52 protein-coding genes are annotated in these 57,671 nt (G+C 64.2%); 28 read left to right on the top strand and 24 right to left on the bottom strand.

Translation table 11 applies throughout. The features are described 5' to 3' along the window. Window positions 1-362: 362 nt before the first annotated feature. The 4 genes from AWC27_RS04610 to AWC27_RS04590 all read right to left on the bottom strand — a co-directional run bounded on the left by AWC27_RS04610 (window position 363) and on the right by AWC27_RS04590 (window position 4,528). Window positions 363-1,088, bottom strand: a complete 726-nt coding sequence (locus AWC27_RS04610) for a hypothetical protein (protein WP_085669415.1) — start codon at window positions 1,086-1,088, stop codon at window positions 363-365. Between the two features lie 58 nt (window positions 1,089-1,146). Beyond that, complete coding sequence (locus AWC27_RS04605; RefSeq protein ID WP_085669414.1) at window positions 1,147-3,102, bottom strand: DNA cytosine methyltransferase; 1,956 nt, start codon at window positions 3,100-3,102, stop codon at window positions 1,147-1,149. Between the two features lie 464 nt (window positions 3,103-3,566). Next, window positions 3,567-3,944 (bottom strand): hypothetical protein, encoded by a 378-nt coding sequence (locus AWC27_RS04595; RefSeq protein ID WP_036395532.1) that lies wholly within the window; start codon window positions 3,942-3,944, stop codon window positions 3,567-3,569. A gap of 50 nt (window positions 3,945-3,994) precedes the next feature. Next, window positions 3,995-4,528, bottom strand: coding sequence for a hypothetical protein (locus AWC27_RS04590; protein WP_036449218.1), 534 nt, complete (start codon window positions 4,526-4,528; stop codon window positions 3,995-3,997). A gap of 735 nt (window positions 4,529-5,263) precedes the next feature. Between AWC27_RS04590 and AWC27_RS31840 the strand changes: the two genes are divergently transcribed. The 3 genes from AWC27_RS31840 to AWC27_RS04580 are packed head-to-tail and all read left to right on the top strand — an operon-like array spanning window position 5,264 to window position 5,908. Beyond that, window positions 5,264-5,428 (top strand): hypothetical protein, encoded by a 165-nt coding sequence (locus tag AWC27_RS31840; protein WP_245846850.1) that lies wholly within the window; start codon window positions 5,264-5,266, stop codon window positions 5,426-5,428. Further along, the gene (locus AWC27_RS31835) at window positions 5,425-5,583 is read left to right on the top strand and encodes a hypothetical protein (RefSeq protein ID WP_245846849.1); all 159 of its coding nucleotides are present in this window, start codon (window positions 5,425-5,427) and stop codon (window positions 5,581-5,583) included. Before AWC27_RS31840 ends, AWC27_RS31835 begins: the two co-directional genes overlap by 4 nt. 58 nt (window positions 5,584-5,641) lie before the next feature. Beyond that, window positions 5,642-5,908 carry a helix-turn-helix domain-containing protein gene (locus tag AWC27_RS04580; RefSeq protein WP_225723104.1) on the top strand — a complete coding sequence of 89 codons (267 nt, stop codon included), beginning with the start codon at window positions 5,642-5,644 and terminating at the stop codon, window positions 5,906-5,908. Between the two features lie 170 nt (window positions 5,909-6,078). Here the strand turns inward: AWC27_RS04580 and AWC27_RS04575 are convergent, their stop codons facing one another. Both AWC27_RS04575 and AWC27_RS04570 read right to left on the bottom strand, forming a co-directional pair. Then, window positions 6,079-6,567 carry a DNA-binding protein gene (locus tag AWC27_RS04575; protein ID WP_245846847.1) on the bottom strand — a complete coding sequence of 163 codons (489 nt, stop codon included), beginning with the start codon at window positions 6,565-6,567 and terminating at the stop codon, window positions 6,079-6,081. Continuing rightward, window positions 6,560-7,795 carry a helix-turn-helix domain-containing protein gene (locus AWC27_RS04570; RefSeq protein WP_085669413.1) on the bottom strand — a complete coding sequence of 412 codons (1,236 nt, stop codon included), beginning with the start codon at window positions 7,793-7,795 and terminating at the stop codon, window positions 6,560-6,562. Before AWC27_RS04570 ends, AWC27_RS04575 begins: the two co-directional genes overlap by 8 nt. 136 nt (window positions 7,796-7,931) lie before the next feature. Here AWC27_RS04570 and AWC27_RS04565 point away from each other — a divergent pair, with 136 nt between their 5' ends. The 4 genes from AWC27_RS04565 to AWC27_RS04550 all read left to right on the top strand — a co-directional run bounded on the left by AWC27_RS04565 (window position 7,932) and on the right by AWC27_RS04550 (window position 11,685). Next, window positions 7,932-8,201, top strand: a complete 270-nt coding sequence (locus tag AWC27_RS04565; RefSeq protein ID WP_036449215.1) for a type II toxin-antitoxin system Phd/YefM family antitoxin — start codon at window positions 7,932-7,934, stop codon at window positions 8,199-8,201. Further along, on the top strand, window positions 8,198-8,485 hold the full coding sequence (locus tag AWC27_RS04560) for a type II toxin-antitoxin system RelE family toxin (RefSeq protein WP_085669412.1): 288 nt from the start codon (window positions 8,198-8,200) through the stop codon (window positions 8,483-8,485). The genes AWC27_RS04565 and AWC27_RS04560 overlap by 4 nt, the downstream gene beginning before the upstream one ends. Window positions 8,486-8,860: 375 nt before the next feature. Beyond that, window positions 8,861-10,075, top strand: a complete 1,215-nt coding sequence (locus AWC27_RS04555) for a hypothetical protein (RefSeq protein WP_139836768.1) — start codon at window positions 8,861-8,863, stop codon at window positions 10,073-10,075. A gap of 98 nt (window positions 10,076-10,173) precedes the next feature. Beyond that, entirely contained in the window at window positions 10,174-11,685 is a 1,512-nt protein-coding gene (locus AWC27_RS04550; RefSeq protein ID WP_245846846.1) for a serine/threonine-protein kinase, read from the top strand. Between the two features lie 16 nt (window positions 11,686-11,701). Here the strand turns inward: AWC27_RS04550 and AWC27_RS04545 are convergent, their stop codons facing one another. From AWC27_RS04545 to AWC27_RS04510, 8 genes are all read right to left on the bottom strand, one after another. Further along, window positions 11,702-12,331 (bottom strand): hypothetical protein, encoded by a 630-nt coding sequence (locus AWC27_RS04545; RefSeq protein ID WP_139836767.1) that lies wholly within the window; start codon window positions 12,329-12,331, stop codon window positions 11,702-11,704. A 513-nt stretch (window positions 12,332-12,844) separates the two neighbouring features. Then, window positions 12,845-18,340: a helicase-related protein gene (locus tag AWC27_RS04540; RefSeq protein ID WP_139836766.1), complete on the bottom strand. Its 5,496-nt coding sequence runs from the start codon at window positions 18,338-18,340 to the stop codon at window positions 12,845-12,847. Window positions 18,341-18,486: 146 nt separating this feature from the next. After that, window positions 18,487-19,089 carry a hypothetical protein gene (locus AWC27_RS04535; protein WP_225723101.1) on the bottom strand — a complete coding sequence of 201 codons (603 nt, stop codon included), beginning with the start codon at window positions 19,087-19,089 and terminating at the stop codon, window positions 18,487-18,489. A gap of 207 nt (window positions 19,090-19,296) precedes the next feature. Beyond that, the gene (locus tag AWC27_RS04530) at window positions 19,297-20,073 is read right to left on the bottom strand and encodes a hypothetical protein (protein ID WP_139836765.1); all 777 of its coding nucleotides are present in this window, start codon (window positions 20,071-20,073) and stop codon (window positions 19,297-19,299) included. A gap of 440 nt (window positions 20,074-20,513) precedes the next feature. Beyond that, a complete protein-coding gene (locus tag AWC27_RS04525) occupies window positions 20,514-21,191 on the bottom strand; it encodes a hypothetical protein (protein ID WP_136624773.1) in 678 nt (225 codons plus the stop codon). Window positions 21,192-21,244: 53 nt separating this feature from the next. Then, a complete protein-coding gene (locus AWC27_RS04520; RefSeq protein ID WP_245846845.1) occupies window positions 21,245-22,030 on the bottom strand; it encodes a YfbU family protein in 786 nt (261 codons plus the stop codon). 118 nt (window positions 22,031-22,148) lie between these two features. Further along, window positions 22,149-22,670 (bottom strand): hypothetical protein, encoded by a 522-nt coding sequence (locus AWC27_RS29890; RefSeq protein WP_139836764.1) that lies wholly within the window; start codon window positions 22,668-22,670, stop codon window positions 22,149-22,151. Further along, a complete protein-coding gene (locus tag AWC27_RS04510) occupies window positions 22,667-23,383 on the bottom strand; it encodes a ParA family protein (protein ID WP_085669405.1) in 717 nt (238 codons plus the stop codon). Before AWC27_RS04510 ends, AWC27_RS29890 begins: the two co-directional genes overlap by 4 nt. 838 nt (window positions 23,384-24,221) lie before the next feature. Between AWC27_RS04510 and AWC27_RS04505 the strand changes: the two genes are divergently transcribed. After that, entirely contained in the window at window positions 24,222-25,085 is an 864-nt protein-coding gene (locus AWC27_RS04505; protein ID WP_245846844.1) for an MPT63 family protein, read from the top strand. A 362-nt stretch (window positions 25,086-25,447) separates the two neighbouring features. Here AWC27_RS04505 and AWC27_RS04495 read toward each other — a convergent pair whose 3' ends face one another. The 3 genes from AWC27_RS04495 to AWC27_RS04485 all read right to left on the bottom strand — a co-directional run bounded on the left by AWC27_RS04495 (window position 25,448) and on the right by AWC27_RS04485 (window position 28,502). Beyond that, complete coding sequence (locus tag AWC27_RS04495; RefSeq protein WP_085669404.1) at window positions 25,448-25,675, bottom strand: hypothetical protein; 228 nt, start codon at window positions 25,673-25,675, stop codon at window positions 25,448-25,450. Window positions 25,676-25,781: 106 nt separating this feature from the next. Further along, window positions 25,782-27,713, bottom strand: coding sequence for a hypothetical protein (locus AWC27_RS04490; protein ID WP_085669403.1), 1,932 nt, complete (start codon window positions 27,711-27,713; stop codon window positions 25,782-25,784). 411 nt (window positions 27,714-28,124) lie between these two features. After that, the gene (locus AWC27_RS04485) at window positions 28,125-28,502 is read right to left on the bottom strand and encodes a hypothetical protein (RefSeq protein WP_085669402.1); all 378 of its coding nucleotides are present in this window, start codon (window positions 28,500-28,502) and stop codon (window positions 28,125-28,127) included. A 322-nt stretch (window positions 28,503-28,824) separates the two neighbouring features. Here AWC27_RS04485 and AWC27_RS04480 point away from each other — a divergent pair, with 322 nt between their 5' ends. The 5 genes from AWC27_RS04480 (at window position 28,825) to AWC27_RS04460 (ending at window position 31,497) form a co-directional block, all read left to right on the top strand. Next, a complete protein-coding gene (locus AWC27_RS04480; protein WP_085669401.1) occupies window positions 28,825-29,139 on the top strand; it encodes a hypothetical protein in 315 nt (104 codons plus the stop codon). A 10-nt stretch (window positions 29,140-29,149) separates the two neighbouring features. Next, complete coding sequence (locus tag AWC27_RS04475; RefSeq protein ID WP_169726713.1) at window positions 29,150-30,172, top strand: PPE domain-containing protein; 1,023 nt, start codon at window positions 29,150-29,152, stop codon at window positions 30,170-30,172. Next, window positions 30,118-30,714: a hypothetical protein gene (locus AWC27_RS04470; RefSeq protein ID WP_085669399.1), complete on the top strand. Its 597-nt coding sequence runs from the start codon at window positions 30,118-30,120 to the stop codon at window positions 30,712-30,714. Before AWC27_RS04475 ends, AWC27_RS04470 begins: the two co-directional genes overlap by 55 nt. Before the next feature lie 60 nt (window positions 30,715-30,774). Beyond that, the gene (locus tag AWC27_RS04465) at window positions 30,775-31,140 is read left to right on the top strand and encodes a hypothetical protein (protein ID WP_139836763.1); all 366 of its coding nucleotides are present in this window, start codon (window positions 30,775-30,777) and stop codon (window positions 31,138-31,140) included. Window positions 31,141-31,209: 69 nt separating this feature from the next. Further along, window positions 31,210-31,497, top strand: a complete 288-nt coding sequence (locus AWC27_RS04460) for a hypothetical protein (RefSeq protein WP_136624780.1) — start codon at window positions 31,210-31,212, stop codon at window positions 31,495-31,497. Window positions 31,498-31,596: 99 nt separating this feature from the next. Here the strand turns inward: AWC27_RS04460 and AWC27_RS29885 are convergent, their stop codons facing one another. Further along, window positions 31,597-31,797: a hypothetical protein gene (locus tag AWC27_RS29885; protein ID WP_139836762.1), complete on the bottom strand. Its 201-nt coding sequence runs from the start codon at window positions 31,795-31,797 to the stop codon at window positions 31,597-31,599. 301 nt (window positions 31,798-32,098) lie between these two features. On the opposite strand from AWC27_RS29885, the gene AWC27_RS04450 reads away from it, so the two are divergent. From AWC27_RS04450 to eccCb, 8 genes are all read left to right on the top strand, one after another. Continuing rightward, window positions 32,099-34,648 (top strand): hypothetical protein, encoded by a 2,550-nt coding sequence (locus tag AWC27_RS04450; protein ID WP_139836761.1) that lies wholly within the window; start codon window positions 32,099-32,101, stop codon window positions 34,646-34,648. Between the two features lie 430 nt (window positions 34,649-35,078). Continuing rightward, the gene (locus AWC27_RS04445; protein ID WP_085669394.1) at window positions 35,079-35,372 is read left to right on the top strand and encodes a hypothetical protein; all 294 of its coding nucleotides are present in this window, start codon (window positions 35,079-35,081) and stop codon (window positions 35,370-35,372) included. A 16-nt stretch (window positions 35,373-35,388) separates the two neighbouring features. Continuing rightward, window positions 35,389-36,849: a DUF4226 domain-containing protein gene (locus tag AWC27_RS04440; RefSeq protein WP_085669393.1), complete on the top strand. Its 1,461-nt coding sequence runs from the start codon at window positions 35,389-35,391 to the stop codon at window positions 36,847-36,849. Between the two features lie 121 nt (window positions 36,850-36,970). Next, entirely contained in the window at window positions 36,971-38,125 is a 1,155-nt protein-coding gene (locus tag AWC27_RS31830; RefSeq protein WP_085669392.1) for a transglycosylase SLT domain-containing protein, read from the top strand. Beyond that, entirely contained in the window at window positions 38,115-39,191 is a 1,077-nt protein-coding gene (locus tag AWC27_RS04430) for a C40 family peptidase (RefSeq protein WP_169726712.1), read from the top strand. Before AWC27_RS31830 ends, AWC27_RS04430 begins: the two co-directional genes overlap by 11 nt. Before the next feature lie 24 nt (window positions 39,192-39,215). Beyond that, a complete protein-coding gene (eccB, locus tag AWC27_RS04425) occupies window positions 39,216-40,733 on the top strand; it encodes a type VII secretion protein EccB (RefSeq protein WP_085669390.1) in 1,518 nt (505 codons plus the stop codon). Beyond that, entirely contained in the window at window positions 40,730-41,896 is a 1,167-nt protein-coding gene (locus AWC27_RS04420; protein WP_085669389.1) for a cell division protein FtsK, read from the top strand. Before eccB ends, AWC27_RS04420 begins: the two co-directional genes overlap by 4 nt. Next, a complete protein-coding gene (gene eccCb / locus AWC27_RS04415; RefSeq protein ID WP_085669388.1) occupies window positions 41,896-44,847 on the top strand; it encodes a type VII secretion protein EccCb in 2,952 nt (983 codons plus the stop codon). The genes AWC27_RS04420 and eccCb overlap by 1 nt, the downstream gene beginning before the upstream one ends. A gap of 623 nt (window positions 44,848-45,470) precedes the next feature. On the opposite strand, the gene AWC27_RS04405 is transcribed toward eccCb, so the two are convergent. Both AWC27_RS04405 and AWC27_RS33105 read right to left on the bottom strand, forming a co-directional pair. Next, the gene (locus AWC27_RS04405; RefSeq protein ID WP_169726711.1) at window positions 45,471-49,163 is read right to left on the bottom strand and encodes an N-6 DNA methylase; all 3,693 of its coding nucleotides are present in this window, start codon (window positions 49,161-49,163) and stop codon (window positions 45,471-45,473) included. An 84-nt stretch (window positions 49,164-49,247) separates the two neighbouring features. After that, a complete protein-coding gene (locus AWC27_RS33105) occupies window positions 49,248-49,991 on the bottom strand; it encodes a translation initiation factor IF-2 N-terminal domain-containing protein (RefSeq protein ID WP_085669387.1) in 744 nt (247 codons plus the stop codon). A gap of 148 nt (window positions 49,992-50,139) precedes the next feature. On the opposite strand from AWC27_RS33105, the gene AWC27_RS04395 reads away from it, so the two are divergent. Beyond that, window positions 50,140-50,733 carry a hypothetical protein gene (locus tag AWC27_RS04395; protein WP_085669386.1) on the top strand — a complete coding sequence of 198 codons (594 nt, stop codon included), beginning with the start codon at window positions 50,140-50,142 and terminating at the stop codon, window positions 50,731-50,733. Here the strand turns inward: AWC27_RS04395 and AWC27_RS04390 are convergent, their stop codons facing one another. The 3 genes from AWC27_RS04390 to AWC27_RS04380 all read right to left on the bottom strand — a co-directional run bounded on the left by AWC27_RS04390 (window position 50,734) and on the right by AWC27_RS04380 (window position 52,613). Next, on the bottom strand, window positions 50,734-51,555 hold the full coding sequence (locus AWC27_RS04390; protein WP_085669385.1) for a TIGR02391 family protein: 822 nt from the start codon (window positions 51,553-51,555) through the stop codon (window positions 50,734-50,736). Beyond that, window positions 51,548-52,132 (bottom strand): recombinase family protein, encoded by a 585-nt coding sequence (locus AWC27_RS04385; RefSeq protein WP_085669384.1) that lies wholly within the window; start codon window positions 52,130-52,132, stop codon window positions 51,548-51,550. The genes AWC27_RS04390 and AWC27_RS04385 overlap by 8 nt, the downstream gene beginning before the upstream one ends. 247 nt (window positions 52,133-52,379) lie before the next feature. After that, on the bottom strand, window positions 52,380-52,613 hold the full coding sequence (locus AWC27_RS04380; protein WP_085669383.1) for a DUF2188 domain-containing protein: 234 nt from the start codon (window positions 52,611-52,613) through the stop codon (window positions 52,380-52,382). Window positions 52,614-52,945: 332 nt separating this feature from the next. Here AWC27_RS04380 and AWC27_RS04375 point away from each other — a divergent pair, with 332 nt between their 5' ends. Continuing rightward, window positions 52,946-53,548: a recombinase family protein gene (locus AWC27_RS04375; RefSeq protein WP_342744498.1), complete on the top strand. Its 603-nt coding sequence runs from the start codon at window positions 52,946-52,948 to the stop codon at window positions 53,546-53,548. Window positions 53,549-53,723: 175 nt separating this feature from the next. On the opposite strand, the gene AWC27_RS30800 is transcribed toward AWC27_RS04375, so the two are convergent. Further along, window positions 53,724-53,936 carry a hypothetical protein gene (locus tag AWC27_RS30800; protein WP_169726710.1) on the bottom strand — a complete coding sequence of 71 codons (213 nt, stop codon included), beginning with the start codon at window positions 53,934-53,936 and terminating at the stop codon, window positions 53,724-53,726. A 113-nt stretch (window positions 53,937-54,049) separates the two neighbouring features. On the opposite strand from AWC27_RS30800, the gene AWC27_RS04365 reads away from it, so the two are divergent. The 5 genes from AWC27_RS04365 to AWC27_RS04345 all read left to right on the top strand — a co-directional run bounded on the left by AWC27_RS04365 (window position 54,050) and on the right by AWC27_RS04345 (window position 57,359). Beyond that, complete coding sequence (locus AWC27_RS04365; protein WP_085669381.1) at window positions 54,050-54,358, top strand: PE domain-containing protein; 309 nt, start codon at window positions 54,050-54,052, stop codon at window positions 54,356-54,358. 35 nt (window positions 54,359-54,393) lie between these two features. Continuing rightward, entirely contained in the window at window positions 54,394-55,599 is a 1,206-nt protein-coding gene (locus AWC27_RS04360; protein WP_085669380.1) for a PPE domain-containing protein, read from the top strand. A gap of 87 nt (window positions 55,600-55,686) precedes the next feature. After that, window positions 55,687-55,998, top strand: coding sequence for a hypothetical protein (locus AWC27_RS04355; protein ID WP_085669379.1), 312 nt, complete (start codon window positions 55,687-55,689; stop codon window positions 55,996-55,998). A gap of 46 nt (window positions 55,999-56,044) precedes the next feature. Continuing rightward, on the top strand, window positions 56,045-56,332 hold the full coding sequence (locus AWC27_RS04350; RefSeq protein ID WP_036395587.1) for a WXG100 family type VII secretion target: 288 nt from the start codon (window positions 56,045-56,047) through the stop codon (window positions 56,330-56,332). Between the two features lie 136 nt (window positions 56,333-56,468). Beyond that, on the top strand, window positions 56,469-57,359 hold the full coding sequence (locus tag AWC27_RS04345) for an ESX secretion-associated protein EspG (protein WP_169726709.1): 891 nt from the start codon (window positions 56,469-56,471) through the stop codon (window positions 57,357-57,359). The last annotated feature ends 312 nt before the right edge of the window (window positions 57,360-57,671 follow it).

Below are 57,671 nucleotides of genomic sequence, written 5' to 3'. Positions count from 1 at the left end.
ATCACCGCCACCGGGGCCTGCCTGCAAGAATGCTCAATTCATATTTTATGTCTGGCGCTGCACGTACTGGTGCGCAGGTCCGACAGGGCCGCCGTCTGCGGCGCGGAACATTACGGGGTCCATCCCCAGGGCTTGTCGTCTTGCTCGACATGGCGGCCGGTGCGGCGCGATCCCTGTGTAGGCTGCCGCGCCTTACCCGGTCAACGTTCACCGGGACGATTTACGGGCTGGTCAATACGGCATATAGGCGGCACTGTTGGGATATTGGCGCCTGCCTATGGCGCTGCATTACATCGCCACAGCAAACTCTATTCTCGGCGGCTGCTTTCGGTGGATGATTCTTTCCGTGGTGAGTGCTGGGCTTAGCCGTCGTCGTGGGAGTACGGAGTCTCTCGACGGTCTGCGCAGCTGCCGCAATATCCGTTCCAGCCATCGGCGGCGTCGGTGTCGACGGGGTCGTCGTCGATCCGGGTGACCCGGCCGCAGCCGCGACAGTGCTCGATCTCGTGCTCGTCGTCGCTGTCGTCTTGCGGCTCCGACGCCTTGGTTGTGGTGTCGTGCAGTGCCCGGGCGATCGTGTTGAAGCGATCGGCGGTGGCGATGGTGGTGTTGATGTGGTCGAGGGCGGTGTCGATGATCTCGGCAAGAGCGTCGTGGGGCTCTGTGCTGGAGAGTGCGAATGCCGTGGCCGGCCACTGGATATAAGCCGAGGGTGTGGCTGCGACGACGGTGCCGTCGTCGGTGGTCACGTGCAGGGACAGGACGATGTCGACTCCGACGCAGTCGCCGTCGTTGTCGTGGGCCACCTCGGCGTCGAGCAGCACGTGGGTTACCTGGGCGGTGGGGTGCAGGCCGTGGATGTCGAGCCAGGACACCGGCTGCGCGCCCTGGAAGACCGTGATCATCAGCCAGTGCAGGCTGGACTCGACGTCACTGGTGCGCGGTGGGTGCAGCGCGGCGATGGCGTCGGTGATGTCGGTGGTGTCGGTTAGGGTCGGCCACCAGCTCTGGAAGGCCTCGGGGTTGCGGGTGACGCGCAGCGCAGCGTACGTGCCGGGGCGAGAGGTGGTTGGGGTGGGCAGAGTCATAGCGGTGGTCCTTGTCGTGTGTGTTCGAGGGATGGACGTGTGTGGGGCGGTGGTGGGATCAGGCTGCGAGGTCGCGGTGCAGCGCGGCGTGGAGTCGGTGGCCGATCCATTCGCCGACAGCTGGGGAAACGGCGTTGCCGTAGCCGTCGACCTGGTTGCGTGCGCTGCCCCAGACGATGAACGTTCCGGTGTGGTCGACGAAGTCGACGTCAAAGCCGCATCCGCGGCCGATTTCGGCGGGCTTCATCATCCGGAAGTAGCAGTCTTCGAGGGTCAGCTCGGACAGTGCCGCGCGCCATTGGGCACTGAGCACTGCGGTGGTGTCTTTGGCGGTGAGGGTGCCCAGCGGTTCGGTCAGCGGGTGCGGGGCAGTTTCGGTTCCGGTGCTGCCGTTTTGCTTGTACCAGCCCGAGAACAGGACTCCTTGGGTGACGGCTGAGCCGACGACGGTTCCCAGCGGCTTGTCCAGGGAGTAGCTGCGGTACTTCGCCTCGTCTATCGCCCCGTTGTTCTTGAGCATCCCAGCGGCGGTGAGGACGCCGGGGATCTGCTCAGCGGTCACGGTGGGCATTGCCTCGGCGTGGCTGGTCGGCACGGTGTTGCGGCGGAAGGGGATCACTCCGCTGGCGACCAGGCCCAGGGTTTCTGAACCAAGTTGGGTGGGCAGGGGTTCAGCGGCGCTGCGGGGGCTGCCTTGATAGTTGGCGACGGCGAGCAGGACAGCCTTCTCATGGGTGCTGGTGACGGTGTCCATGGGCAGGGTGAGGTGCTTGCCGTCGCCGTTGTGGCGGTGCGCGGCGATCGTCTGGCCGGTGAGCGCGACCGGCGGGGTGAGCATGCCGGTGGTGTTGGTGGCGGTCTGCGCCCACAGGGTCTGGCTCAGATCCCTTCTGCGGCAGTCTGATCCGGTCCGCTCGTAGGTGTTTCCGGCGGCGGCGAGCAGTGCGCCGGTGGACAGCAGTGCGGTCTCCTGCTGGCTGGTCTGGGTGGCCAGCGGTTGCCATGGGTGGCGCTCGGAGCCGTAGACCGATTTGGCCGGCATCAGGACGGCGGGAAAGTCGGCGAAGCGCTGGCGGCACCGCTCGGCGCGCGCCATGGTCGCTGGTGCCAGGGGCTTGGCGCGGTCGCCGATGCGGGTTCCCAGGTCGGTGAGGTCCAGAGCTGCCAGGGACGGCGTGGTGCGCGGGACGACCACGGCGCGGCAGGAGGGGCAGCGGTAGTCGTATTGCTTGCCGTAGCGCACCGAGCCAGTCGGGGGGACTCCGGTGCGCCAGGTCCAGACGGCCTGCACCAGCGAGTCGCAGTGGCCACACCAGGCGGCTGGGCGGTGATCGAGGTCGGGGGTCGGCAGGTGACGGTCCCAGAAGGCGATGTAAAGGCGGTCGCGGGACTGGGGGACGCCGAAGAACATCGAGTTGAGGTAGAGCACGCGGTGCTTGTAGCCCAGGAGGTCGAATTGCTTAAGCCACCAGCGGTAGGTGGACCCGTCGCCCACCTTGCGCTTGCCCGGGATGGCCGGTCCCCAGGAGGTCAGTTCGGTGGTGCACTCGATGAGGATCAGGCGGGGGTGGTGCTGGGCGGCGTAGTGCAGCACGCAGTTGGCGGTGGCGCGGTCGCGCTCGGAGCGGGTCACGCTGGCCTCGAAGTCGGGGTCGTCCAGGTCGAACAGAGACAAGCCCTGCTCGTAGGCCTTCTTGGTGTTGGCCTGAGAGTGGTTGACGCAGCTAACACCAGCAGCGAGGAGGTCGGCGGCGGGAAGGTCTCTGGCCGAGTGGTAGTCTGCGGATTCGGGGTCGACCAGGTCGGCGATCCAGTGCTCGGCGTGCGGATGGTTGGCCTCATGGACCTCGATCTTGTACCTGTTGTGGTTTGCCCCCAATATTGTTGTGAAGCCTGCCTTTTCGATTCCCTGCGTCAAGCCGCCAAAGCCGGAGAACAGGTCGACGGCGACCAAGTCGTCGTGGGCGAAACGCCGCCTACGGGCTGCGGGCCGATGCTCAGCGGTGGCGGTCATCGCGTCACCGCCGAGTGGGTGTCGAAACGGTGGACTGAGTGGTTGGCAAACATTGGCGTGGGTCCCATTTCCGGTGTAGAGGTATCCGAATGTGTTACTGATAGTCTACACTGTGTGTAGACGATCGTCTACACTTGGGACTGATTGATTTTCCTGACTTCTGCACTGCGGCAGTCATTTTCACCGGACCGCGTAGGGCGACCTCGCGTAGACATCCTCGGCAGCGGCGCGCTCGGTCGGCGTGAGGTCGTTCTCAAAGAATGGGGCGTTGAGGATTGCGGCGGCCGCGTAGGCGGCTGCGTCGAGGCGATGTTCAAGCTCGGCTTCGGGAATCTGCCATTGCAGCTGTGCGCCAATGCCGTTCTGCAGCGCAAAGTTGACATCGGGGGGTCGATCGTCTCAATGAGGGCCACGGTTTACCTTCAAGACCTGGCGGATCGTTGGGGTGGGCGTGTCGCTCGGCGTCAGCCGAAGCGGAGTAGGTCGGTGATGCGTAGTTGGAGGTAGGTCGTCTCGACAGGGCCGAGCTGGGCGACCTCGCTGGATGCGCGGATGCGCGCCACGACGGCGGGGGGCAGTTCCTCGAACGTGGTGACCTGGGCGATCTTTCTGGCCGCGATCAGGTCGGCGAGGTAGTGGTGTGCTTGGCGGGCTAGGTGGTCGATGCGAAGCCAGAACTCGATGGGATACCCGGTCACCGAGGGCAGTGCGTCGTGGCTGACGTCGGCGACCTTGACGTAGATGGCGCCGTCGCTGACATAGCGCACACGCGCGACGGGGCTGCGGTCATCACGGGCCGTCGCGGTAAACGGTGACACGCTGGCTACGTAGGTGGTGGTCATGAACGAAATCCTTTGCGTGGTAGATGGATCAGGTGTTGGGGTCTTGCGGGTCACAGCGCAGCGAACAGCTCCAGTTGCCCGATCGGCTCGCGGTGCAGGTCGAGCGCGCGCCACAGGACCTCGTCCAGGGCGTAGTCGATCCGCCGAACGGTGGCGTAGTGGGCGTCATCTTCGTCATCGATCGGGTGGTAGCGCTGGCATGGGCCGCTGTGGGCGTTGGGAGCGGTCTGGGACCACGGGCAGTGACACCAACCCGCGGTGCGGTTCACCTCAGCTCGGGCCTCGGCGCGTAGTGCAACCAGGTCGGCCCGGACGCTCTCGCGCAAGCTGCGGGCGTAGGCGTTGATCTGAGCCTTGGTGATGACCACCCGGCTCTCACCTCGGCCGGGAGCGTGGACCTTACCGTTGCGGGTCTCCCAGCCAGTCATCCACTCCGGGCCTCCTTCTGGGCCAGTGAACCCACAGGACCCCCACATGGACTGCATCAGGTGGTCGGTTCCAGCGGTGTCGATCAGGCAGTCACGGATCTGCCAGCCGCCCATGAAGTAGAGCAGCCAGCGCTGGTCGGTGGTGAGGTCGCTCAACGTGTTCCCCTGACGCCGTGGTGTTGTCTATAGTCTACACCAATGTGTAGACTATAGACAACAGGCGGCGGAACGAGACAGGACCGTAATAAGTTTCCCCACAACGGATTACACGGCTTGGTCGTCATGTCCTTCGGCTGGGGCTCGACAGCACGGCGCTCCTGATGCGCTGGATCACCGAACCGGTCGTGCGTGACTTCGGCCTCGACGATCTCGCCCTGGTCGTGGCAATGACGGGTCATGAGAGCGCGACCACCCGCGATGCCCATAGCCCGGATCACCAAAGGCCAGCGGTACCGCCACGTGATTGGCTTCGACGCCAACGAGGTGGCGCGGTCCAAGAAGGACCGCTTGCACGACACCACCGGCGCACAGGGGAGTACCTCTTGTGGGGTTGGACCCGCGAGCACTGCCACCGATTCCTGCTCGACGCCCTGGGCGAGAGCGTGCCCAAGAGTTGCTGCGCCAGGCGCAATTCGCAATAACTTGCCCCTTTGCGATGAGCACGGCTGCCGGTCGCAGCGTGGTCATCGACCGCTACCGGCGAGAACCTCAGCTCGGCGCTGAGGCGATGTTCCTCGAGAGCACGTGGCGCGCAGCATCAACCCCGCCCAAACACTCATCTAGGCGAGCAGCGTCGCTGATCTCGTTGCCGAGTCAGGACTGGTTGAGGTCACGGCCCTCTTCGAGAAGCGCCTGGGCACTAGCGCTTGGTCGCTGTACGAAGTTCGGCGGGTGGTGCGCCCTGGCAGAGACGGCAAGGCCGGCATCACCGCCCGGTCGCTACGGGTGCTGGCCACCGATAGCCGCACCATCATCGCCGAGCTCCTCACCCGACAGCCCGGTGTCCCCGTGCGCGGCAGGGCGGCATCCTCCGACACGTACTGCGTGACCGCGTGAACGGCGGCGTCGACCACCTGGCCGTCACGCCGGGGCCAGTTCAAGTTGACATTGCGAACCACCTCTTCGTCGCGGCACCAGCCGGGGCGGAATCCAAGCAGCGCAGTGGGTTTGAGCAGTGGTGGCAGGAGGCGACCGGCGATGGCCTGTTCTGAGCGATACGCCCCTGTAGACTATACGCAACACGCGTATAGGAGAGAGTGGGACCGCACGGTGACGATCGACGAGAACGCGATTCAGATGCGGCTGGGCGCGAACATCAAGGCGTGCCGTGAAAAGCTCGGCCTGGCTCAAACCACACTCGGCGAGCGCAGCGGTATCCACCGCACCTACATCAACCAGCTTGAGAACGGCCACAAGAACTTGACCGTCGTCGTGCTCTCGCGCCTGGCCGACGCACTGGGCACCACACCGTCAGCCCTTACCAAGGGCATCCTCAACGAGGAACCCCAGGACAGCGACACCGACGCGACCGGCTGACGCACCCCCACCCGCCGGTGTCACCCTGTCGCGCTGAGAACCCAGGGACGTGAGACTTCCCCTCTAGCCACCTGCGGGTTACACCATCGGTTCGGACGGGTCCGTGGTTCCCGCTGCGCCGGCCGCGGCTGACGGGCCCCAGTAAGCGGATCGCGGCTGGCTCCCGTGGGTCAGAGGGTGTCCTCGCGGGCCTGCCGCCCCTCCGACGCCAGGGCGTCGAGGTAGGCGTCGTGGTAGCGCGTGATGGCGATCCGCTCGGTGGTGAACTGCTCGAGCACACCGGTGATGAGCGGTTGACCGCGCAGCGTTGACGCCATGCGGTCATAGGGCCAGTGTCCGAAGCTCATGAGGTCGATGCCGAGGGTCTGTTGCGGGTATTCGCGGGCCTCGGTAATGTCGTTCCGCACTGCCTCGAGTTCGTTCTCTAGACGGCGCAGAGCCGATGCCGCGCGCCGCAGGTGTCGATCACGTTGTTCCCTCAGCAGCTCCACACACTCGGTCCACGTTGGAATCGTGCTCCGAGGAAAATACACATGCCCGGCCTTCCCCCGGACGACCTGGGGCAGTAGACCATCGGCTGCCATCATCTTGAGAACGTCGATGGGCATGCCACACAGCTCGGAGGCCTCCGACACCTTGGCCAGGTCGGACTCACTCACCGTCGCCACCGGTTTCCTTTAACCCGCCCGCCGTCTTGAGAATGTCTGGCGCGAGCCGGTCCAGAGGGCCACCCGGCAACATCGATGGTGTTGGCGTTTCGGCGATGGCCCTCTCGATGGCACTTTCGATGACGTTGCGAGGGAGAGGCTGCGGTGCGTGGGCGTCAAATGCCCCGGGGTCGCGATCCTCGGGGGCAAGAGTGACAGAAACGGTGACGGGCACGGTTAGCTCAAGCTCCGCGATGTTGTCCTTGATCGCCTGGGTGAGCTGAGCCGCGTAGTCGGAGTATTCGCGTCGCTGTAGCGCGTCGACTGCGACGACTTGCGCTGAGATCGCTTGCAAGGCTTGCTCATAGGCGATTTCTCCGGGGGTGGGGTCGCGGTGGGAGCGGGCTTCTTCGGTCAGTGTGGTTAGCAGAGCGAGGTCGTCCGGGTCGCCTGTCCAGTGCAGGTAGGTGATGTGGAGGTATCCGTCGTCAGTCACCTCGATCCAAGGCTTGTTGGCTAGGCGTGGGTCGTCAGGGGAGAAGGGGCCCGGCGGCAGATCGGTCGGGTGGGGAACCGTTTCGGCGCGCGCGTCAACCTCATTCGCCGCGTCGGCGTAGAGATCGTCGCTGGGGTCGTTGAGGTGATCGAGGATGCTTTCCACCCAGAGGTCGACGACGACGGGTTCGGTGCGGTGGCGCAGCAAGTCCTTGTCGTCGAAAACGGTGGAATTGAGGGTCTGACGCACCATTTCGGCTTCCCAGGAGCCGGCGCGACCGGCTAGCGCGGCCTCGACGCCGCCGACGTTGGCGGCAGCGCCGGCCAGCGCAAGGGTGACGAACTCCGCCCAGTCGATCGGCAGTGCCGCGCGGGGGTCTGGGTTAGGTTCCCACCCGCCCGAACTAGCTTGGCGTATAGGCTGATTGGTTAACCGGGTAGCTTCGGTGAGGACGGCGATGGCGTCCTGGAGGACCTCGGTGTAGGGCCGCGGTTGCGCGGGATGCTCGACGGTGAGATAGCCGGTGTCAAACAGGGCGGCCGAGAGGACATCGCGGTACGCGCGTCCGGTAACCCGGGCAACCGCAGCGAGATTGTCGCGTTCCGGCAGCCTGCGGACACCGTTGGTTCGCCATTTACGCAGATTCTCCCGCGTGACGCCGATCCGGCGGGCAAGCTCGGCCTCGCTGACCCCGTGGGAGTTCCTGTAGCGGTCGATCAGCTCGACGAGGCGAGGGGTTGCCATGCCGGCAAGTATTCTGCGACGATGCGATGGTGTCAACTCTCAGTATGCGCTAGTGCATACTGTTAGTTGACATAATCACTATTATCGGCTATTTATCAGGCTATCTACAAGCTAGATTAAAGGCTATATTAAGAGTATGAAGACAGTTCCTCTCACCGAAGCCAAGGACAAGCTATCGGCCCTCGTCGACGAGGCAGACACGACGCACGAAATCATTCAGATCACGCGACACGGCCGCGTCGCCGCGGTCCTCATCTCCGCCGACGATCTGGAATCGCTCAACGAAACCTTGCACGCACTACGGACGCCAGGCCTCGTTGACGAACTGCACCAAGCCGACGTCGACTACGCCGCCGGTAACACGATGACCGGCGAGGATCTCCGCCGGCGATACGGGCTCATATGAGCGAGACGGGCCAATGGTCGGTCCAATTATCGCCAGCGGCGATTCGGGCACTGGAACGCCTGCCGCACAAGGTCGCGGCCGCGATAGCGGAGTTCGTGACAGCCACCTTGCCGGCCGAGCCGTACCGGCTGTCGAAGCCGCTGCGGTTCGAGTTCGAAGGCTGGCGCGTGGCGCGCCGCGGTGATTACCGCGTGACGTATCGCATTCTCGAGGACGACCGCGTGCTCTACGTCGGCCGCATCGAACACCGCCGCGCGCATGTCTATCGGCGCCCACAATCATAGAACGACCCGCCCCCAATCGTCACCGTGACGAAGTGGTGGCCGTTCTTGGGCCGGGGTCCGGCCCCAACTGGGCCGACGACGCTAGAAGTTTCCTCCTCGTGTGCCCATTGCACTTCCTCGCCTCGCCAACCCACCCACCCACCCACCCACACAAGCAACAACGAAAACATGGCGCATGTTAGTTAATGTTAGTTAAGATCGGGCATGATTTCTGGAACAGAGAACACACCGGCCTTCGCAAGGTTCTTGAAGGACACGCGGGAGTATTTTCGGTTCAGCCAACAAAGCGTCGCCGACGCGGGCGGCCCTCACCGCCAGCTGCAGGCCGCACTGGAGAAAGGCGACGAGCCCGAAGTTAGCTCCGCGGTGTTGTGCATGTTCGATCAGGCCTATGGCTGGCCAGTGGGATATACGCAGGCGGTGGCCGAACTTGGGGCTTACCAGCAGACGTTTGAACAACCACAGGCCTTGGCCGGCGACGAGCACGACCGTAGGGCTCTACTGGACTATTTCGGCCAACCGGAGTACGTCGTTGGTTCTGCGACAAAGACATTCGCCGCGCTGTACCGGCACGCCGAACGCGACTCGCGGATAGGGGCAGCGTATCTGGGTTTCTGTCCTGACACAGGCGAGCCGTGCTACCTCGATGGTCCGGTGTTGACGAATCTGGGCTTCGACGTGCTGTACCCAATGGTGCTGGCCCGCCACGGCGTCACGACAATCGACTCCGGCGTTGCAGACGACGCGACCCTGTCCAAGCTGCGGAATGTGACATCAGGCCACATGGCTGAGGGCCTCGGGCAGAACAAGGTGGAGTGGTTTCGGATCGGCACTAACCGTCCAGAGGTGGCGTCTGCGTCCCCAATCGCCATCGACCCGCTTCTTGGGATCACCACGCTCAGTGCAGCCAAAGACCTGGCAGCCGACTTGCTGCGGATACGCCCGTACGTTCCCACAACCCCCTTGCAGGCTGGCTATACATTTCTTGCCGTTGTCGCCTTTGGCGAAGATACCTTCGCCACCTTGACCGAGCTGAAACGTCAAGGTACTGACCCCTACGCAAGGGATTTCGACGCCCGGTTCACGGCGTTTTGGCAAAAGTTCTACGACCCCAAAGCTGGGCCCGACGTTGCCGAGCCCGACCGGTTTGCCTGCGATCTTCTTGGCGGTGTCATGTTCGGCCGCAGCAACGGGATGGAGATGAGCATCGGTGACTACAGCGGGCAACGGTACCCAAGGTACGACTTCGCCCGCACTGTCAGCCAAGAGTCACTGATGGCTGCAGACCGACCGCCGGCGATCGTCGTCTACGACGGGAAATGCGTGCCAGAGCTACCCACAGTTCAATCCTCGCAATGGAAGACAAGGGCACTCACTTTCTATAACGTCGATCTCGACTCGACCGGAGTTCTCCACCCGACGCTTGGACAGTATCCGTACATGCGGGTAGGAATCACCTCTGCCGATGATCGAGCGATCCTCGCTCACCGCGACCCCGAGATCGCAGGAACGCTTACGCATCGCATCGGCAGGCAAGCAATTTACTGCAGCTCCAATCGAGCGCAGCGGGTGTGGATCCCCGGGCGATAAACGTGGGGAGCTGGCTTTGAAGATCTCAACCTTCGAGGAGGCCACGGATTCCGTACAGTTCGCGTTCGATGGTAGAAACGCCGGTGGGAGGTTTGCAGGTGAGCGAGCCTGAGTCGGTGCCCGACCAGCCCGATGAGATTGCCGGCTACCGTATCGACCGCGTCTTGGGTCGCGGCGGTATGAGCGTGGTGTACCTGGGGTGGCACTCCGTCTTGGGCCAGTGGGCGGCGCTCAAAGTGCTACCCCTGGAACTGGCTGGTAATCCCGAAATCCGCGCTCGCTTCGAACGGGAGGGGCAGACCACCGCTGGGCTGGCACACCCGAACGTCGTGGCGATCTACGCTCGCGGCGAAACCCAGGACGGGCAGTTGTGGATCGCGATGCAGTACGTCGAGGGCACCACCGCCGAGGCCGCATTGCAGACCGGTTCGATGACCCCTGTGCGTGCACTGCGGGTGGTCAACGAGGTGGCCGAGGTACTGGACTACGCCCACAGGTGCGGGATCGTTCATCAGGACGTCAAGCCGTCGAACATCCTGCTGGGTAGGCGCCCGGATGGGCGGGAACGGGTCGTCCTCGCCGACTTCGGCGCAGCCGAGGTCGTATCGGCGACATCGGAGCGCGCGCCTGGAGGCGCTCTCGTTGCTAGTTTCGCTTACACCGCACCGGAGGTGATCACCGGCGAGACCGCCATCGACGGGCGCGCTGATGTGTATTCGCTTGGGTGCACGTTCTTTCGACTCCTGACCGGCTCAGTCCCGTTCCCTGGGTACTCCACTGCCGCAGCCATGGCCCACGCGCACGTGGAGCAAGCCGCTCCAAAGCTCTCAGCGCTCCTGCCCTGGACTCCCCCGGCGCTCGACGAGGTCATGTCCAAGGCGCTCGCCAAACGTCCCGCGGATCGTTACACCACGGCCGGCGAGTTTGCCGCTGCGGCCACGCACGCCTTGAGCCCCTCCCCCCGTCCTTCCCCGACCACCCCCCTGCCGCCGCGCGTATCAGTGACGCCAGTCCCGTCGAGCAGGCCAGCCCACCACCCTGGGTCCAAGCGGTCGATGGTCCTGCTGGGCGGTGCCGCGGTGGCAGTCCTCGTTACGGTGGTGCTGGCCTGGCTGGCGCTTTCCGGCCACGACGACCGCATGGTGACGGCCAGCCCTCCCCCGACGACCCACACGTCAGCACCTTCACCACGAAAGATTCTGCTGCCCAATGGGTATCCGCCCGGCGCGTGCAACCCACAGGCTCCCACGAACGCAAGCGCAGAGGTCATCATGAGTTGCGGGCCCAATCAAGATCCCGGTGGCCCGATCTCGGGGACCTACTCGTTGGCACGCGACGCGCAATCACTGCAGGAAGCATTGGCACATGTCATCGCGACCACAACAACTGTGGTGTGCCCGGGCAACATGCAGTCCCCTGGACCCTGGCGGCGCCTCGCCGACCCGGCGACGCCCAAAGGCACGCTTTTCTGTGGCATCGCCACCGACGGACGACCACTGATCGCCTGGACCTTCGACCCCGACCGGTTTTTGGCCGTCGTGGAATCAGCACCGACCCCCGACGGGGCAGCGCTCAACAACCTCTACGCGTGGTGGGCGTCGCACTCTTAAGCTGGCGTAATCGGTCTCATCTGACCGCCCCGATCGCTGGCCGCGACGTCAGCGTGGACACCCCGGACTCGCCCGAGAGCAACGGATGCAGACGGATGTCGTTGACCCAGGCCGACCCGTGCAGCGCGTGGGCGGACCACAGTGCGATCGCCACAGTGGCCGGGCCCGCCAGCTGCAGCGGCACGCAGCGCTCACCGTAGGCGAAGGTCACTGTGCGCGAATGCAAGTCGGGATAGAACTCGGTGACGTAGCCGAACCAAAAGTCGGTGAACGTCCCGTCTGAGCGACTGCACATCAGTCGCTCGTCGGTGACGATGACAGTGCACAGGCGCTGTTCGCACCATTGTGGGACTTCATCACGCTGGGCCTGCTTGCGGCGTCGACTATTGGCAACCCCTTGCGCCGCAAGCATTCCGGCCATCAGCAAGGGGCTGCCTACGACAAAGGTCGAGGACCGCTGGTAGCTTCCATCTCCGGCAACGAGTCGACTGGAGATCGCCGTGGTGCATAACCGGGCATGCTCGTCGTCGTTGAGGATCGGGCCGTACACGGCGATCGACGGGGCCGGCGCGCCCGAGGTCAACGCGGCCGCGCACCCACGGGCATACTCCCACCAGGGATCGCGGACAACGATTTCTGTGCTCATCTGATCACCATCCCAGCCGTCGCGCTGAATAGCGGGAAGCGTATCTCCCGGGTGTGACAAGCCGTGGTTGGCGTCACGGGCAGCGTCCACGTCGCGGGAGATTGCTCGATGAACATCGGAGGCAGGGGGGAAGCCGTCCGGCCCGTGACGCCGATTCCAACGGTAACACCGCGGCGGGACAGTTCCTGGGGATGTCGACGCCGATCGCTCATGGGGCGACCTGATCAGTCGCGTCGTGTAGCGCAGTGTTCACGCGTAGACTCCTCGCTCGCCCTCACGCCAGGGCGGTGTCACCATGGTGGGCTCGAACGACTTCGGCACTACGACTCATCTATGCCCTCTCCCCCAACGTAGTTCGATGCGTACGGCAGACCGAGGCGTCGGCGTCCATACTGTCATCTTCGATCGTACACTCATTGCAGATTCGCATGTTCATCGATTGCGTTATATGCCTGTTTATCGGTACGCAGGTGGCTGCGCGCAAGGGATGCGGCAACCCGTCCCGGTTTTGCTTCACAGGCTCCGGTCGTCGTCATCGTTGCTGCGCTGGCGGTCCTGCTCGTGATCTGTAGCTTCACGCTGTGTTCGGTATTCGGATGCGCGGTGTCGTTCGACGAGTCGCTGGGCGGCGCGGTAACTCTCGGCATCGACGAGACCGGCGTCGGCGATCAGCGCGGGAGTGGGATTGATGTCCAGCGTCCATCCTGGTTGGCGGCCCGCTTCGAGCATGCGTTCGCGGGCTGCCGCTGAGGCCGCTTGGGCGGCCTCGCTTTGCGCTTCCAAACGGAGCTGGGCGCTGAGGGTCTCGAGTTCGAGGCGTTTGGCGGCTAGCTCGTCGGCGTGCTCGAAGTCCCCGAGGCTGGTGCTGTCGTAGTCGTCGAGCTCGTTTTGTAGGGTCGCGGCGCGACGCTCGAGTCGAGTGTTGAAGTGCGGAATATCCTTATAGGTGTTCTCCATTCGCTGTAAGAGCCCGCGCGCCTTGGTGATGTGGTTGGTTCCGGCGGCTCTGGGCAAAGTGGCGAACAGGTCGGCCTCCTCGATACCCACGGTGGTCGACGGCACATCTAGAGTAAGTTGCAGTTCGCCTTTGAGGTGGCTTCGTCGCGCGGTGATGCTGATTCCGTTGAGGGTGGCGTCCAGGGGTCGGGTGCTAAAACTGGACTTGTCCCTGAGCGCGGCGTAGGCGTCGCGGCAGGCCGCAGCGAACGGGATGGCTGCTTCACTACGTTCGGCATAGGATCGGCCGCCGACGACGACAGTGGGCGCTTGGTCTGCGTGGGCGGCGATCTTCTCGAGCACGGGTTCAAGAATGTCGAGTTCTTTTCGGGCTCGTGTGAGTTCGCGTTCGGTGTCTCGGCGTTGATGTCGGCGGCGGGCTGCGGCATCGCGGTGGGCGGATTCGAGCGCGGAGAGCCGTTTGACGTCCTCGGCGAGTTGGACTTGCTTGATGTAGCGGGGGTCTCCGGTGGCGATGGCTTTGGTTTCGGCCGCGGCACCGGAAATATCTCCTCCCCCGAGGTCCTCGATTTCGTCGATGTCGACTTCGCCGCGTTTGATCTGTTCGATGAAGCGGGCCTTGGCTTCAACTTTCTGCCACATCACCGTGTCGTAGGACCCTTCGGTGACGTAGTTGACGATGTCGACCTCGGGGTTTTGGTTGCCTTGTCGAATGATTCGGCCCTCGCGTTGTTCGAGGTCGGCCGGCCGCCAGGGAACATCGACGTGATGGAGGGCTCGCAGCCTGGTTTGAACGTTGGTGCCGGTGCCCATTTTCTCGGTGGACCCGATCAGCACCGAGATCTCGCCTGTCCGGCATCGCTGGGCCAAGTTGAGCTTGTCGGCCGGTTTGACCGCGTCGTGGATGAACGCGATGGATTCTCTGGGCATGCCGCGGGCGACGAGCTCGTCGCGAATCGCGGCGTAGATGGTGAACTGGCGAGGGTCCTTCGACGGTGTGCCGCGGTCGCAGAACACGATCTGGAAGGCCCCTCGGATCGGCATCTCTTGCCCGGTTTCGGGGTCGCGGTAGATGTTGTCGATGTTGGCGCGGTACAACGCCATGATGTCGTCGGCGACTTCGGTGGCGCGCGAGATCGCCGGCGGGTCCAGGTTGGCCAGGCGTGGGTCCAAGGACACGTTACGGCCGTCGTTGGCGATCTTGAGCTGGTTGTCCTTGTCGGGACGCTTGGGGTCGAGGTGATCGAGACGCCAGCCCAAGTCGGTGATGAAGTCCTTGACTTCCTGGGAAGGGGTGATGCTCACAACCCGTCGGCGGTCTCCGGCCAGGTGTGGTAGTTCAACGGGGACTTGGTCGCGGGTGACGACGTCAGTGAAGATTGACGACAGGGCCAGCAGTTCGGGGAGGTTGCAGAATTTTCCGACCCTGGTCACCGTCCGCAGGCTGGTGCCAGTGGCGTTGACTTCCACGCTGCTGACCGGGGCGGTGAAGGTCGCACCCCAGTCGTTGATGTCGGCGACGCCGGCGGCGGCCAGCAGATCCGGGCGCAGGTAGTTTTGCATGACCCAGAGTTCGCCGAGGGAGTTGGCCACGGGGGTGCCGGTGGCGAAGGTGGTGACGCGCTCGACAACCTGGTCGGGGCGCAGGCCGGCGGCGCGGCCCTCGTCGTGGCGGCGACGTCGAAGTACTTCCAGTTTCATGGCGAGGTCTTCGGCGCGCTGCGCGGCCGCCGGGCATGACAGTTCCTCGATATTGCTCAGGCGCCCTTTGTTTTTGTACATATGGGCTTCGTCGATAAAAAGGTAGTCGCCACCGGTTTCTTCGAACTTCAGGCCGGTGTCTTTCCGCTCCTGCTTGGTCAGGTCGCTCAGGCGCGTCGCGAGCCGCTTCTTCTGCTGTTCGACGCGCTTCTTGCTGACTGAGGTCTCGGCGCGTTCGGCGTAATTCTCTAGCTCGTCGAGCTGGCGTTGCACGTAGTCGACTTGGGTGTCTTCACTAACGCCGATCGCAGTAAACAGGCTTTGGGGCATGATGACCATGTCCCAGTCGGTGGTGGCTGACTGGGCGACAAAGCGCCGGCGCCCGTCGGGGTCGGTGCCGGCGGTGCCGAGAAGAATGCGAGCTGCCGGGTACCACTGGGCGGCTTCGCGGCCTACTTGTTCCACGATATGGTTGGGAACCACGATCCATGGCTGCTTGCACAGGCCCAAACGCTTGAGTTCCATCGCACCCATCAGCATGGACCCCGTCTTCCCAGCACCGACCGTATGATCAAGCAGCACAGTGGGTTCGGCAATGATGCGGGCGACGGCGTCTCGTTGATAGTAGTGCGGTTCGAACCGGTCCGATAGACCCGGCAGGGTGAGTTTGTTGCCCCGATGTTTCGGGGCAACAAGGCTGTTGAAACGCTTGTTGAACTCGGCGACCAGTTCCTCGCGACGCTGCTCGTCATCAAAGATCCACTTCTGGAACTCGTCGGTGATCTTGGCGGCTTTAGCTTGGGCAGCGAACGTCGCTTCGAAATCGATGCTGGGGCCACCGGTTTCAGCCACCTCCTCAGCGGGGCGGTGGACGGTGATCGCTTTAGAGTTACACAGCGCATCGAGCAGCTCGATCGCGTCTTTATGGGCGGTACCCCACGTCTCGGTCATCAAGACCGATTCACGTTGGTAGCGTGCGCATTCCACCGACCAGGTGCCCCCGACGTGGTCGGCGACCACAGTGGGGGCGCCGAAGGTTTCGCGGGCGAACTGGGCGACGTATTTGGCGTCGATCCACGGTGCGCCCGGGCGAGTCTTGATCTGGGAGGCTTCTTTGTCGCGCGGAACCACCTCCCGCAGCGCGCTGACGCAATCCTGGTAGGCCGGATCACGCTGGGCCGCGGCAGTGGCGGCAGCCAGCTTCTCGCGGACGTTGCCCGACAGCGCGGTCGCTGCCGGGACTAGCTCGTCGGGATCATCCAGCGACGGGTAGGCCAGTCCACGGAGTTGTTCTGCGGCGACGGCCTGATCAGTGCCCAATAGATTTGCGATGTAGGCGATGTCGATGCGCTGGTGCTGGTCGATGCTGATGGCGAGAGCATCTTCGATGGTGGCGGCGGTGTCCGGGACGGCACGGACATTGAGGACGTCAACGGAGAAAATCGGAGCTTTGAGTGCCTCGCCGGTTTGTTCGTCGAAGATCTCCAGGGCCGCGACGTTGGCCCACCGGGGATCGTATTTCATGCCGCCATCAAGATGGGGGCGCCGCTTGTAGGGGCTGGCGGGCTCCCACGCTTTCTGCGACCAGTCCTCCAGCAGGTGCTCGGGAACGGGACCGCGGTAGGGCACCCCTTCGGCACCACGGGCTTTGCGCCACGATTCTTCGACCTTGGCGACTTTGCGGTCGTGAGCCTCTTGGGTCGGGGGCGCAGGATAAATCCATTTGAAGCGGTTGATCGGGCCGTGTTTGGCGACATAAGAGTCGTAGAGCTTGTTGAGGTGCGCGCGCAGCTGCTCGCGCACCTCAAGGGGCTGATCGTCACGTTGGGAGGCGATGACCGCGGTCGCAGCGTCGCGCAGTTCGATCAACGAACGGGTCTCGCGCAGACGGCTTTTCGGGGTGCGTTGTTCTTCCCAACTGTGGCCACTCCAACGTTGGATGCTGTCGGTGGGTGGGTAGTAGCGCAGTGTGTCCATGGGTGGCTGGTCAACGCGTTCGGCGGCGGTGAACAAGCCGGCGTCAAAGACGCTGTCATCGACCTCGATGAGGGAGTCCGCGGTGGCGGTCAGCCCCTTATCGTGAGTTAGGGCGTATTCGACGATGTCGGACAGGCGCTGACGTACCTGCTGCGCCAGGGCTTCACGGGTGGGCTGCTCCCCCACGACTTTGAGGGTGGGCGAGCCGTGGATCCCTTGGCCGAGGGCGTAGGCGCCCAGGACGTGGTCGGGATGGTTGAGGAAGTACTCATTGACGTGGAAGGCGTCGTCGGCCTTCTGGGCGCCAAAGACGTTGCGGTCGACGAGGTGGGCGATGTCTTCGAAGGGAATATCTTCGGTGTCGATCCAGCGGGTCAGGTCGTCCTCGGCGGCTTGACCGGTGTCTTTGCGGCGTAAGACCAGGATATCGGTGACGACTTCGGTGCCGGCCACACGCTTGAAGGCGCTCGACGGTAGGCGTAGCGCGCCGATGAGGTCGGCTTTGGCGGCCATGGCGCGTCGCGCCCGGGAATCCACGCTGTCGAGGGTGTAGCGGCTAGTCAAGACGGTGACGTAGCCGCCGGGGGCGGTGAGGCTGATTGCCTTGTTGATGAAGTGGTTGTGGATGCTGAATCGGCCCGGATTGTGGGCGGGGTCGACCAGGGTGAAGTTGCCGAACGGGACGTTGCCGATCGTGGCGACGAATGATTCGGCCGGGACGCGGGTGGTTTCGAAGCCTTCGGCGCGGATCTGCGCGTGTGGGTAGAGGGCGGCGGCGATGGCGGCGGTGACGGTGTCATTATCGACGCCGACCATGACCGCGCCCTTGGGGGCGAGGCCGATGAATGTTCCTGCCCCGCAGCCCGGTTCGAGGACTCGTCCATCGTGCATCCCGGCCTGGCGCAGCGCATCCCACATGGCCGCGGCGATGAGCGGGTCGGTGTAGTGGGCGTTGAGGATGCTCGCCTCGGCGGCGCGGTAAGCATCGGGGCCCAGCGTTTGGCGCAGCTGTTCGCGCTCGGTGGCGTAGGTGTCGTTGCGGCGATCGAAGAGCTCGGCGCAGGCGCCCCATCCTGACCAGGTCGCGAGCACCTCCTTCTCGGCGGTGGTGACGGGGCGTCCGTCCTCACGGTTGAGCCGCTCGAGGACGTCGATGGCAGCGAGGTTGGCGTGGATGCGCGCTTTGGTCCCCGAGGGCACCCGGATTTCGGTGCTGAGCGTAAACGGTTGCGCCGGCTCCTCGACGTGAACAGCGGGGATCTCCGGCGCTGGCGGTTGTGATGGCACCAGCTCTGCGGTAGGTGCTTGCTGCGAGCTGGGGATGTCGGTAGACGCGCCGGTCCTGGTCGCGGCCACAGCCGCCGTGGTCGGCACTGGTGGCACATCGGTGGCCGACGGCGGCGCAGCGGGAGTCGCCGGTGGTCGCGCCGCTGGCAGCGGTGTGCCGCCGGGATCGATCGTGGCGGGGTCTGTGGGTTGGTCGAAGTCCTCGAACAGCGACAGCTGGGGCTCGGGCTCAGTTACTCCACGGGGTAACCGTCGGCCCGAAGATCCTCGTACACCAGGGGCGCCAGGTCGGTGGCCAGGGGATGCTGAGGACCGTCCGGAACCGGGAGTTCGTCCTCCAGTCGGGCGCTGAGGAGGTAGGCCGCCTTGATGCGGAACATCACCGAAAACTGCGGGGCGGGCCACACCATCTCGGTCAGCGCTTCGATCCGCTCCCCCGGCTCGCTGCGATACCGCGCGTCGTTCCACCGCTGATTCCACGGCACCTGACTGGGCGGCAGCGGCTGATGCAGAGGCGGGTCGAAGTCCACCGTCTGTTCCGGGGGCTCCGGAATCTGATCGTAGAGTTCCTGGCGCACGACCGCCTCGCGGGCGTTCTGCAACGCTGTCTGGCGTAACTTCACGGTCGTTTGATAGTCCGGATGCTGGCCGTGGCGTGCGGTCCATTCCTGAATCGACGACGCCGCCAGGTCGTCGGCCATCTGCGCTGCCAACCGGTCCAGTCGGGCGGTCTCCTCGCGCAGAAACCGATTCTTGTGCTGCGGTGTCCAGTCCTGAGGTAGCTCCAGCCACTGGCGGTACACCTCGTTGACCGCCTGGCCCATCCACTCGGTCACTGGTGTCGTCAATCTCCTCGAAGCTGAACAAATCTGGCTGTTGGTCGCCGTTTTGGCGGGACATAGTGTTCTCCCGATGCCGCTAGTCATGAGTACATCTCCTGATCTGCGGCATCGGCGGAAATAGCCGTGCCCGTGCCCGGTGAGCGGGCCGGCAGGACTGCCCTGCTGGCTGGCCACCTGAATGCCCTGCGTAGGGCGCCGACGTCATGTTGACGCCGGGAAATTTGCGCGGTGTTGCGGCGGGGTCAAGTCTTCGATGACCAGATGCGCCTGTGCCAGCGCTTGATCGATATCCCTCGCCTGCTGGTTGAGGGTCTCTTGCTGACGTTCGATGCGGGTCTTGAGCAACTTGAGCCGGTCCACGATCGAATGGATCGGGACTATCGCGGGGTGCGGTTTCACCTCGATACGCCGATTCACGGGCTTGCCGCCTTTAAGCGCAGCCAACGCCGAGCCGGGCTCCCACATCAGGTGGGTGTCGATGCGCTCCAGCGTTTCGGCGTTGGGGCTGTACCCACGCTTACCCATCGTTGCCAGGGTCGTACGTCCCGGGCCGCCGACAGCGGCCAGGCGGCTTTTGCTCATCTGCAACTCCAGGAGCCGCTTCTCGATCCACATGCGCAGATTTTCGTAATCGTCCTCGGCGTCGCGGTTAACGACAGGCCCTTGCCGCTTGCCGACGCTTGCCTCACGTGTCTTGGGTTCCGAGCCGTACATCGTGGCGTGCGCAGAACCGGGTAGCCAGGACAGAAGTTCATCGAGTTTGGACAACGTGCTGCGGCCGGGGATCCGGTCATCTTTACCGAGGAGGTTCAGCGTCGACCTCGACACCAAGCCGAGCTTGCTCGCTTCCAACTGGCTCATCCCTAGCTCGGCGAGCCGCACATTCATGTACTTGGCCAGGCGCTTCACGTCAGGCTCCACAGTGCTGCTGGCAAGCATCTCAACGTGGCTTTCCGACAGCCCGGTCTCGGCCATCACGTAAGCAATGGGATGGCCGTCGCTGAGCAAGGACCGCGCCAAGTCGGCGGCGGCGTCCTCGTCTAACGGCGCGGCGGTGATGATGACCCTCCTGATGTGCCCGTGGTCAAGACCCCGATGCTGGAATCGTACATCTCCCAGTATGACACCGGTAGAACAACAGCGGCATCAGCGCAACACAGGCATGTTTACGTCATTTAAGCAACTGTTTTAGGCGAAAGCCTCATAAATCTCACAGCAGCGCACCCACGATCTGGCCTTCGTTGATTAGACGTGCTCGGGCGAAACCTTCGGGGTGCTTGTGACAGCGCTAACCCTGGACGTTCGTGTGCCGCAGGTGGCATACTTTCGTCAGGAGCAAGGTACGGATTCTGCGGTTTCGGCCCCACGATCTGTCTGACCCCGGTTGGTGGCTACGGCGCGCCGGGGTTGCTCTGCTTTTAGGGGCAGTTCAGCACCCGAGTGATGTGTTCGATCGGTTCCAGCAGATCCTTCTCCTGGTGAGTGATGCTGCGCCGGACCGCGGAGGACACCAGATCCGGAAGCCAGAGCAACTTTTCGTCCCGCGGAGAAGCCTGCTTCAGTTGGCACTGACGGCAGATCACCTTTTCCGCCCGCAAGTCCTTGACGATCTTGGCATCGAAACTGCGCTCATGTTGCGTCTCACGCTGCTCAAGCACCATCAGGTGAACTTCGCCGACCAACGGCTGCGTCCCGGTGCACAGGCTCGCGGCGAGCTGCCCGAAGCACGCACGGCGCGCAGCGTCTCCGCCGTCATCGCCCAGGGGCATTCGGCAGGACACGATGCACACTTCGGTGCCGTTCTCCTCACCCAGGTACTGCGCCACCTCTACTGCCTGCCGGCGCCCGTCCTCGGTGAGAAGACTGTCCGTCGTGTGCCAGAACCGGTCACCCACGACGTCGACGAGGCCGTCGCGTAGCGGCTCCAGTTGGTCGCGATGGGCGACCACGGCCGACATCAGGTAGAAGGTCCGCCGGTTGGCTCCCAGCTCAAAGCTTTCGTCGAGGAATGCGACATAGCCGCCGCGTGCACGCCGGTACGCATCGGCCAGCAGGGTCACGGCGCCGCTCTGCTGCACCCACGCTTTACTCGCCACTTAGACACCGTATTTCGACGCGGGGACGGTTCGGCCCGGCCAGCCCGACTGAGCTACCCACGGTGTGACGGGTGGACTCGGGCGGCGGCAATCTGTTTCAACTCCTCGGTAGACAGCAAGTAGTCGTCCCGGCGGGACCCTCGGCCGCGGGCGTCCTTGATGCGGCGGTACTCAGCGAGCATGCGCATGTAGGCGCCGAGTGTCCGGTGGTGGGAGTTGCCACCACCGTTGCGTTCCAGCTGAGGTCGCAGTTCGGTCCATCGATCGTCAGTCATCAAAAACTCGACATAAGTAGCCATGTGGCTTTCGAGCTTGTCCTGGTAGTCGAAACCCTGGAATTCCAGCTCGTACTCCAGGTCTTCGCTGACCGGCGTTCCCTTCTTCGCCAGCCTCGCGATGCTGTAGGTGATCACGCGGAACATGTCGAGGATGTCGAGGACGCGGTCGCAGTCGAGCTTGGACAACTCGGTCCGGAACCCAGCGACTTCCCTCCAGTACTCCCCGGTGAAGCCTTTCTCGATCACCTCTGCACGCTGAAGCTGATACGCCTCGTCCCCGTCTTCGCCGTTGGCATCTTCAGGCAGCACACGCGCCAGGATGCGGTGCAGCAACGACAGCACTTGCCGGTCGGCGATCCGCATGGTCTCCGGCGCCGGCTCACCGTCGTAGTCGTCCGATGGCCGGTAGTCGGGGGGAACGATCACCTCCAGGAGGCGATCGCGGACGTATTCGCTCAGCGTGAGCCCCTCGGCGTCAGCCAGATTCTTGAGCTGGTCGCGGATCCGATCCTCGACGCGGATGTTGATGACGGCCACACGGCGCTCCTGTCTGTATGACACCACTATAACATATGTCATACACGAACACGCGCGTCGCGGAACCGCACGGCTTTCAAATGCTCCGGTAAACCGCACACCGCCTCACATCTACCCATAGAACGGTAGAACGGTAGAACGGTTAAAGGCGGATTCTGCCCTGGTTCGAGGTCTCCGGCGCCGCCTCTCGGATGGCCGCAACGACTTCCTCCGGGGTCATGTGCCGAGCCAGGTACTGCACCGCGTAGCGGATGACCGCGCTAGCCGAGGTGACCTTCGGCTTGCCATATCGGCCAGCCTCGATCGTGCGGCGAATGAAGCGATCCTCGTCCATTTCGAGGTACGCCGTAGTCGGGATCAGCTCAGAACTCACCACACGATCTGCTGCCGGACGTTTCTGTTGCTGACGCCGGACCGGGGCCGCCGCCGTACGCGCCGGCCCCGCGGGAGCAGCGGGCACCGGCGAGTCCGCAGCTGGCGCAGCTCCGACCGCCTCGGGTGCGGGTGTGGGTGAGTCTTCGACCTCCGCGGCGGCCTCAGGTGCCCACGGAAGCTTGACTGGAGTCGACCGAGCAGGGTGCAGCGGCGGGGGCATCTCATTGCCAACCCGGGAACCCTTCTTCTTGTCGCGGGCCGCCTTCATCATGTCCAGTCCACTGGTCATCTCGCCGCGTACTCCTTCACATATTCACCGACCATCTTGTAGCGCTCCGCCAGGAGCCGTAGCGGCTTTGCTGGCGGGTCCTCGGAAGTGATCGCAATGCGCTTCGTGCGCTTCGGGAGATCGCTCACCAACGGAATCGGCGGAGCCACCTGCACCTCATTGTTCTCTACGATCTGGTCGAGTCTCCTAAGACCGATCCCTGATGGGATTGGACGCACCTTGGTCGGCAGAACGACGATGGGATAGTCAAGCATTTCATCGACCAACTGCTCCAGGCCGCGTAGATCAAGCAAGTCCAGAGTGGTGGGCGCGAGGACGACATCGGCCACAGCCAGCGCACCGTGTGTATGCTCGGCGGCTCCTGGGTGGGTGTCAACGACGACCCACTCGGTGTCCCACTCGGCCGCCCACTTCAGCAGAGCCTCGGACATCTGCTCCCGGCTTGGCGCCTCCCTATCAAGGTGCGGATGCCCAGGCACCAGGCGGGGCTTTCGGTATCCCTTGAGCGGTTTAGGTGTCCGACCACTCTCTAGAGCATCAAGGATCGGGACGCTGACACGGTCGAGCGGGCGATCCCCCCAGATCGACGTGACGCCGGCGATGTCGTGTTCCAAGTCAACCAGTACCGCGTCAAGTATGTACGCAACCTCGTAAGCACTGGTGCTCTTTCCCACGCCGCCCTTGCGCGAATGTGTGACGAGAATCTTGGCCATCGTCCTTATGTCCTTCTATCGAAAATTACTTTAACCGATCAACCGATCAACCGATCAACCGATCAACCGATCAACCGATCAACCGATCAACCGATCAACCGATCAACCGAATGCTCAGTATAGCACTTGACCGCACTAGCGAAATAAGGATATCACAACGATTTGATCATACGCACTATCGTTCTAATGTTTTACACAATAATATGTAGACGGATCTAACGTTGTGACGTTGTAATGTAGAATTGCTCTGGTCGAAGTTTTGCCCCCCGTGACCATGGCCGAGACCGCTACGCTGGGTTTGCTAAAGAGTGATACGTCACGGTGACTATTTGACGGCGGGGGATGGGTGCTGAACAGTGTCATGCCACGCGAGACTGTCTCACAAGTCGATACTGACGGTACCGAACATAGAGCCCCTTCGTCCCAGCGTCGAATGCCAAACGCTAGTGAGAACCAGAGTTTTCAACGACTTGGACCCCCCGCATTCGGCTCCTCCGCAACCCCCGCATCGCAACACCCGAGCGCGATCATCACGCGGAATTTGGCGGCCGACCTAGCCGCGATCACCGATCTCATCCAGCTGCGGTGCCGCTCCACACCACACAACTCCTTACCCGCTACAGAACGCGTGTCATCGATCACCTCTCGTTACGACCCCACCTGACCCCCCGGCGCGTTCTTGTCCAGCCCCGACTACTGACAACGGAACTGGTCACCTCGGATTTGATAAGGGCCGCGGGACGCATTTCGGGGTGCTGAAGAGCTGCTAACTTTTGGTGCTGACTGCATCGTTTAGTGCGCGCAAGGAGATGAACCGTTGAGTGCTGCTTTAAGAGCTGTGATTGCCATCGCCGTGCCGGTATGCATGGGTGGTGCGGTATCGGTGCCCGTAGCATCTGCGGACGAATCGGTGATTCACCAATTGGGCACCCCCGCCCAATTGGTGAACGGTGATGTGGTGCAGGCCTGGACGATCACGAATCTCAAGCCAAGCACGGACTCCATCCCCTATCCGGTAGCCGGAACGCTCTGGGAGGCAGCCGCGACCGATGTTGCGGTGAATGGCACGGTTCAGCCTGTGGTGTCCAACCTTAAAGCCAGGGCCCACAGCGGCCAGACCTACTGGGTGCTGTTCGGCGTAGCAACGCCGCAAGGGGTGAACCCGGCCACGTTGAGCCAAGGACAACAGACCACCGGAAAGGTCTACTTCGATGTCACGGGTGATGTGCCGGACAGTGTGGTGTACAACGCTGGCGGTCCGGATCTCGTGGTGTGGGTGCAGCCGCCGCCCTCGTCGACCCCGCAGAACGCGTCATCAGGCTCGGGAACCCCGTCGGGTGCTATGACGGGCGGTGCGACGGCGAGCACGCCTGCTGTTCCGGGCAGTCAGGGGACACCTGCGGCCCCGGGTAGCACGGGAACCCCTGTCGTTCCAGGTAGCGCGGGCACCCCTGTTGTTCCGGGCAGCCAGGGGACACCTGCGGCCCCGGGTAGCACGGGAACCCCTGTCGTTCCAGGTAACGCGGGCACACCTGTTGTTCCGGGCAGTCAGGGGACACCTGTGCCCGCAATTACCAGTACGCCCGTCACGTCGGCCGCGGCCCCCAGTCCCACCAGCAGTTGCTCCAGCGGGGACGCAAACTGCTCCCCATCTCCTGATAACGCCGCCGCTACGCCGGCGACAACCGTCGCCCCCTCTTAGCGGCTGAGCAGTTCGCGTAGTCGCTTTGCCCCGCAGCCCATCACGAACACATTTTCACCCTCAGCCCGAACCACAACCTTGACAACATCATTGCCCTAGCTGGATTCATCGACCCTGCCCTCGCGGACTACATCCGAGGCAACCAGCAAGTGACAGCAGTAACCAGCCGGTACAGCAGCCAGGTCCTACTGCAGCCGTCGGAATGAGACAGATCTGTACCCGTCTCATTTCTCTAGTAATGAGACGACCGGAGCGGGCCCGGAGAGCGCCGTATGGTTGCGCTCACGCCCATGACGCCGCCTCCTAACCCCCAGCCTCCCGGCAACGACACCGGTGCACCCGATGACTGGCCAACCCCCTAATCACTTATCCGCATGGGCATTTCGCTGCTTGTACTTCACAAACCCATCAACGGCTTGTTTCGTCACGCCGAGCTGAGCGCCGATCCACGTCGTACCGCGGCCGCCGTCGATCGGGAGCGGCGCCGCCGTGCGGCGCCGCTCCCGTGCATCAGTGAGTTCATCAGTCAACTGCCCGACCTTGCCATCCCAGATGACGCTGACGCCTTCCTGGGCCTTCCCTATCACCATCAGATGGCGGGGAGTCGCCGCAGGAGACGGCGAACCATAGGTGTCGCGCAGCGGGCTCAGACACCGCGCCCGGTGTATTCGCGTCGCACGGCGTGCGTCCTCCGCGTTACCCGGGTGTGAGAATTCGTCCGCCGAGCATGGTGAGGACTAGCTCGATGGCGTTGTCGTCGGCGACGAGTTCGTCTGGTGGGCCATTGGCCAGAGCGATGTCCCAGAGCGTGCTTTTCACGTTGGACGGCTCTACCGGCATGGCGAGCATGATGGCGTCCATGCGTGCTTGGTCATGGACGTTGTAGCGGTCTTCCAGCCAGGCGTGCCACTGATCGCGTTCGGCCCGGTAGCGGGTTATCCGGTCTTCGCGCAGCACATCGGTGTGGTGGGCGTCGGCCAGGCTGTCCAGGCTTGTCGGGCCGGTGGCCACGGTGCCGCGGCCTGTCTTGATGAGCAGACCCGCGATGTTCAGGGTGCTGAGGGCCTCATCACCTGCGCTGTTGGAGACCGCGGCGGCGGCGTAGAGATCCGCCCGATTGGTGAGCCCGTGGTAGGCGACGAGTTCGTAGATCCGCCTGAGGTGGTGGCCGAGGACGGACCAGGCGTCGTGTACTGGCTCGATGCGCACACGCTGGATAGCGGCTCTGGGGGGCCTGATCTGCGAGGGCTTGGTCAGCGCGTAGGTGTCGGCTTCGACCCCGACGCCGCGGCGCGTGAGGATCAGTGGTGCGCCTGGGCGGTCTCTGATATCTCGCAGAACCCGCCAGACGGCGTCCTCGCTGAGCAGGCCGGTGCCGAGGGAGAGGTTCCTGCCGCCGACTCCGATTACCCACACACCGTTGATTTGTTTCCCGGCGCGGTCGGCATTGCTGGCTAGCGATTGCAGGACGGAGTGCACGGTCCAGCGGTAGCGCTTGCCTTTGAATTCGATGTCGGCCCAGTGGAGGGCGGTAGCAAGCCAGGTTCTCAACGAGGAGGGACCGCAGGGTCCGGTTCCCTTTAGCCCCCCCTGTGAGTTCTTTGTCTTGTGCTGCGGGTGGCGGTGTTTGAGGAGGTTGTTGCAGATCCAGTTCAGGGCCTTGGTGAAGTCGCGGTCGAGCGCGGTGTGGGCGTGGTGGCGGTAGCGGCTGTAGGCCTGGCCGAGTCCGTGATGCCAGGGTCCGCCTGGTGCGCTGAGTGCGGTGATGCTGGCGCGGCTGTGTCCGCGGGCGATTGCGGCGGTGAGTACTGCCATGCGGGCTTCGGAATGGCTGTCCCATTGTCGTTGGCCGGTGGGCATGGTGCCGTATTGGGCGTACTGGATGAGATCAGGGTGCAAGGGGTCATCACGTATCCAGTGCGTTGCGAGACGCTGGTCTGCGCCGTCGCCGGTGCAATAGTCGGCTGGGGTGGTAGCGCTTCGGCTGTTTGCTGCGGCGTGGACGGGGGTGGGCCGGGGTTTGAGGGCGCCCAGCAGCTCGTAGAGGCGCGGCAGCAGCGTTGGTGCTGATCTGGTGGTGAAGGCGTCAACCGCGGCGTCGAGGGGGCCGTCGAGCTGGCGGTAGCCGCCTTGCTTTGCCGGCGTTCCCGGGACGCTGAGGCACCCAGATTCGGCGTTGGTGTTAGGAGTTTTGTCCAAGGTGGGCAGCCTGGCCGCCAGCATCTGGACGAGATGGTTCATCTCGTCGAAGCTGGCTGTGGTTCCCACGGCCAGCGGGCACCAGAGGTGTGCGCCGGTAGGGGAGTGGTCGGTGACGATCACCCCGCCGCAGCGGGTGATCCATTCGGCGGCGGTGGCCAGGTCGGCGTCGACCGCGGCCCGGCCGCCACGGGAGTCGTCGAAATCCAGGGCAAGCAGGTGGGTGCGTGCTTTGGGGGTGTAGAGGTAGGTGGCCGCAGGCAGGTGAGGCAGCCGCTTGGTGAGTTTCGCGGCCCGGCTGAACTTGCCGATCTCGTTCTCGTAGACGCGAATTGAGCGCCGCCCGGGGGCACTTAGCAGCGGCGCAAGTGTCTGCCAAACCTTCTCCGGACTGTCGGAGCGAGACGAACCGCCTGTGGGCGCGCTCATTGCCGAAGCCCCGGCAGAACCTCACCGTGTGAGTTCAGCAAAGCTATAGAGGGCACCGACTGTGGCCGGCAGGCGGCGTGCCACCATGCCCGATGCGTCGTTGCCTGCGAGACGCAAGTGAGCTGGGTAAACGTTTGGACACGGTTTACACATTTCGTGTCGTTCATTGTTCTGTTGACAGGAAATGCGCTACCGTGAGAGCTGTCGTGCAAAGACAGTCCCTTCGGGGAATTGGGTGTGAGAACCTGAAGCCGAGTTGGCCCTTGACTTCAAACTCTCGACGTGGCCCCGCTTAGGCGGGGCCTTCGTCATTTGAGCGGTTCTCCGCACACCAGCTATTCAGATGTCACATATGCCCGGCGCAGATTCAAGACATGGCGTCCCTATGCGGGGGGAGCCGGGCGGTGTGTGTCACATCGCCAGCGGCAAGCCCTCCTTCTGGACCTCGGTATCCCGTACGAGCTCGGGGTAGCCCATGTGGTGACAGATAATGTCCGCCAGGTATGTCGATCGTTCGATGCCGAGATGTAGGTGGTCGACGTCGATGAGGTCGGCGACTACGCGGGGGGGCCGCACTTTGACGTGAGGTCCGATCTTGCGGTCCTCGTCGCTGAGTTGTGTTTCTCTGGCGGTTTCGAATAGGAGGCGTTGCGGAAGGCGGCGCATCAGGTCGGGGCGGTCGTAGTGGAACACGATGATGTCGGTCAACACAGTGGCGCGATCGACGCCGTGGTCGGCTGCGATGGTGTCGACGGCCCGCAGGACAATCCCGGGCAGCGTGGCGGTCATGATGGCGCGGTCGCCGAGTGAGGGACGACCCGTGCGACCTCTTCTACCAACTCCAGTCATGGGCCTGATCATGCATGGCCGATTTCTGGAAACGGCTCCGACACGCCGGGACCCTCGGAGGAAACCGGTATTGCCGGAAAAGCCAGAGGCGCGGGGGCTCGCTCAAGGTCACGTGGATCCTCTTCCATGCTCGGTGTAGCCCAGTGAGACAGTCGCGGCGTAGGGACAAATTCATGCGAATCTTGCGCACCACCTAGAGATGCTACACACTAGGCAGTGAGTAAACGCATCTAATGCAAGGTGACGAGAAAGTGGGAACAACATGGCGGACTCGATTTCCCTGGACACCGATGCCGCAGCCCAGGCCGCGGCCGAATGGGCTGCCTATGGTGATGCGGTGGAGGCTCACGGTCAACGCCACCACATGACCCTTGCGCAGCTTCAGGCCACGGTGGGTGACACCTATGCGCCGTTCGTCGCGGCCAAGCACGCCGAGATGCAGGCGCGGGAAGCGGCCTACCAGCGCGTGGCAGAGCATGCGCGCGGTCACGCACGGCGCCTGAGCAACACCCGAGCGATTTTCACCAACACCGATGACGAGTCCGCAGCGCGGATCAACAGCGTCGTGGACGCGTAGATTCGCCACCATGGATCTGTGGGTCGATCCGGACGGCTTGCGGGCCGATGCCGGGGCGCTCGATGCCTCCGGGCACCCGAATGCCCCGGCCTCGGTGTGTCAGGCCGCTGCGGGTGACTCTGTATCTGCTCACCTGTCCGGGGCGCTGTCGGCGTGGTCTCATTCGCTGCATCTACTGCATGAACATGCTGGACAACAGCGTGCCATTGGTGGGATGGCCATCGCTGGCACCGCCGCCGATCTCGCCGGCACCGACGACGAGAATGCCGCCGCGATCGGCGGGATCATGGATGGGTCCGCACCCATGGCTGGTGGTGCACCGGCAGGCCCGTCAGCCGGGAACCTTCCAGCACTCCCGGCCCCCTCACTGCCCACCATTCCGACCATGACAACACCGCCGCCAATGTCCGCGGAACAGGTTGCTGCGCAAGTGCATTCAGGCCCCGGACCCCAGAGTCTGCGCACCTTCGCCACCAATATCCGCAAAACTCTTGCCCCAAGTGTTCTGCGTGCCGCCCACGAGGCGCGCCGCACCGGCACGTCGGTCGCTGAGAACTGGGTCGACGGCCAACAACGAGCGGCCACCAACATCGCCAGACACGCCGACTGGCTGGAGTCCAGTCTTCACCCGCAGATCCTTGCGCTGGCCCGCGCCGCTGACGATGTAGCCACGCACACCGAGACCTTGATCCGGAGTACACCACGCCCCGAGGAGTTCACCGATCTGCGTCAGCGCCTTCAAGTCGCTCTGGCCAACTACAACACCAGCGGGGGAGCCAACGCAGCTCAGGTGGAGGCGCTGTCAACAGAATTGAGCAAAAAGCGTGCCGCCGCGATGAGCGCCATGCAGGGTTTCTCCACCGCGGCACCACCGAGGGACGCGGGCACCATAGTGGAGGCGACTACAACGCTGACGACCTCGGCTCCCCAGATCATCCCCCGTCCGGCGCTGCCGCGGCTCCGGGCAATCCCACTCAGGTGGCTCCGCTGGCCGGCGCCGACCCGAATTCGGCGAGCATGCTCGCCCAAGTAGCGGGGATGATCATGGGAACGGGCACGGGTGCGGTCGGTCAGGTCACCCACGGCCTTGGCGGTGCGTCGCCGCTCTCGGCGCTGTCGAGCCTGTCCTCGCTGCCCGGTATGGGCGGCGGAATGCCTCATATGGGCACCCCGGAGATGCCGATGCCTGATACCGGCGGCTCTGGTTCACCATCCGATGGCGCAGGCAGCGACTTTGGCAGCGGCGGGACCAGCCCCGCCGGAGGGGCCGGCGACAGCGGGGGAGGCGGTGGCGCTGCGATGTCGAGTTCTAGCCCCGCCGTCGGACCGTCCGTGGGCTCCGGTCTCACTGTCGGTTCGCCCACCGCGGGCGGGCCCACCGGGGGCGGGCCCAGCGGTGGCGGGCTGGGCATGATGCCGCCGATGATCGGCGGCATGGGCGGCAAACAGGATGAGGGCCGCAAATCCGAGGAGCGGCGCCGCGTCGTCGAGCGACCCATGCCCAACACCGAACCCGTTTTCGGTGAGGTACGTCGTGAGACGCGGCGACGCCGCGCCCCAGACAAGAAGACGTAATCAACATCAAGGGGAAGTCGTTGCACCGCAACGCATATCGCAGTTAAGGGAGAGAAGACGATGGTCACGCGAGCTGAGAAGTCCTCAGAGATGATCGACAAACTGCTAGACGCTATCTGCCGGTGGGAAAACAAGGTGGCCGCGTTCACCGCGACCGGCGACCCCGACGATGACATCGTCTTGACCCATGACGGGCGAGGCCGACTCATCGGCTGCGATATCCGCACGGGCCTGCAAGAAGAACTCACCGTCGGTGAGCTCGAAGACGCCATGAACGACGCCATCGCCAAAAACGCCGAACGGACATACGCGGGAATCCAAGCGATGGCCGCCGAATTCCGTGAGGAATTTACCCAGATCCCCGAAGAGTTCGCCCAGCATCCAGTGGCCGCAGAATTCGCAGCGGCACTGCGCGGCGTGGGCTAACCGTCGGAAAAATACGCGTCAGCGCAGGCAGTTACCATTTTTCTGAGCAACAGAAAGGGACTACGTCAGATGGCCGCAATCCATACAGACGTCCCCGAACTGGGGTCGACCACCGGAGGGTGGTTTTCTGCTGCCCCCACGCAGCCCACAGTGCACCCGATCTGCACCCCCGGCACTGATCCGCTGTCGGTGACGTTGAGTGCGGCAGTCGCCGACTGGCCCGCGGCTCACGAAGCCCTAACCGCCATGAGAGCCACCGACGTCAACGGAGTGGCCACTGCCAACGGTGGCACTGCGGCAATCATGACCGGCAGCGACGAAACCAACGCCGCACGAATCAGCGGAATCGAGGTCTAAGACCATGACCGACCAGCACACCTACCCGCCTCCCGTGGCGACCTACCCAGGCCGTGGCGCCATGCCGCCCGCACCGCCGACCCCACCGATGCCGCAGTTCTACCCCGCGCCCGCACCGCGGAAGCGCAGGGGCGGCAACATCGCGGCGGTCATCGGAGTTGCGGTGGTAGCCGTGCTCACCGCAGGCGTTATCGGTGGTCTGATCGGCAACCACATGGCGACGGGTACCACCGCAGCACCACCGCCACCTGCCGCGGCCCCGCCGGCACCGACCGCCGAGCAGGTCAAAGCCTCCACCATCGACCTATGCACGCGCTTTGCTGCTGGTTACCGAGCCATGCCATCACCGCAGAGGAGCACCGGGGACATCCTTCCGAGCTACAATTATATTTCCGAAGCTTTAAACGCTAATCCTAACGCTGACACCGCTATTCGTGACGCGGTGGCTCAGAGTCTGAAGATGGCTCGCGATCAGATTTCCAACTTTAGCGATCAGCCCCGGGTCGGGGCGATCGAGCCGAGCAAGACGTGGACAGCAGAGGCGGCAAATGCTGTAGACCAGCACGCGTGGGATTTGTGCAAGGCGTACGGGAGCTGATCCGTGGCGTCTGTAGCAGGGGGAGCGGGCGAAGGAGCTTCTGCGGCAGCGCGGGCAGGTACTTATATTGCCCACCAGCTCTACACCAGCGGTGTCAGCGCCATGGCGGAAGCCGGGGCGGTGGCGAAAGAGGCCGGCTCAGAGCTGGGGAGCGGTGAATTCGGACAGGCGTTGAAGCGGGCGTGGCGACCCTCTGAGCACCTGCGTGAATCGTTCGAGAGTATTCAACAGTTCCACCAAGACGTCGCTCAAGCCCTGGGCGAGGCTGTCGATACGTCGTACGACCACTATCGGCCGCGCTTCGCCGCGGCTTTGACCGGTGAAGCGGGCGATGCGCTGCTGGCCTCTCACGACGCGACCGTCCAGACCTGGAGTAACCACCAGGACAAGCACACTGCGGCGGCCACCGCAGCCGCACAAGCGCTCGGCCATATCAAGGGATTACAGGGGCGAATCGACAACCTCGCCGAAGCCGGGGAAGAAGAGTTCAACGAAGCGGTCCGCAACCGCGATCCTGTTGCCGCAATGGATGTTTGGACGCGCTACAACGGACTCGCTGAAACCTCCACATCAGAAGCCACCGGTAAAGCGACAAGCGCCATCCATGCGGCGAATTTCACGATCCCACTAGACGTGCCCAGAACGCCAGAAACAAAAGACGGCGCCAAAGACGGCAAGGACGGCAAAGAACCCGAAGCTAAGCGGACGCCGAAAAATGGGGAGGCATCGCGCACCCCGGAGGACGGTGCTGATCCAGCGTCGGTGGGCAACCCCGCGGATGGAACGCCGCCGGAGGCTTCGAGAACGCCCAAAGACCCGACGGGCGCTCCGGGTGCCGAGCCACCGGCAGCAGCCTCGTCGCCTGCAGGGGATGCCACCCGGACCTATCGACCGGGCACCGAGGGCACGCCCCCGATGCTCGGCCAGTTGCCGCAGGCGATGAGCGGTGCGGCTGGTGGTGGCCAGAGTGGCGGGGGGGGGGGCGGCGGTTCGAGCGTGTCGGGGCTGGGTTCGGCTTTCAAGCCACCGTCGGGTATGGGGTCGTTGATGCCGACTTCCCCCGCGTCGTCGATGCCCTCGGCACCTTCTATGCCGGCTTCATCGGCTGCGGCGTCTCCGATGTCGAATGTGGGATCGAGTTTTCAGTCGGGGTTGGCGTCGGGCATGAGTGCTACCGGGGGTGGGAATGCCCTGTCGAACTTGGGTTCTCCGGTGTCTCAGCAGTCGGTGACGCAGCAGGGGCTGCCCACTCAGCAGGTCGGGGGTGCTCCGGCGTTCGGGAGTGGCCTGGCCGGCGTCCCGCTGTCGGGGCCAGGGGGCGATGCTGGCCTTGGGAGTTCATCGGGATCGTCGAGCGGTGGCGGTACGCAGATGATGCCGCCGCCCGCGATGGGCGGTGCGGCGCCGTTGGCTCCCTACAGTGCACCGGGAGCAGGTGCGGCTAGCGCTGCTGGTGCAGGTAGTGCGTCAACGGCACCGACGGCCGCCGGCCCGTCGTCCGGTTCGACCGGTGGCGGCCCCGCGCCGGGACCGCTAGTGGCCGGTGGTGCTGGGTCGAGTGTGTCCGCTCCTGGTGTGGCGGCGCTCGGGGAGGAAGTTAATCCAGACCTGTTATTGGCGCAGCGGGTGTTGGGTGGGCTGGTGCGGGGATGTGAGCGTTGGCCGGCGCCGATTGCGTGGGCGGTGAGCGTGGTCAAGACTCCGGTGGGTTCGCAGGTGTTGGTGGCCAGCAGCCTCGGGGGTGGCAGTTATCTACCGGCGACGGTGTTCCTGCCGGCCACTGCGCGGTTGGCGGTGGTTGATCCGGCGTTGCCGTTCGGCTGGGCGCACGGGTGGATGGGCTGTCAGAAGCCGTCGAAGATTCTGGTGGATCACTTCGAGCACTTGCAGAAACGAGTTGTCGGGGCGTCGATTTCGGCGATGGTGACCACGGAGTTGCGGCCGGATAGGCCTGCCGGGGTGGCGGACTTTGCCGGATTCCAGCATATCGATGCTCTGTATTTGGTTCCCGCGGCGCCATCTCTGGATGGCGCGCATCAGCACCGGCTTGCGGCTCTTGATCCCGTTCTCGCGCAACGCGTTTCGGCTATTGATGCCAAAGATGGCCATCTTTCGGCCTATGCGGCTGCCCAGTTGACGGCCGCGGTTATCCAGGCAGCGGCTCAACCGGATCCAACTGGCGAGCCATTGGCGACCGCCGATGAGGGCAATATTTTGGCCTCGGTGCAGCGCGGAACTGCCGATGAGGTGTCGTGGAAGTTGTATGACGAGTTGGCTTATCGACGTTACGGCAGTGATCTTCTGTCGCCGGATTCGCGCGCGCCACGGGATTGCGATGGTTCGGAGCTGTATCACCAGAGCGTCGTGTGGTACGGCCACTTCTACCATGTGGGTCGGGTGGTCGAGCTTGTCCAGTTATGGAGGGGCGGTTCCGTTCCGCCGCTGGCAGAAATCGCTTATTGCGGTGTGCAGGCCGGTTTCGGGTCGGTGGTGGCGGCGATGGTCAGCGCAATTGAGCAACAGATCCAGCAGTTTCCCCGGCGGACAGCATGAGTGAGAACCCAGCAGGTGGCTCTGATACGCCGTTGGTCCGGGCGGTTCGCTCGCCGCACTGGCCAAGTCGCGGCAGTCGCTGGGGCGACTTGGCCAGTGCAGCAACAGTTTGCGTGCTCACCACCTGTTAGAAGTGCTGGATGGCATTGAGCTCTCGCATGAGATGGGGTTGGCCGACCGGCGGCGAGGCGATCGACTGGCGGGAGAACCACATGGGAGCGTATCCAACGCTGGCGAATGGCAAGTGAGCGCGAGCGCTAGTCGGCACTATTGGACCGGAGTTCTCCTGAATCGTGGCTGGCCGCCGGCGCATTTTGAGACCGCGAGATAACGAGAGTGAGCCGCCATCCTGCATGATCACTGTTCACGATTGCTTATCTATGTGTAGACTGAGTGGTATTGGTTTATTTGGCGTCCGGAAGGGGCAGCGGTGGAAGACCTTGCTGAGGAGGATGAAGCGGCGGTCCGGGATGTTCGCGTGGTCGCCTCGGCGGTATCGGCGAAGCGCACTGTGGCCGTGGAGGTAGGTGACAACGGGTGTGTCGTGGGAGTGCGCCTGCTCTCGGATGCGGTCCGGCGCTGGGATTCCTACACCTTGGGTGACCGGGTAGTGGCCGTGGCCGACGTGGCACATGACCGGTACTTGTCCAATCAGCCCAATGGTGATGGCCACTATCCGGATCCCAAAGACGTAGCAGCCGCCGAACTCAAGCTGAATTTCTAGAAGGGACGCCACCACAATGTCTACTGACGACTGGAATCCGATCGGCACCGTGATCGGATCGGTGTTGGGCGGCGCCATCGCCGGACCCATCTTGGGTCCGCTGGCCCCGGTGATCGGCGGCATCATTGGCGGCAGCACGCCCACGCACGGCGACGCGCCCCACGCGCCCCCGCCTCATCCGCCGGCGCCCCATCGGGAAGAAACTCCGCTGCTCCCGCTGCCGCCCACTGCGCCGGGGCCACTGCCGCCACCGCCCCAGGGACCGGTCCCCGGATCGGGGGAAGCCGCAAACCATCTCAACGCCGATGCCAGCACGTTCGCCGATGTGATCACGCAGCTGCATGAATTGGACCAGAGCGCGGCGGCGACGATCGAGGCGATTCACGCCGCGGGAACAGCAGGTCAGCAGCAGCTCGACAACATCGCCAAGGACGTCAACGACAAGATCACCGAGCTCGGGCCGAGGCTCAATACGCCAGCAGGTCAGCAGGAGCTTCGGGACTTCTTGAGGGAAAAGCTGACTGCCGCCAAGAAGGTGCTCGATCAGCAGATCGCCGATGCGGAGGCCAAAGCTCGGCATACACGCGAGTTGACCAAGAAGTACGGCGGGATCGGTGGCGATGACAGCGGAAAGGTCGGTGCTGAGCCCGCCGGGAACAGCGGTCACGGCGGCAACCCTAGCGGCGGCGGCAGTCCTGAGGACCAGGGCACCGCGCCAGCTGCGGCAGCTCCACCTGCGGCGGGCGCCTCTCCGCTTGGTCAGGGCATGATGCCGGGGGCGGGCATGATGCCCGCCGGTATGGGGATGCCGCAGATACCGTCGATGCCGTCGTTCGGCGGGGGAATGCCGGGCATGGGCGCGGGCGATCCGCTCAGCGCATTGAGCGGCCTGGGCGGCGGGCGTGACGCAGGGTTCCGTGACGATCAGGACTCCGGTAACCAGCCTAAGCCCGACGCGTCGGGCTCTAAGTTTCGCGACGAGTCCGGTTCGGGCGGTGACCAGCCCAAGTCCGGCGCCGAGGGTGCACAGACCAGTCCTGCTGCGGATCACACCCCCACCGATCCGGCCGCTTCCGCGCCGCCCGCGACCACGCACGTCGCGTTGCCTGACGGTGGATCCGCCGAAGCACGTACGGTGCAGGGCGCTATCGCCGTTAAAGCCGCCCTGGGCGGTGCGCCGGTAGCTGATGCTTGGCACCAGGCTGGTGTGAACGTGCCCCCGCCGGGGACCCCGGTCGTCAATCCGATTCCACCCACCAAGCTGCAGGCCGGCGATGTGGGTGTGTGGCAGGACCATCTGGTGATGGCTCTGGGCAATGGCAAGGTGTTGGTCTCCGGGCAGGTTCAGCCGTTGACGAGCGTGGGGTCGAGCCCAGACTTCCTGGGCTGGATGGATCCCAGTGCTCAGGCCGTCAAGCCGGCTCAGCCCGCTCCGGCGGTCCCGCCGGTCCCGCCGCGCGGGCCGTCGTCATCTTAGGTCGTCAGCGAGGACCAGGGGTGATATCGGTGGCGGACAGGTCGGCGATGGCCTGGGATGATCGCGATGGCCGTCGGGATCGTTTGTTGCCCATCGCCTTTCGAGCGTGTGGTTGGCAGCGATGAGTGTTGATGGGTTCGTGCGTGCTGCCGGTGCCGCGATGGGTATGGCTCGGGAGAGTTTCGGCACCGGCGTTGGGTTGGCGTTGGCGCCACCTCCAAGCCCGGGCCCGGTGCCGGATCAAACCGGTGACGGCTCAGGTCAGGCAGCCGACGGATTCACCGATGAGTCCGCAGCGGTGGTCACAAGCGTTGAGGCACTTGCCGATCACGACGCAGCAGGCCATGGTGGCCTGCACGCGGCGCTGGCCTCGGCCGGCGCTTCCCGCGGGCGGATGGATGCGGTGATCGCCGCAGCAGTGGCTGATGTGCAGTCAAAAGGGTTGGCGGTCAACACTCCGGCCGGCCAGCAAGCCTTGGTCTCGGCGATCAAACGTCACCTCCAAGACACCAAGTCCACTCTCGATCAGGGCAGCAGTGAGGCCGCAACGCACGCCGCGGCCGCCGACGCGACCGCAGCGGGCTATCAGAGCATCGGTCACCCTCCGGGCGGGGCTGCACCGATGATGCCCCAAATGCCGATGATGCCGCAGATACCGATGAGCGGCGCCGGGATGGGCGGCGGGATGCCGATGAGCGCAATGCTGTCCCCACTGGCTGGTCTGACGAACCTTCTCGGTCAACAAGTCTCACCCAGTACCGGGTCGGTGGCGAGCTCCGAGGGTAGCGCTCCCAGCGGTGAAGGCGTGGAGAACCGCACTGAGGCCGGCGCAATCCCGATCGAGGAGGTGAACCTGGCCAAGCAGGGCTTCCCCGGCGGCCCAGACGCTTACCGCCAGTACCTTGCCAAAGCCCTCGACACAATGGGCATCACCGATCCCGTCGCGCGCGCCAACTGGACCCGGGGGTTGATGACGGGGCTGGCGCGGGAATCCGGGTACCACCCCGACGCGGTGAATTTGAGCGACCCCAACGCCCACGGCGCCCGGATGGTCGACGGCGCACCGGCAGGGTCCTCGCGTGGCGGGTTGCAAACGATTCCCGCGACGTTCGCCTCGAACCACCAGCCGGGCACCTCACGCAACATTTATGACCCGGTCGCCAACATCACCGCAGCGATGAACTATTTGATGCGCCGCTATCACGTACAGCGTGACGGATCGAACTTGTCGGAAGTGGGTCAGTTCAATCCTCACCATGCTCCGGGTGGTTACTGATGCTGGTACCAAAGCCGTCGATGGGGGGTTGGCAGCGATGAGTGTTGATGGGTTCGTGCGTGCTGCCGGTGCCGCGATGGGTATGGCTCGGGAGAGTTTCGGCACCGGCGTTGGGTTGGCGTTGGCGCCACCTCCAAGCCTGGGCCCGGTGCCGGATCAGACCGGTGACGGCTCAGGTCAGGCAGCTGAGGGGTTCACCGATGAGTCCGCGACGGTGGTCACAAGCGTTGAGGCACTTGCCGATCACGACGCAGCAGGCCATGGTGGCCTGCACGCGGCGCTGGCCTCGGCCGGCGCTTCCCGCGGGCGGATGGATGCGGTGATCGCCGCAGCAGTGGCTGATGTGCAGTCAAAAGGGTTGGCGGTCAACACTCCGGCCGGCCAGCAAGCCTTGGTCTCGGCGATCAAACGTCACCTCCAAGACACCAAGTCCACTCTCGATCAGGGCAGCAGTGAGGCCGCAACGCACGCCGCGGCCGCCGACGCGACCGCAGCGGGCTATCAGAGCATCGGTCACCCTCCGGGCGGGGCTGCACCGATGATGCCCCAAATGCCGATGATGCCGCAGATACCGATGAGCGCAATGCCGTTGGCTCCCTTGGGCATGCTCGGCAACCTGCTTGGCGGGGGCGGGTCGGGACGGGCTCAGCAGGCGGTCGGCGCGCAAGCGGGTGCCGGTACCAACGCTGATTTCGGAGGGAGCGGTGGCCCGCAGGGTGACCGCATCGTTAAAGCTGCGTTGACGCAGCTGGGCGTTCCATATGTCTGGGGTGGCACCAAACCGAACGTGGGTTTGGACTGTTCTGGTCTGGTGCAGTACGCGTACAAGCAGGCGGGGATCGCCATTCCGCGCACCACGTACGAGATGACCGGCTGGGGTGTGCGCGTGCGTCCAGAAGACGCCAGGCCTGGGGATATTTTGCTGTGCAACAAGCAAAACGGCGAGTACCAACATGTGCAGCTGGTGATGAACGATCACCAGACGATCGAGTCCCCGAGCCGGGGACAAAGCGTGCGGATCGGTAAGTGGCCCTCCGGGGGATTTGAGATCAGACGCGCGGCGTAGACAGAGTTCGAAGGGGACAGGGAGATGGCGCGACGTGGCGGTTTGAATTACGCTTCGCTGGAACAGGTTTCAGCGTGGCGTTTCCTTCGGCATCGCATTTCGGTGGGGATCGGCCGACGCAACGTGCGGCTGGTGCACGATCCGTCGAAGAACTCGGCGGCGTCTCTGCTGGTGGGGTTTGTGGCTTCGGTGGCCATCGTGGGGGTGTGCGCGATCGTGGCGTTCATCAAGCCGATCGGGCAGATCGGGAAGTCGGAGTTCGTGGAGGCGCGCGGCGGCGGCGGTATGTATGTCGAGGTGGGTGGAGTGATGCACCCGGTACTGAACAAGGCGTCAGCGCGGCTGATCACCGGTCAGCCCAGCGATCCGACGCTGGTGCCGATGAGTGAAATCCTCAAGGCACCGGTGGGGCCGATTCTCGGCATTCAAGGCGCGCCAGATGATCTGACGGTGCGCACCCCCGGGGACACCGGGTGGGCGTTGTGTGACCGGCTGGGTTCGCAAGGGTCTCAGGTGGTGCCGAAGGTGACGGTGATCGACGGTTTGGCCGATCTCGGCGACTGGGCGCACACGATCGATTCCCCGCAGGTGGCCCTGATGACGTACGCCGGCGCGACGTTCCTGGTGACTGATGGGCACCGCTCAGAAATCGACCTCGCCGATAAGCCGGTGACACTGGCGTTGGGGTTGCCGGTCGGGAACCTGCATCCGGTGGCGATGTCGCGGGCTTTGTACGAGGCGTTGACGCCGACGGCGCCCGTGCGTGTGCCGGCAATACCGACGCCGGGTGGACCGGTCAGCTACAGCACCGCCGACCTGCCGTTGGTGTCGGGCAGCGTGATGCGTGTCTCCGATGTGACAGGTGATCCGCAGTTCTTCGTCGCGCTACCGGCTGGGGTGCAGCGCGTTCCACAGACGGTGGCCACCATGATCATTAACGCCGCGGTGGTGCCAGGGGCGCAGGTCATTCAGGCCAAGTCAGCAGCCTTGACGGGGGCGCCCCAGGCGGTTGGGTTTGATATCTCGGTTTACCCGAGGGGCCTGGTGCAGTTGTTGGACAAGGCTGCCGAGCCGGTGACGTGTGTGACGTGGCGCAAGACTAACGGCGAGCCGCAGGCGCAGGTCAGCACTATTTCGGGGCGACGATTGCCGATCCCGGTGGGCGATGAGCGCCGCGTGGTGCCCTTTATTAGTGCCGGTGTCAACACCGCCAACCAGGTCTATGTCAGCCCGGGCTCGGCCAACTTTGTTCAGGTGACCGGTGTGCAGCCGGATTCGGTGCGTGGCGAGAGCTTGTGGTTCATCGGCAACAACGGTGTGCGCTTTGGTGTGCCGAGCACCGGCGGTGGCGGTGAGGACCAAAGCCGGCAGGCACTGGGATTGAAGGCTGACACACCCACCCCGGCGCCGTGGTCGGTGATCAAGTGGCTCCCGGCGGGGCCAGCTTTGTCCAAGTCTGCGGCGATGGCTCAGCATGACAGCTTGATGCCAGATCCGAATGTCGCTGCCTTGCAGGCACCAACGAAGGGACCGGGCCAGTGAGCCGTATCGGATTCATCCGCCAACAGGTTGGCAAACCAGATGTTCCAGAGTCCGCGGTGGAGCTTCCCGATCCGTGCGAGATCAGCAGGCCGGCGCCGAGTAAGCCGCCGATTTGGGTGTGGGTGCTGATCTTCGTCGCCGCGGCGGTGGCATTGATGGTGATGCTGTATCTCTCGGGTGCCCGGCAGCTCTCGGGCGGCTCCTTCTTCCTGTTCCCGGTGATGCTGATCTCCATGCTGGGGATTCTGCGAAACCGGATGGGGGGCACCGGGAAGAAGGCTCACGGCAGCGCCATCAACCAGGACCGCGCCGACCATTTGCGGACCCTCGACGAGCAGCGCGCCAAGATCCACGCCGCCGGCCGTGCGCAGGCGCGCGAGATTTGCTATCACCATCCCGATCCCACCAACGGCTCCCTTGCGACGCTGGTCGGCACCGGTCGCATGTGGGAGCGCACCCCCAGTGAGCGCAATTTCGGGCATGCCCGGCTCGGGTTAGGTGTGACCCGACTCAAGACGAAACTCCAACCGCCGACAAAGGTTCCGCCACCAGAGTTCCGAGAGACGGTGACCACAGTCGCGGTGCGGGATCTACTCATCGCGCAGAACGTGGTGCACGACGTGCCCCGGCCACTTCACCTCTTCGATCAGATGGGGTGGGCGTTTTTCGGCGAGCCTCAGATGCGCTCGACGGTCCAAGGACTGTTGCGGTCGTTGATCTGTCAGATCTGCGTGTTCCACGGCCCCGATGACGTCAAGATTGCCATCATCAGCGATGATGAGGCGTCGTGGGATTGGGCGAAGTGGTTGCCGCACAACGGCGATGACGAGTTGGTCGACGCCTGCGGACCGGTTCGGCTCATCTTCCCCGACGTGCCTTCCTTTATGGAGCGTTACGGCGATGCGTTGGCCCAACGCGGCCCCTTCCAGCCCCGACAGGAAGGCAGTCCGCTCCCCGACAGCTTCTTAGTCATGGTCGTCGATCTTCCCGAGGCGGACTGCTCACCAGTACTCGGCGCGCAAGGGCGACTGGGGGTTTCGGTCTTGGAAGCCACCGGCAACGAACACAGCGTGCTGGCCAACGGCGCCACCGCATTTTTTATGGCCACCGATGAGAACGGCACCATCAACTTACTCAAGGCCGCTGGTCAGGAGGTTTACTAATGGTTGCAGTCACCCGGGCGATGCCCATGGGTCTGCGGTTCGCCGCCGAACCCGACATCATGCCGATCTATGAGGCCGAGGCGCTGGCACGGGCGCTGGCGGCGTTCACCCCCACCGACGAGGCAGAATCACTGCTGGCGAGGACGGCGGAGGAGGCCCGCGCCGGACAGGACTTCACCGATGCGCTAGGTATTTACGATCTGCGCGTTTGGGATCCGCGGTTGAACTGGAACAACCTGTCACCGGCCAACCGGCTGCGGGTACCCATCGGCAAGGCCCTCGATGGCCGCCTGGTCTACTTGGACGTCAAGGAAGGCGCCGAGGACGGCTTCGGGCCGCACGGGTCAATGGTCGGACAGACCGGCTCGGGTAAATCCGAGCACCTGATCTCCACCGTGCTTGCCCTATGCGCGACGCACTCCCCGCAGCAACTGCGTATCCTTCTGGGAGACTTCAAAGGAGAGTCGGCGTTCGGACCCCTGGAGGATTTGCCGCACTGCGACGGCATCATCTCGAACTTGTCGAAATCACAGCACAAGCTCGACCGTTTCAAGCTGGTGCTGCGCGGTGAGTTGAAGCGCCGCCAAGAGCTGCTCAACCGCACCGGGTTCACCAGCGTGCGGCTCTATGAGAAGGCCCGGGCATCAGGGCGCACTGATCTCGAACCGCTTCCCGCCCTGCTGCTGGTCCTCGACGAGTTTTCCCAGATGCTGGACTTGGTGCCGGAAATGGCCAAGGTGATGGACGAGGTCGCCCGCTTAGGTCGGTCGCTGTGGATTCACATCCTCAACGCCAGCCAGCGCATGGAGGTGGGCAAGATGGCCGGCATGATCGCCCAACAGACGTTCGCGATCGGCCTGAAAGTCAAGGATGCCGGGGAATCCCGTGCGGCGATCGGCTCCACTCGAGCGTGGGAGGAATTGAAGAACGCCCCGCAGGGGTCAGCGTTCCTCGTCGTCGATGGCGAGCACACCCGCTACCGCAGCTTCTATGCCAGCGGCCAATTCATCGCACCGAAGATGAACGCCACAGAACGCGATCGCAGCGAAGGCCACTATCTTCCGGTCACTAAGTTCAGCACCGCACCGGTCCCGCTACCCGACATCGTGGTCGGTGAGAGCGACGTGGAGCTCGAGGACGCGCTAGCCAGCTCTCCCGAAGCCGATGCCCCCACCGTGGCCGAACTGATGGTCGATCGGCTGCGCGAGGCGGCCCGGACGATTCCGCGCGGCCACCGCATGTGGCGGCCCGCGCTCGATGACACCACCACGTTGACCCTCGATGTGATCTTGGGGGAGTGCTGGAATCGTCCCTGGGACGAGTTCACCGAAGACTCAGGCCTGGTTGCCGCCTATGGGCGAGAAGACGATCCCTTCGAGCACTCCCAAGACGTGGTGGCGCTCTCGCTCGTTGACAGCAGCGCAGGTGTGGCCGGCGCCCCGCAGGCCGGTAAGACAACCGCGCTGCGCACCCTGATGATGTCCTTGGCGATGACGAACTCTCCGCAGCGGGTGCAGTTCTACGGCATCGACTTTGGTGGCCTCAAACTGCAAAGTGTGGCCGGGCTGCCGCATGTATGCGGCATCGCGGGCACCGGCGACGAAGAGAAGGTCCAGCGGGTGGTCGCCGAGGTCGAGCGGATCCTGCGCAACCGCAAACGCGACTGGACGCGGTGGGTGGACCCGGGCTCCTCCACCGGGCAGCCAACGGGACTGGACCTGTCGCGCTTCCGGGCGAACAAGTTCGGTCCGAACCGACGACCGGTGCCCGAAGATGGCCACGGTGACGTGTTTCTGGTCGTGGACAACATCACCGCGATCAGGAACGAACTGCCGCTGATCCACGACCGGATCACCGCATTAGCCGACGGTGCCCTGAACTTCGGCGTGCACGTCATCATCAGCAACGACGCCTGGCTGGGCATGAAGGCCGAACCAAAGTTGAGTTCCAAAGTGGAACTGCGCCTGGCCAACTCCAACGACTCGCTGATGGACCGCCCCACAGCTAAGAACGTCCCCGAAGACCAAAAGGGGCGAGGGGTGGTCAAGCCCGGTAAGCACATGCTGGTCGCCGTGCCCTTCGTGGCCCAGGTAGCGCACGTCGGTGGTGAGGTGGCGGCCACCGAGGCAACGGCGGCCTTGGTGGCCGACAAATGGGCCCAACGGGGCTTCGGTCGAGCACCGCAGCTGCAGCAACTGCCCGGCGAAGTCGCCTTCACCGACCTGGAACCACTGCCCGACACGGCGCCACGGCACGCGCTGCCGATCGGCATCGGGGAGCGCGACATGTCTACAGCCTGGCTGGATCTCAACCTCTATCCGCACGCGTTCTGCACCGGCACCACCAAAGCCGGGCGCACCGTGTTCCTGCGCACGGTGTGCGCAGCGATCATGCAGACCTACCGCCCAGACGAGGTCCAGGTGATGATGTTCGATCCCGATTTCTCGATCGGCGACGCCCTGGCTGACGAGTACCGCACGGTATGGGAGACCGATCACGCCAAAATCGGTGAAGCCGCCGCCCAAATCGCGGCCTTGTTGGAGCGGCGTCGACCCCCGGCGAACCTGGATCCACGTCAGCTTCGAGACTGGAAGCCCGTGCGCCCCAAGTGGTTCATCCTCATCGACGACCTGACGATGCTGAGCCCCAATGGACCCTCGACCACGGTATTGCACCCGCTGCTCCCGGCAGTGGAGTCGGCTCGCAACCTGGATCTGCACGTCATCGCCTCGGTGACCAGCGAAGGCTGGTACTCCCGCGGCGGGTCGAACAAGCTGATTCAGGCGATGCAGCGAGGCGGTACCGCGGTGCTGGTGCTCGACGGCGACAAGAAGGAATTCATCATCGACCAGGTCCGCCCCGCCGCCCGGATACCCGGTCGCGGTGAGCTCTACCTCCGCAAGGCCGGCGGCCAGCTGATCCAGGTCGCCCTACCTCCTGCGCTGGACTAAATGGTGCCAGGACATTTGGGTCAGCGGACGCTGGTGTGGCGTCAGTTATCTGCGTACGCAGATACGAGAACGCAGCCATACCAGTACGCTTCTCCGTCGCCAAAGCCTCACGGCTCTCCGGGCTTGTCCAGCTCTGCTCCAACGCATCGGCGCTAGCTCTACTCGCCAACGCCGTAGACCGCGCCATCCGATCCCACGCGGTGCAGGCGGCCGCCTTCGCGGCCTCGGTTTCACTGCTGGTGTAGGTGGCCGGTGGCGGTGCAACCACGTTGACCGTGTGACGCGCAGGCTCGATTGGATGGGCCAGAGCCAGGCCACTGGTCACTGCCGCGGCAGCGGCGATCACCAGCGCTGCTGACGCGACGGCCAGCCCAGTGCGAGGAGACCGCCGGTACCCCATGGTCATGCAAACGACCGTATCGCGAGCGAGTGACACCGGGCCACCGCCGCGGGCGCATTCGAAATGGCGACTTTCCGCAGGTCTGTTGCCTATAGATAACACTCGGCAAATCACTGCAGGTCATGCGGGGTGTGTCTAAAATGGCGGTTTTTCGGACATTCATAACGTGCGAAGCGTCCCGCTAGCCAAGGACTTCCTGGGACCGTAAATCTTCGGCCTTAACTTAGCCCTGGACTTGAGGTGGCGATTCCAATTCCAAGACTGATCCGGGGGTCTGTAGTTGTGTAAGCGCTATGCGGAGTGCGCGCAGGGCGCGGACGTCGTCTTCGTTGTAGGCGATGAGTGTGTTCCAGGTGGTTGAGTCACCGACCCGGGCCGCGTTGATCCAGGCGTAGGTGTCGGCGCCAGTAGCACCGGCTGTGCGCCAGTGTGCGCCGGCGGCGGGAGCGAGTTGTTTGAGGCTGTATCCGGTGGGGCCGTAGAAGTTGGGCCGGATGGTGTCGGTGAGGACGTCGATGCCGCGGGCGAGGACGTCGTGAGCGGCTGGGCCGAGGATGCGGTGCAGGTGCCGGGGTTCGGTCGGGCCGTAGTGGAACCAGAAAGCGGTGGTGTGGTCGTGGGTAATGAGTTGGTCGGTGATCCAGTCGAGAAACTCGGCGGCCAAGGCGTATTCGTCGAAATCAGACGCCGGTGAGCTGAAGGCGTAGTACGCCGGTTCGCTGTTTGGTGTGCTCAGCAGTGCTCCCCACAGGTATACCTTGCCGTCGCTGTCGAATTCGCAGTCCACGTCGATTTCGATGGCAGCGGTCGTCGCCGGCAGGGTGTTGGTGGTTCGGATGAGCCGTGTCGTGGTGGGGGTTGGGAAGGCCAGGTCGACGGTGGGAACGGTGGCGGCGTCGATGACCCCGAGCAACGCGCCGACGAGGGTGTCGAGCCGTTGGCCGGAGGGGCTACTGACGAGGTGTTTGCGGATGTCACGGCGGATGGTGACGAAGTTGGTCGACCGGAAGGTCATGGCGCTGATCTCTTCGGCGAGTTCGCGTGCCAGTTGGGCGATTTCAGTGTGGATCGGATCGGCGGGGTCATAGGTGGGGATCGGCAGTTTCCAGACCGCTTTGTCGATGTGGCGTTCGTCCTTGCCGTAGGACATCAGGGGTCGGACCAGTTCGGTGAGGCTGGGGGTGTTGAGGATCCCGACGAGATAATGGCCCTCGCTGGCGGTGCTGACAGCGGCCCAATAGATGGCGTGTTCGATGAGGGCGGCGGGGTCGGTCACCAGGGCTGCTGAGACATGCATACCGGAGGCGGCGTAAGCCACGCGGATCGGCGGGACGGGCAGTTGTTGGGTGAGCTTGCGCATGTGGTCGATCTGCTCGGCAAGGGTCATCTTGGACTCCCCGTGGGTGGTCCAAAGGGTTTCCGCGGCGCGGATCCAGGCCGCTAGGCCGGGGTAGGCGTCGATTTTGGAGTGCTCGCCGTCAAGGACATCGCCGGTGCGGGTAAGCGGGACGACGAACTGTTCAGGGGTGCGCATGTGGAACGGCACAATCTGTTCACCGAGAAGGGTGGGCCATACGAACTCCGACTCCACGATGCCGGTCAGGGCAGGCAGGCCCTTCCAGGGCTGCTTTTCGGAGGCGGAGCGTTTGGATTGCACCGCGAGTCGACCGGTAGGGACGCCGAGCCCTGTGGTCGGGGCATCTTCAACGCGGAACATCAGTCGCGGAACGAGGTTGGCGCCTTGACTGAATCTGGCGGCGTACGGGGAGCGTTCATCGTCTTCGGAACCTACGCTGAGTTCACCGAGGTGTTGGCGGAGTTGGGTTGCAGTCTCGACGTGGGCATGGCGGTGCGGTGCACGACCGGTCCAGAGCAACGCCGTGGTCGGCATTGGTGCGGCGGTGACGGAGCGGGTTCCGAAGACGACCGCGGAGCTTCGAGGAAACAGGTGGGGTCGGATGCGGCGCAGATCCCAGCTGGGAGTGAAAGCGACGTGGGCGCCGTCGAACTGGCCGCGTCGGAATCCGGCCCAGTATTCGCGGTCGACCACGGAGTTGGGTACGACGAATGCGAAGCTGCCGCCGGTCTTGAGGTAGCGCTCGACGGCGCGGGCGATGAATAGGCCGGCAAGGTCTTGGTGGGTGGCGGTGGTTTCGTTGTGCCAGAAGCCTCGGTCGGTGGCTAGGGATTTGAAGCGTTGTTGCATGGCCGTGGTCATGTACCGGTAGGACAACCACGGCGGGTTACCAACGAGGACGTCGACCCGGTTCTCGTCACGTCCCAGCCAGGCGGGCCGGGCAGCGTTGCGGATGTAGTAGCTCCAGATGTGGTTGCGGCCAGCTTCGTGTAATTCCTTGAGCCGGACGAAGTTGGCGTTGAGGTCGGGCAGGTCGGCGGCGTCGAGCGCCAGGCGGCGGACCGTGCCCTCGCTGAGGCGGTTGGTCTTTTTACCTGCGGCCCGACCGGATTCGTCGACGAGTGCTTGCACCAGATCGTCGAAGCTGGCGCTGTTGGCCAGGAGGTGATCGGCAAAGCGCAGTTCCCCGGTTAGCAGCTGGTCCCCGGTGTCGGTGGGGATCACCAGGTAGTCCACGGTGAGCAGATCGTCGCGCTGATCCCAGCCCAATGAGTCACCGAGGTAGACCGGTACCGACAGGCTGCCTCGTTCGCGGGCGTTGAGACGGTCGCGTCCTAACGCCAGCAGATAGGTGACCCGCGCCAGCGCAACGGCGACCGGATGCAAGTCGATGCCGATCACTTGCGAGGACACCTGTGCCATCGCGTCGGCAAGGCTGACCCCGGACGCGTCGGCGGCGGCCAGGAAACGGCGCACCGCGTAGAACAGGAATGTCCCCGATCCGCAGCTGGGATCGAGGACCCGCTGATTAAGTGGATCGGTAACCGTTTGGGAGACAATGCGATTGGCGAGCCAGTCCGGGGTGTAGTACTCGCCGAGTGCCTTGCGGGTTTGCGCCGATATCACCGACTCGTAGAGCACCTTGAGTACGTCGTGCTCGACGGCCGACCAGTCGAAGCGGGACAGTCGACGAGCCAGCGAGGCGACGTAACCCTCCCCGCCGGGCACTTCGAGCACCCAGTCGAAGAAGTCCCGGTCGACAACTCCGTGCAGACCGGCAACGGCGAACTGATCGCCTGACAGCAGCGTCGCCGGTGCAAGGTCCTCAGCCTGCAATCCCAGGACGAGGTGGGCGATGATTTCGGCGGAGTTGACCAGCAGGGTGTGTTCGAGGAACAACTCATCACTGTCGGTGAACTGCGTGCCCAAGGCGCCGCGCAGTAGCTTGACCCACAGTTCGCGCTTCAACCGCACCGTCGGCAGATCCTTGCCGACGGCGTAGATCGCGGCCAGCGTTGAGTAGTCCAAAGCATGCGAGGAACTCGTTGCGCCGAGACGTTCGGCAATCTCGATCGGGGTCGGAAGTATCGCCCTGCGGGTGGCCAGGACCCCTTCGAGCCAGCGCAGCAGTTCCTCGGCGCCGGCGTCACCCGAGGCGGTGGAAATCTGGGTGGCTTGACGCAGTTCACCGTCCACTTCGTGGTAGGCCAGCCACTGTCGGCCGTCGGTGAGGATGCCGACGTAGCGTTGACCCATTTCCGATGATCGAGTCGTCACGTAGCCTGCTAATTGCTGGCGCGCCGCGGCGAGTGCCGCCGGCGCCGCCAGTGAACGCTTTACCTCGATGACGGTGCAGCCCACCTCGACGTCGATGCGGCGGCCGTGACCAGCTGGGGTCTCCAAATCGACATCTAGGTCCTGCTCGGCCAGGCCCAGTTCGGGATCTAGGAGCATCATTCGGACGTCGGACTGAATGGTGGCCTCACTGCGGACCGCGTCGTTCTTGTTGATCAGGCGCTCCATCAGGGCACCGCGTGCCCCCCCACCTGCCGTCGCCATGATTGGCAACGCTACAAGGGCGCTGGTCAGACCCGTATGCAACCCGCGGAGCGGGCAGCACGGAAACGACAGGTCCTGCGTGGATCAGCCGGTGGCGTTGTTCTGACGCCACTGACGCACCGCGACGATCACCTCTGAGCGGGTAATGCGCCGATCGCGGAACCGGGCGTAGAGCGTGTCCATCCGTAGATCGATGCGCCCGCCGTACCCCAGCCGCAGACCTGCCTCTTCGGGGGTGATGTCCGCGCTGGAAAGCTCCGCTGCCAGGTGAGGTCGCTGCCCACCGCTGAGCCGAATCCACTGGATGACGATGGGGTCCTCATCGTCGAGACCGGTGAGGCACGCCTTGGCCCACTGCATGTGCCATTGCTCGGCCTTCTTCAGCTCCCACCTGAAGGGCTCGCCACTGGACTGACCGAGATGTCCGGAGCGCTGCGCGATGATCTCGTCGAGCAGCGCCTGCAGCACCGGCGAGCGCCAGCGGTTGGCCTTCGACGTCGCCGACTTTTGATGGCGTGACGGTTCAGCCTTGACCCGCGCAAGGGCCTCGGCGAACGTCTCGTCGGGCTCGCTGGTGATGGCGGCCAAGTCGGCAGAGTCGCCGTAGAAGGCTGGTTCCAGGGATTTCTCGGGATCGGCCTCCGGGCTGGCGGCGGCGTAGTCGCGCCGTATGTCCCGCACAACCGGGGCCTCCAGAGTGCTCATCGCTGACTTCACCCATTCGCCGCGGCTGCGCAGTTCATCGACGAGCCGCCCGGGGGGCCACCCCAGCTCCTTGGCGAGTTCGTGGACACGCATCGCGTGCTTGGGCGGTGGGTCTAATCTCATGAATGTTCCTGACCTCAGACGCGGGGACACTTCGCTGGCCCGCACCGGTGCAACGGTGTGGGCCAGCACTAATTTTGACCTGGACATCCGACGGGACTTTGTTTCAGGCAACACTTAAATGGCCCTAGGCAACACTTAGAATCATCGGGTGTCGCGGGGACCCGGAGCGCTCCAACGGCATGTTCTGGGTGCGCTGTGGTCACGCGGAGAATCGGACTGCTACGACATCGGTGCGTTGTCCGACCTGTTCCCCAGCCACTACTTGGATCAGTGCACGGTGCTGCATGCGCGATGGCGTTGGTACACAATCGATCTCCTTGGCCTAGTCGCATTCGGGGAACCGCGTAGCCGTCGCGTGAGCGCGCACCGGGCGGTGCGCTCTCTGGCGCGGGCTCACCGGGTGCAAATCGTCGATCAATGCCCCTACGACGATCCCTTCCTCGCCCAGGTCGACTACTACGGCAACCAGTTCGGCGGCATAGACCTCGCAGAGGTCAACCAATACGTCGACCCACGGTGGCCTGGTAGGCAGGGCCGCCACCTGTGGTTCCGTCTACCACCTCCGATGACCGACTACGTTCCCGACGACGATCAGTTGATCCGGCTGGAGCTGCTGCAGGAAGGCTTCATCCCCGAGGCGTTCGACGAATTTATGGGCACCATCGACCGAAAAAGGGCCTGGGACTCAGACACCGGGCGATACCTGCAGTGGTTGCTATGCGGGAGCCCTACGGCCACTTGATCAGCTCGTCGACTGGCGACTAATTGTCGCGGCATCGAGGCGGCGATGCACCATCGACAGCGCCGTCACCAGTTCGAGGAGCTGGGTATTGGTGACCGCTCGTAGGACACGAGGATCGTGGGCCACTGGATTCCTGAACATGCCAGCGAGACCTTTGATGAGATTGGCGAAGCCCGTCTGTTCATCGCGATCGGTCTGTGAGGCCAGCCCGTTGATGGCAATGATCGGCACACCCGTCTTACCGAGGGATAAGGTCGCATCGATTAGCGGGGCACCGTCGCCGCTGAAACCGGACATCTGCCGGACTCGTTCGAACACGCTTTTCGTCGCCTCCAGGGAAGCGTGAAAGTTGTCCTTCTTGAGCAGCTCCACCGTGCAGTAGCGCAGCACCTCACTGTGGCTGTCTCGGCGTCGTAGCTCTGCCTGTAATGATGTTGCGTTGCGAGATGCCTCATCGAGGGTGGAGGACCGAGGCCCGCGATGAATCTTGCCGTCGTCTTCAACGCGGAGACCGACGAAGGTCAGAACCTGGTCGAGCTGGTCTTGACGCAGTGTGAATAGCTCGGGGCTGTTGACGTAGTTGGCGGGGTCCATGGCGTGCTGAATGAATGTGATGATCCGCTGTGGATGACCGTCTGTGTTCTGTCGGCGGACGAACGCCTCCTCCAGCCGCTTCCACTTCGTGAGGCCGACGCCGGGGTCTTTCATGTGAAGCCGGCCCAGTAGCTGGCCGATCTGGCTTCCGGTGAGGCCGTCCCGGGTGTCGGCAAGCACTTGGGCCACGCCGGCCAAGACGCCGAGCTTCCACGCGGGCTCAGGCATTCGGCTGCGCCGCTTGGTGATTGGCGAGATATCGGTAGGCAGTTGCCCGTCCGATCCCAAATGCGGCCGCAAGCTCGGTGACCGGTTCCCCCGTCGCCGCCAGGCGTCGCAGCTGTTGCTGACGTTCGGGGCTGAGCTTGGGTGGCTTAGTGGCCGGTAGCTGCCGTGAACGGCGGGACTGGCGGGATGCGGCTCGGCGCTCCCTGCCTAGTTCGAGTTCGAGTTCAGCGAGGGTCGCCATGATGGCTGCTACGGCGCGGCCCGCAGGGGTCGCGGTATCGACTCCTTCCCGCAGGGTGCGCAGCATGATTTGACGTTCGCCCAGATCGGCAATGGTGCGGGTGACTTCAGCGACCGAACGTCCAAGCCGGTCGATTGCCGCCACAACAACGGTGTCACCGGCTCGCGCGTAGTCGAGCAGTGCAGCAAGTCCTGGGCGATCCGTTCTGGCTGACCCCGAGAGCTTGTCGGTAAAGATCCGGCCCGACTCGACGCCGGCGGCCGCGAGCCCGCCCAGCTGTGCGTCGAGGTCCTGGCCGGTGGTGCTGACTCGGGCATAACCAAGGATCGCCGTCATGCCATGACTGTCTCACCGACCCCCGACAGTCCAGATCTGAGACACGCGGTGTGAGACAAGATATGAGACACCGTGACCTGGCGGTATATGAGTGTCACCGAAGGCCCGCGGCCCCGTCTCGTTTCTTGCGTCGCAAGACGAGGCTGCCGTTCAAAGCGGCACCGAGGCGATGTGCGACGGTACGCCCGCCGTTAAGCAGCCAGCGGCGCGTCTGCATCGCCGCCGTCCCTCGCCACGCGCTGACGCCTCAGCCTGGTGGCGGGTAGGGGTCCTTTTTGCCGACTGTGTCCGTGTTCCGAATCTGGTTGTTGTCCTTGCGGTGATCTCGAACCTCGCCGCCGCCGCTTCGTTCGGCAAAACCCCGCGCGGCGTCATGCGCTTCAGCCTGGGTGTCGTAGCGTCCCGCAGCTCTGTCTGCCCCCGCACGTTTGGCGCCCCAGTCACCCGAGTCTTTGTCGTACTGCACGTCGTAGTCAGCCATGCCGCTGCTCCTTATCGACCAATCGGTGTTCACAATTTACTCCCGCAGTACGACACCGACACTGAACTAGAAATCAGGGCGTCCGTCCGCCCACCACACCGGCAGAGGCCTTCGGACCTATTCACCAGCCTCGGTGATCTACCACCTATTAAGCAACAGGGTGTAAGCGGGATCTGCGACCTGGGCAAAAATGTCAGTCGGGTGTCCCAGAATCGTGTCCCAGACCGTGGGGAACGGGGACACCCTTAAAGACACAGATGGCTCCCGCCCGGGCCGCAAGCGGCCCGGTTGGGTCCGAATCCCCGTGCCACACTGACCCGAGAGGACCTGCCGTGACGCTGCTGGGATACGCGCGAGTCTCGACGTTGCACCAGTCCCCGGACATGCAGGTGCAGGCGCTCAGGGACGCTGGGGCCGAACGGATTTGGACCGAACGCATGTCTGGTGCTCGCGACGATCGCCCCGAGCTGGCCGCGCTGCTCGACTACGCCCGCCGCGGTGATGTGCTCATGGTGTGGCGGCTGGACCGCCTCGGCCGGTCGCTGCCGCACCTGCTCGCGGTCGCCAGCGACTTGCAGGACCGCGGCGTCGAGCTCCGCTCCCTCACCGAAGTCATCGACACCACGACCCCAGGTGGTCGGCTGATCTTCCACGTCTTCGGCGCCGTCGCCGAATTCGAACGCGCCATTGCCGCCGAGCGCACCGCCGCTGGAGTCGCAGCAGCCCGCGCCGCCGGCCGCCATCCTGGGCGGCCTGGACTTACGGCCGACACCATCGCCGCCGCCCAGGCCCTCGACCAGGCGGGCACCCCCCGCGCCCAGATCGCCCGCACCCTCGGCATCTCTCGGTCCAGCGTCTACCGCAGCCTCGTCACGCCCAGCGAAAATCATCTGCCTGGCAGTGGAACGGATCAGCGCGGCAGTGTCGTGGGATAGGTATGACCACCATGTCTGAGGACACCACCACCGACTCCAGCGACGACTACGACGACTCTCGCCGGGACGTTCTTCTGAGTTCGGTCGGGCCGTAGTGGAACCAGAAAGCGGTGGTGGATACGCCGCCAGGGTGGCCAACCCCCTGCCCAAGTGAGGATCTGGCCGGCCCAGATCGCTATCCGCGCATGTGGAACATGTCTGCGGGGATGGCGTTCTTCCAGGCGGTCATCAGGCCCGATACCCCGGATCGGCCGGAATACGTCAGCGTCCCCATGCCGAGCAGCACCGTCACTGACCTCGAAACCCGTGGGGCCAGGATCTTCGCGGTGGCTCGGTGGAATGCGCTCTGGGCACCTGCGGTACAGGCATATTGTGTGCTCCTGACCACTCAGCGCTGCATGATTCGTAAACAATACGACGTTTACGTGTTCCGTTATCTGCTTCTTTGCGGTTAGACTGTCGGGCGAGCAGTGCATTTCTATCTCTAGTGAGGAGTTTCCTATGGAGCCGTTCATCATGATCGAGCCCGAGGCAGTGACCGGGGCCTCGGGTGCTGCGGCCGCGCTGTCCGGTGAAGCCGCAGCACACGGCGGCCAGGCGGCAGCGTCGTCGGCCGTGGTGCCCCCGGGGCTGGAGGAGATCAGCGCGGCCAACGCCGCCAAGATTGTGGAATTGGCCACCCAGGCCTCCGTGGTCATCGAGGCCGGTGCGGCGTTACATGCCACGCATGGCGTGGCGGTGGGAACCTCGGCGGCCATCGTCGACCTGGCAGATGCGCTGAACTACGCCGCCATCGGCGAAATTCTTTAACGGACCGCTGGATGATCGGGGATTAAGGCCATACGATGGCGGGCGAATGGGGTGCAGACCCACCAGAGGTGAACAGCGCGGGCTTTTGGTTCGGGCCTGGCGCGTCCACTTTCGTGGCCGCCGCTGAGAATTTGGTCAGCGTGGCCGCCGGGCTGATCGCGAACCTGGGCGGTCAGGAAGCGATCAACGCTGCGCTGGCGATGTCGTGGCCGGACCCGACCGGGGAACTGGCAGTGCTGGCGAAGGTGCCATTGATGCTCTGGCAGGCCGCTGCGGCCGGTCAGATCGAAGCACAGGCCGCCGTCATTCACCAGGTGGCCCTGGCGTTCGAGTCCCTTAAGGCAGCCACCCCCACGCCGGGTGAAATCGGGGAGAACCAGGTCGAGCACGGCACGCTGCAGGCCCACAACTTCCTGGGCATGCTCACACCTGCGATTATGGCCAACCGCGCCAACTACGGTCGGATGTGGGTCACCTCGGCGTCGAACAAGTACGAGTACGCCGCGGCATCCATGCCGATGCAGGCCCTTCCACCCTTGCCTCCTCCCCCGCCGGCGACCGCCAGTGGAGGAGCCACCCCCTCCATGCCAGCACCGCAGGAGAAGTCCGCTGACCTGCTCAGTGCTGGCGGCGAGCAGGCGATGACCGCCTTCATGGGGCCCCTTGGCCAGGTCAGCAGCATGGCCGGGCAGCTGGGCCAGGGTGGACCGTTCGGCAGCCTTGCCCAGCTGCCGCAGCAGGGCATGCAACCGCTGATGTCGCTTCTCCAGGGCGGCATGGGTGGCGGCAATCCCTCTGATGCGCTGTCGGCGGCTACCGCTGCGGACTGGCTTACGGCCACCCCCGCAGCCGGTGGGCCGGTCGCGGCGAACCTGGTGGGTGCCGGTGGTGGGGGCGGCGGCGGAATCGGTGGCCTCGGGGCGCTTCGCGGGCCTGCCAGCTTTGGTTCAACCCCGGCAATCAACGCGGCGTCCTCCACACCTGAGTCCGCGTTGTCGCGAGTCAACGAAGCACGTTTGGCTTCCGGCGCTCAAGTCAGCGGCGCCGGCATGGGCAGCAGCGGAGCCATGATGGGTCCGATGGCGCACGCCGCCGGCGAGCAGAACAAAGAGGAACGCAAGAACACGCCACTTACCTCGCTGGCGGCACTGTACCGGGCGCCGACGACGGTTCCGGTGATTACCGGTAGTGGGGGGGCGGTCTTCCGACCGTGGGAGGGGGGCGGCGACCGAACCACGTGACCTCGACCTCCACGCCCGCTGCGGCGAACCCGCCGACCTGGGCTCAAACACAATTTCACTACATCCCTTATTTGAAAGGACGATTCAATGTCAGGACCCATTCACGGCGATATTGAGGCCATCGGCAGGGACGCCGGCAGCCTGCAGGAGATCTCCGATCAGCAGGCCTCGATCATGAACGCCCTCGGCGGCGCGATGGAGTCGCTCGCCCCGGCCATGAGAGGTGGCGCCGGAACGGCGATGCAGAACGTCGGCGAACAGCTGCAGCACCAGGGCCAGCAGTTCTCCACGGCCTTCGCCGATCACTCGCACAAGATGTACAACAACGCGACCATCCTGTCCACGGCTGACGAGCATCACACCTCGATGATCAACGGCATCAGCAGCCTCATCGTTTAAGCCACCCAGCCCAACACACGCATAGATCACCCGAAAGGACTTTGCAATGTCAGGAGTCATTCACTACGCGACCCCCCAGATCGCGGAAGTGGCCCAGCAGATCGCCCAGGCCGCCACTCAGACCGAGCAGAATCACCAGCACTCCCTGCAGACGGTGAACGCCAACGCAGAAAACTTCGGTGGCCGCGGCTCGGATGCCTTCCAGCAGGTCATCGCTTCGCTCAACCATAAGTACGCTCAGAGCAAGGAAACCATCGCTCGGGCCGGCCTCGTACTAACGCAGGCCAACGACGGCATGACCGACGCCGACGGTCAGTCGGCCCACCAGTACTGAGCTGCGCCGGCTAGAACCTCGCTAACCCTGCGGCCCGGCGAAGGGCTGGACACGCCATGGCGTGAGACCAGCCTAACGCCGGGCCGTAGTGGCGAGAAGAGATCTATCCACCATCCAAGCAGAGGGCTGCCCACTCGTGACCCGACCACCGTCGTTCATCAAGCGTCCGCCACCACCCGCGCCCGGCCCCCGGGCGATCACCGCGATCGACACCACTCGCGAGGGGGTGTGGCTGCTGCAGGCGCTCTGTGGCATCGAACAGTTGCCCGCAGCCATGCTGTTGCGGCCCTACGTCTCTGCCAGCGGCCGGCCCACCGGCCACCCCGGTATCGAGATTTTGCGTGGGGCAGGCGCCATCCTCGATGAGGACACCGTGCATCCGACAGTGGCCCGCTGGCTGGAAACGCTCGCTTGCCCCGATATCGCGCTCACTGTCGACGTGAAGCGCCCCGGGGTGGAGTTCATGCGGATGGTGATCGCCCGCCGTGGCAAGTCCCACGCCGCGATGTCGCGCAGCGGCCCCGAGGTCGCTGAGGACATCACCATCGAAGAGGTGGCCACTGTGCCCTCCCTGCGCGCACTGTATGACCGGATCATGGTGCTCTGCGACCGGGGACGAGGCCCGGTCGGACCGGCATCGCTGTCTCCGGTGACGGTGCGCACTGCCGACCTGGTGGATAGCTTCGCCAAGATCGCGGTCGGTGACCACACCCCGGCCACCGCGCTGGCCGCGTTGAACCTCAACGCCGATCAGCGCCGCATTTTGACATTGGCCGCCGATCAGCCACTGATGGAGGTCAGCTTTGCCTTGACCATCCGAGACTCCCGAGGAGAGCACGTGGCCATGGCGTCGGCGGCGGTTACCGACACCGCCGAGGGGCGCATCGTCACAGGTCCCATCCTTGGTGAGGACCGCACGTGGTGGACGCAGATCGTTCCGGGCACCCCGGACGCGGGAGGAAGCGCCCTACGGGGGTTGGTGGCCACCGCGGCCACCACCTGGGAGGGACACTCCCAGTTCAAATAAAAACACAATTCGCGTGTTCCCGTACTGCATTGATTGCATCAATTGTGTTATTTTCAGGGTAGGGGTTTCGGGGGCGTCAGGTTAGCCCCCGACACGACGTTTGGGAGAACAAATGAGCGAGACCAACAGCGAGAACGACTTCTACAGTCAGTATGTTGGCGAGAGGTCGAGCCCGAGCCCGACCCCACCTGCATGGAGCGGCGACAGCGCCGAGGAGGATGCGGGGGCTACCGTCTCGCCGTTCGACCCGCTAGGCGGCCCACGCGACGGTGCGGCCAGCCCCTCCCGATCACCGGAACCCCCCCCATACGC

The sequence above is a fragment of the Mycobacterium szulgai genome, from assembly GCF_002116635.1.
Taxonomy (GTDB): Bacteria; Actinomycetota; Actinomycetes; order Mycobacteriales; family Mycobacteriaceae; genus Mycobacterium; species Mycobacterium szulgai.
Note: the sequence above shows the minus strand (reverse complement) of the source record. Positions and strands in the feature narration are given on the sequence as shown.

Coding starts and splice junctions, on each gene's coding strand:
- AWC27_RS04610 (WP_085669415.1), bottom strand. CDS start 1,088: ATGACTCTGCCCACCCCAACCACCTCTCGCCCCGGCACGTACGCTGCG.
- AWC27_RS04605 (WP_085669414.1), bottom strand. CDS start 3,102: ATGACCGCCACCGCTGAGCATCGGCCCGCAGCCCGTAGGCGGCGTTTC.
- AWC27_RS04595 (WP_036395532.1), bottom strand. CDS start 3,944: ATGACCACCACCTACGTAGCCAGCGTGTCACCGTTTACCGCGACGGCC.
- AWC27_RS04570 (WP_085669413.1), bottom strand. CDS start 7,795: ATGGCAACCCCTCGCCTCGTCGAGCTGATCGACCGCTACAGGAACTCC.
- AWC27_RS04565 (WP_036449215.1), top strand. CDS start 7,932: ATGAAGACAGTTCCTCTCACCGAAGCCAAGGACAAGCTATCGGCCCTC.
- AWC27_RS04560 (WP_085669412.1), top strand. CDS start 8,198: ATGAGCGAGACGGGCCAATGGTCGGTCCAATTATCGCCAGCGGCGATT.
- AWC27_RS04555 (WP_139836768.1), top strand. CDS start 8,861: ATGTTCGATCAGGCCTATGGCTGGCCAGTGGGATATACGCAGGCGGTG.
- AWC27_RS04545 (WP_139836767.1), bottom strand. CDS start 12,331: ATGAGCACAGAAATCGTTGTCCGCGATCCCTGGTGGGAGTATGCCCGT.
- AWC27_RS29890 (WP_139836764.1), bottom strand. CDS start 22,670: ATGACCAGTGGACTGGACATGATGAAGGCGGCCCGCGACAAGAAGAAG.
- AWC27_RS04510 (WP_085669405.1), bottom strand. CDS start 23,383: ATGGCCAAGATTCTCGTCACACATTCGCGCAAGGGCGGCGTGGGAAAG.
- AWC27_RS04495 (WP_085669404.1), bottom strand. CDS start 25,675: ATGGTGATAGGGAAGGCCCAGGAAGGCGTCAGCGTCATCTGGGATGGC.
- AWC27_RS04490 (WP_085669403.1), bottom strand. CDS start 27,713: ATGAGCGCGCCCACAGGCGGTTCGTCTCGCTCCGACAGTCCGGAGAAG.
- AWC27_RS04485 (WP_085669402.1), bottom strand. CDS start 28,502: ATGACCGCCACGCTGCCCGGGATTGTCCTGCGGGCCGTCGACACCATC.
- AWC27_RS04480 (WP_085669401.1), top strand. CDS start 28,825: ATGGCGGACTCGATTTCCCTGGACACCGATGCCGCAGCCCAGGCCGCG.
- AWC27_RS04475 (WP_169726713.1), top strand. CDS start 29,150: ATGGATCTGTGGGTCGATCCGGACGGCTTGCGGGCCGATGCCGGGGCG.
- AWC27_RS04465 (WP_139836763.1), top strand. CDS start 30,775: ATGGTCACGCGAGCTGAGAAGTCCTCAGAGATGATCGACAAACTGCTA.
- AWC27_RS04460 (WP_136624780.1), top strand. CDS start 31,210: ATGGCCGCAATCCATACAGACGTCCCCGAACTGGGGTCGACCACCGGA.
- AWC27_RS29885 (WP_139836762.1), bottom strand. CDS start 31,797: ATGGTGGAGGCTTTGACCTGCTCGGCGGTCGGTGCCGGCGGGGCCGCG.
- AWC27_RS04440 (WP_085669393.1), top strand. CDS start 35,389: ATGTCTACTGACGACTGGAATCCGATCGGCACCGTGATCGGATCGGTG.
- AWC27_RS31830 (WP_085669392.1), top strand. CDS start 36,971: ATGAGTGTTGATGGGTTCGTGCGTGCTGCCGGTGCCGCGATGGGTATG.
- eccB (WP_085669390.1), top strand. CDS start 39,216: ATGGCGCGACGTGGCGGTTTGAATTACGCTTCGCTGGAACAGGTTTCA.
- eccCb (WP_085669388.1), top strand. CDS start 41,896: ATGGTTGCAGTCACCCGGGCGATGCCCATGGGTCTGCGGTTCGCCGCC.
- AWC27_RS04405 (WP_169726711.1), bottom strand. CDS start 49,163: ATGGCGACGGCAGGTGGGGGGGCACGCGGTGCCCTGATGGAGCGCCTG.
- AWC27_RS33105 (WP_085669387.1), bottom strand. CDS start 49,991: ATGAGATTAGACCCACCGCCCAAGCACGCGATGCGTGTCCACGAACTC.
- AWC27_RS04390 (WP_085669385.1), bottom strand. CDS start 51,555: ATGCCTGAGCCCGCGTGGAAGCTCGGCGTCTTGGCCGGCGTGGCCCAA.
- AWC27_RS04385 (WP_085669384.1), bottom strand. CDS start 52,132: ATGACGGCGATCCTTGGTTATGCCCGAGTCAGCACCACCGGCCAGGAC.
- AWC27_RS04380 (WP_085669383.1), bottom strand. CDS start 52,613: ATGGCTGACTACGACGTGCAGTACGACAAAGACTCGGGTGACTGGGGC.
- AWC27_RS04365 (WP_085669381.1), top strand. CDS start 54,050: ATGGAGCCGTTCATCATGATCGAGCCCGAGGCAGTGACCGGGGCCTCG.
- AWC27_RS04360 (WP_085669380.1), top strand. CDS start 54,394: ATGGCGGGCGAATGGGGTGCAGACCCACCAGAGGTGAACAGCGCGGGC.
- AWC27_RS04355 (WP_085669379.1), top strand. CDS start 55,687: ATGTCAGGACCCATTCACGGCGATATTGAGGCCATCGGCAGGGACGCC.
- AWC27_RS04350 (WP_036395587.1), top strand. CDS start 56,045: ATGTCAGGAGTCATTCACTACGCGACCCCCCAGATCGCGGAAGTGGCC.